We start from the raw sequence: 57,671 nt of genomic DNA on the forward strand, positions 1-57,671 counted from the left end.
GGGGCCGATGTCCAGGGCCACAAAGGCGTCCTCGCTCCGCCCGGCCTCTTCCCGGGCTTTTTGGGCGTTTTGTACCCCGGCGCGGACCAGCGTCTCCAGGTCATATTCCCCGCCGGCGGGGAATTTCAGACCGTTGGCCCCAAAGGTGTTGGTGCAGATGATGTCGCTCCCCGCCTCCAGATAGGCCCGGTGGACGGCGATGAGCCGCTCGGGGTGGAGCAGGTTCCAAGTCTCGGGCAGCTCGCCCCCCTTCAGGCCCTGGGCCTGGAGAAGGGTGCCGGTGCCCCCGTCGAAAAAGAGGCGCTTGCGCCCCAGTGCTTGCAGAAATGTCATGTTATCCTCTCCTGAATGGGCAATCGGTCTTGTCGCACGCCTCGCAGCCCTGCCGGTGGCAGGGAGTAGCGGTGCGGGAGCGCCCCACCACCGCCGTCACCGACTTGGTGGGCAGCAGCATCAGGCTCTCGCTGACGGTGAGGCCGATGGTCTCGGCCGTGCGCAGCGTGCGGGCCAGCTCCCGCTGGTGCTGGATGGAAAAATCCCCGTAGCCGGGGCTGAACCGGGGGCGGAGATACCACCCGTCCGCCTCCCGGCGCAGGGCGTCGTTGACCTGGTCGCAGTAGGTCTCGATGAGGGCGGCGGCGGCGGCCTGGCAGATGGCGGCCTGGCTTACCTGCCCCAGGGCGGAACAGCGGGCCATGAGGCGGTCCACCTCCACCCCCAGGGTAGCCGCGAAGAGCGCCGCCTCCTCACAGCCGGTGAGGTTCTTGCGCAGCGCCGCGCTCTCCACCGCCAGGGGGCCTAAGTGCAGGGTGTTCCCCTCGCCGAAGGTCACCGGCACCACGGTGCTCACCGAGCGGGGCCGGGCGGCCTGAGCCACCTTCCGCGCCCCCTCCTCGATGGCCCGGGCGGCCGCCCCCTCCGGCGCGGTGCCCCGGTAGCCCAGGTAGCGCCACACCTCGGGGAAATCAATGGTCAGACTCAAGGCTTCAGAACCTCCGAGAGGCTGGCCTGGATGCCCGCAGCGATCTCCGGCTTGTTCATGGAGTAGATGTGGATGTGGTCCACGCCGTTGGCGATGAGGTCGATGATCTGGTTCGTCGCGTAGGCGATGCCCGCCTGGCGCATGGCGGCGGGGTTGTCCCCGAAGCGGTCCACGATGGCCTTGAATTTTTCGGGCAGGTAAGTACCGGAGAGCTTGCAGATGCGGGCGATCTGCTTGCCGTTGGTCACCGGCATGATGCCCGCCACCACCGGCACGGTGATGCCCTTCTCCCGGATGCGGTAGAGGAAATTGTAGAGGATATTGTTGTCAAAGAACATCTGGGTGGTGAAAAACTCACATCCGGCCTCCATCTTCTCCTTCAGATGGTCGATGTCGGCGTTCTTGGTGGGGGCCTCGGGGTGTCCCTCGGGGTAGCAGGCGCCGCCCACGCAGAAGTCGCCGCTGGCCTTGATGTCCCGCACCAGCTGGGCGGCGTACTGGTAGTCGTGGGCGGGCGCGCCTCCCACCGGGATGTCGCCCCGCAGGGCCAGCACGTTCTGGATGCCCTGGGCCTTCATCTCGGCCAGCATCTTGTGGACATGTTCCCGGGTGGAGGACACACAGGACAGATGGGCCAGGGTGTCCACGCCATATTTCTGGGAAATCCCCGCGGCGATGCCGATGGTGTAGGAGCTGGTGCCGCCCCCTGCGCCATAGGTCACGCTCATGAAGTCGGGCCGAAGTGCGGCAATCTCCTGGGTGGCCTGGGCCACCGATTCATAGCTGTCGCTGGTCTTGGGCGGAAAGACCTCAAAGGATAGGGTGGGCCGGTCCTGCCGCAGAATGTCGATGATCTTCATAATGGATACCTCCGCACTTGGAACTTGCTTGTCGCAGTCAGTCCATTATAGCATATTTTTTCAAAAACGCACGATATTTTTCCAGTGGCCCCGCCGCCTTGACGGAGAATCCTCCCTTGGGTATACTGTTCTTACCGATTTTTTGCCCTGGAGGTGGCCATCATGCCCCCATTCATCCGTCTGGAGACCTCTGCGGATCATGCCCGCTCCGAGGCCCTCACCCGGGCGGCCTTCTGGAATATCTATCAGCCCGGCTGCCACGAGCACCACTATCTCCATCAGCTGCGCGCCCACCCCGCCTTCCGCCCTGACCTCACCTTCGTGTGTGAGGAGGAGGGGGAGCTGGCCGGGGTGATTGCCTGCTCCTCCAGCCACATCGCCCTGGACGGCGGCGGGCGGCTGGACACGGTCACCTTCGGCCCTCTGGCCGTCCATCCCCACTTCCAGAAGCGGGGGCTGGCCCGGGCTCTGGTGTGCCATGCCCTCCGCGCCGCCCGGGACGCCGGTGAACACGCCGCCGTGATCCTGGGAGACCCCCGGCACTATGGCCGCTATGGCTTCTGGTGCGGGGAGCGCTTCGGCATTTCGATGGAAAACGGCCAGTTTCTCCCCGGCCTCCAGGCCGTGGAGCTGCGCCCCGGCGCCCTGAGCAACGCCGCCGGGCGCTTTCACGAGGGCTTTCCCTACGCCCCCGACGAGGCGGCGCTGGCCGCCTTCGACGCCGCCTTCCCCCCGCTGGAGCCGGCGGTCACTCCCTCGCAGGAGGAATTTCGATTCATGTGCAGTCTCGGTCATGAGGTGATCCCCAATGGATTTATGTAACGAACGCGACATCCGCGCCCTGCTGGCCCGGCACGGGTTCCGCTTCTCCAAGTCGATGGGCCAGAACTTTCTCATTGAGTCCTGGGTGCCCCGGGACATCGCCGCCGCCTCCGGGGCCGGTCCCGGCGTGGGCGTGGTGGAGGTGGGCCCCGGCATCGGCCCCCTCACCGTGGAGCTGGCTCAGCGGGCCGAAAAAGTGGCGGCGGTGGAGCTGGACCGGGCCCTCTACCCCATCCTGGAGGAGACCCTGGCCCCCTACCCAAACGTGGAGGTAGTCCCCGGCGACGTGATGAAGCTGGACCTGGCCGCCCTGTGCCGGGAAAAGCTCCCCGGCCTCACCCCCATGGTGTGCGCCAACCTCCCCTACAACATCACCACCCCCGTCATCACGTCCTTTCTGGAGGCCGGGTGCTTCTCCGCCATCACGGTCATGATCCAGCGGGAGGTGGCCCAGCGCATCTGCGCCGCCCCCGGCGGCAAGGACTACGGGGCCTTCTCGGTGTTCTGCCAGTACTACGCTGAGACGGAGCTCCTCTTTGAGGTGCCCCCGGAGTGTTTCCTCCCCGCCCCCAAGGTCACCTCCGCCGTGGTGCGCTTGGTGCCCCGCTCCGCGCCGCCCCAGACTCTGGTGGACGACAAGACTTTCTTTTGGGTGGTCCGGGGGGCCTTTGCCCAGCGCCGCAAGACCCTCCTCAACAGCCTGGGCACCCTGGGTCTGTCCAAGGATGCCGTCCGCGCCGCCCTCTTAAGCTGCGGTTTGCAGGAAAACGTGCGGGGTGAACAGCTGGACATCCCCACCTTTGCAGCTTTGGCTGCAGCATTAGCTGCCGTTAAATGATTTTTGTCAAATTGTTGAAAAGCGTATTGCATTTTGGCTGCACCTTTAGTACAATAAGACTGTTCTTAATTCTACTGGGGGGTAATCACAATGGCATTAACCAACAACAAAGCTGTTTTGAATTGGATTGACGAAATGGCCGCCATGACCCAGCCCGACCAGATCGTCTGGATTGACGGCAGCGACGCCCAGATCGAGGACCTGCGCGCCCAGGCCTGCGCCACCGGTGAGCTGGAGAAGCTCAACCAGGAGCTGCTGCCCGACTGCTACCTGCACCGCACCGCCGTCAACGACGTCGCCCGTGTGGAGGACCGCACCTTCATCTGCTGCCGCAAGCAGGAGGACGCCGGCCCCACCAACAACTGGATGGACCCGCAGGAGATGTACGCCAAGCTGAAGAAGCTTTACACCGGCTCCATGAAGGGTCGCACCATGTACGTCATCCCCTACTCCATGGGCGTGGTTGGCTCCCCCTTCGCCAAGTACGGCATCGAGCTGACCGACTCCATCTACGTGGTCCTCAACATGTGCATCATGACCCGCGTGGGCACCGCCGTGGCCGAGGTCATCGGCGATGACTTCGTCAAGGGCCTCCACGCCAAGGCCGACATCGATCCCGAGAACCGCTACATCGTCCACTTCCCCGAGGACAACACCATCATGTCCGTAAACTCCGGTTATGGCGGAAACGTCCTCCTGGGCAAGAAGTGCTTCGCTCTGCGCATCGCCTCCTACCTGGGCCGCAACCAGGGCTGGATGGCCGAGCACATGCTCATTCTGGGCATCCAGAACCCCGCCGGCGAGGTGCGCTACCTGGCCGCCGCCTTCCCCTCCGCCTGCGGCAAGACCAACCTGGCCATGCTCATCCCGCCCGAGCACTACCGCAAGGCCGGCTGGAAGGTCTGGTGTGTGGGCGACGATATCGCCTGGATCCGCGTGGGCGAGGACGGCCGCCTGTGGGCCATGAACCCCGAGAACGGCTTCTTCGGCGTCGCCCCCGGCACCAACGCCAAGTCCAACCCCAACGCCCTGGCCTCCACCCAGAAGGGCACCATCTTCACCAACGTGGTCCACAATCTGGACAACAACACCGTGTGGTGGGAGGGCCTGGACAAGAATCCCCCCACCAACGCTGTGGACTGGAAGGGCAACCCCTGGAACGGCCAGGAGAGCACCGAGAAGGGTGCTCACCCCAACAGCCGCTTCACCGCGCCCGCCAAGAACTGCCCCTGCATCTCCCCCGAGTTCGAGAACCCCAAGGGCGTGCCTCTGAGTGCCATCGTCTTTGGCGGACGCCGGGCCAAGACCGCTCCTCTGGTCTACCAGAGCCTGGATTGGGAACACGGCGTGTTCGTGGGCTCCATCATGGCCTCTGAGACCACCGCCGCCGCCGCCGGCGCCGTGGGCGTGGTCCGCCGCGATCCTATGGCCATGCTGCCCTTCTGCGGCTACCACATGGGCGACTACTGGCAGCACTGGCTGGACATGGGCCAGAAGGTGGACGCCGACAAGCTGCCCAAGATCTTCAACGTCAACTGGTTCCGCACCGATGACGAGGGCCACTTCATCTGGCCCGGCTTCGGCGACAACCTGCGCGTGCTGGAGTGGATCATGAAGCGCTGCTTCAACGAGGTGGACGCCGATCAGACCGCTCTGGGCTACGAGCCCCGCCCCGAGGACCTGGATCTCAACGAGTCCGGCGTGGATCTGGAGACCGTCCGCGGCCTGCTGTCCGTCGACAAGGATCTGTGGCTCCAGGATGTGGCCGCCATCCGCGAGTTCTATGGTAAGTTTGGCGACAAGCTGCCCAAGAAGCTCGCTGAGGAGCTGGATGCTCTGGAGAGCCGCCTGAAGGCTTAAGTACATCCTTTCAACCGTCCCGGTGCATGGAATACGTGCGCCGGGACGGTTTTTGTCTTTTCTTGGCCCAGTGCGTCCGGGGAGCCCGGAAGGGGTGTCCTCGCCGGACGGGCGTCCTGCCCGGACAGGGCCCCATTTCTTTTCGCGAAAAGAAATGGGGGAAAGAAAAGGCGGAGAGGGGAACTTCTCGTTCCCCTCTCCACTCCCCTCCAAAAGGGCGGCCTTTTAGGGGGCCGCCCATATTGGCAAGGTACAACGCTTTCCGGATAGGCGGAAAGCCTGGAATTGGCCACGCCGCACTTTGGAAATACCGCCGCAGTGGAATGAAGGCCGGGGTGCGCCTTGGGGGAGTCCAGAGGGGGGGGGTATCCCCCCTCTGGGCTTTCTTTCCCACCGCTTTCTTTGCAAAGAAAGCGGTGCTCCCGCCGAGCAGGCGGCCCGCGCGGCGAGCGCAAAACCTCCCGGCGCCCGGGAAAGATGTGGTATCTTTCACCCCTCCCCTGCCCTCCTCATAGGATGGGCAAAAAGGAGGTCTTTTCCATGCCCATCATTTATCTCTCCCCCTCCACCCAGGAGAACAATCTCTACGTCAACGGCGGCACCGAAGAGGAGTGGATGAACCGCCTGGCTGACATCATGGAGCCCTACCTCTCCGCCAGCGGCATCCGCTTCACCCGTAACACCCCTGACATGACCGCCGCATCCTCCATCGTCGCCTCCAATTCCGGGAACTACGACCTGCACCTGGCCCTCCACTCCAACGCCGCCCCCGAGGGCCAGTATGGCCAGGTGCGGGGCGTGCTGGTGTTCTACTACCCCGGCAGCATCCGGGGCCGGGAGGCCGCTACCCTCATCGCCGATAACCTCAAGGCGGTCTATCCCCTGCCCAACCTGGTGCGCACCGAACCTACTACTACCATCGGCGAAGTCCGCAAGGTGCGCGCCCCCTCCGTGTTCCTGGAGCTGGGCTACCACGACAACCCCGACGACGCCACCTGGGTCAAGCACAACCTGGACCCCATCGCCCGCAGCATCGTGCTGGGGCTCACCGAGTACTTCGGCCTGCCCTTCCTGGAGCCCACCACCCCCCGCCCCGCCGTGGTGGATGTGAACTGGGGCTCCCTCAACATCCGCGACCGCCCCGACACCACCTCCGCCGTCCTGGCCCGGGCCTACGACGGCGCGCCCATCACCGTGCTGGGCCAGTGGCAGAACTGGTACTCGGTGCGCCTGGGCAACCTGGTGGGCTGGGCCAGCGCCGACTATATCACCCTGGTCTGAACCGCCTCCCGAGCGTTCACAAATTGTTCATAGGAAATTCGAAAACTGTACATCCTTTTCCCCGCCTGAGCTGGTATCCTATACTCGTCAGGAAACGAACGACAAAACTCCTCCTCTCTTTTCCCTCTCTTTTTTATCCCGACTGTCCTCCGGCAGGGCAAGCGCTCTGCCGGAGGGACAGACAAAAGATTCCGCGCCGGTTCGGCGCGTTTTTTGATTTTTTTCAAATTCGGAAAATTAGTGCTTGACAGATCCGGGTTTGCGTACTATAATACATATTCGTTGAGACACGCGGCTGTAGCTCAGCTGGATAGAGTGACTGGCTACGAACCAGTAGGTCGGGGGTTCGAATCCCTTCAGCCGTACCAGCCCTTCACAAGCGACATGCTTGTGGAGGGCTTTGTCTTTGTCTGAAATTCCGTCTATTCAAATGGGGGTGCGGACCAAACGGTCCGCACCCCCATTTTTCATTGGTCCCAAAGTTCCATCAGATCCGGTCCCAGGCCGCCCGAAGTAGATCCGCACCCTGCATGCTGCCCGCCAGGCGCAGTTCTCCGCTCCGGGTGATGCCCCCGATACAGGAGCCGCCGCAGGCAATGGCCGCCAGATCGGTCCACTCCTCCGCCCGGACGCGGCCCGCGCTCAGCAGCGTGTGGTGCTCTCCCGCCAGCAGCACCCGCCCGTCCCGGGTCAGGCCCACGGCGTACTGGCCATCCACCGCAACTGCCTGGATGTCTTCCCACTTACTAGCTCCCGACCGCGGGTCGCCCGCCCGGCCTGCAAAGGTCACTGTGCCATTTTTATGGAGGAACAGCGCGCAGTCGGTGGCGGCAGCCACGGAAGTGACGGGAAACGCCATCATGGGCGAGGCGCTGCGGAACACCGCCGGAGCCAGAGGGCCGCCGGCAAAACGGACCTGTCCATTTTCCCGCAGCCCCACCACATGATAGGAACCGCAGGCCACAACCCGGATCCCCTCCCAGCTCTCCACCTGAGTCCGGCACGCACAGGACCCCCGCACATGGACCCGACCGTTTTTCTCCACGGCCAGGGTGCATTGCGGGCCCGCCGCTACATAAGTGATGTCTTTCAGGTCCTTCACCGCACACTGGCCGTAGTCGTTGTCTCCCCAGGCCTCGACAGTGCCGTCGGTATGCAGCAGCACCGCATGGTGGCTGCCCGGGCTGTACTGCTGGACTTGCTCCATCCGCACCGGCTCTCCTCCCGCGCGGAACCGGGTGAGGACATGCCGCTCGGTGTCCAGAAAGGACGCCTCTTTCCAGTCCAGCGTGAAGGCCCCCGGGGCGCTCAGAAGGGGCAGCCGGCGATCACTCCAGGCCCGCCGGGCCGCACGGACCTTCCGCTCCCAAAAGCCATGACTCCGCTCTCCTGCAAAGCAGGTAACAAAGGCCTGTGGAAACTGACAATTGGAGCACCGGAGCTCCTCCCCTGCCCGGGCGTGGCCGCAGACGGGACAGGTCATATTCCGCTCATCCATGCCGCTCCTCCTCTTCCTCCGGGAGCAGGAAGCGCTCCCAGAAATACTCGATGGGATAGAAAAAGTTGATCTCCTCGTCCTGCGGTTTGATGGAACCGGAGAACACGCCGATGACCCGTCCGTCCTGGAGGGAGAACACGGGGCTGCCGGAGTTGCCGTGGAGGCCCATGGAGTCCACATAGTAGCGCTCCACGCCGTTGCTCATGCGCTGGATGCTGGCCACCCGGCCGGTGAACTGGCTGATGCGCACGGTGTCGGCGTCGCCGCCGTTGACCAGCGCGCCCAGAGGATAGCCCAGCATCAGGGTCCCCTCCCCTTCCCGCGCGCCGTCCCCCGCCGGACGCAGGGTGACGATGGGAAAGTTGGTCCCCTCCAGCTTCAGAAGGGCCATGTCGCAGTCCTGGTAGACCGGGTCCAGCTTCCGGCAGGAGAACCAGCGGGTATCTCCCCCCGTCATGCCGGGGATACAGATGCGGGCCCGGATGGTGTCGCCTCCCTCAGCCACATGGGCGCAGGTGAGGACGTGGCCCTCCCGGGTGATGATGCAGCCGCTGCCGTAGCCCACATGGCGGCCTTGGTCCAGGATCTCCAGCAGCAACACGCCCAGGCTCAGGAAGTGGCTCACCCGTTCATAGGTTTCGGCCGTGAGCGGCCCGGCGTACATGGTGCTCAGGTCCGAGCGGGAGACCACAGCGGGGGCCCGCTCCGCCGCGAGCTGCCGGGCCCAGCGGGGCGGGAGGTCCGCGCCGGTGAGGGTGTAGAGGGTGTCCCGGGGAGGGTCGTCCAGGGGGCCGAAGTCCTCCTCCACCCGGCGAAGGGCCTGGTCCAGGGAGTCGTGGAGGAAATTGCGCACGAAGCGGGCGTTGCCGAAATTGGGGTCCCGCTGCCGCCGCACCCGCACAAACACCTCCAGGGCCCGCTGCCGGTACTCCTCCTCCAACACCAGCGGCACCGGGGAGCCGATCTGGGGGTACTCCGGGGCTTTCTGCGCCATATGGTCCAGGATGGCCCGCAGCTCTTCGGGCTCGTAATCGTCAAAGTACAGGAGGCTGTCCGATGTGCCGAAGCGGCTGGCCAGACCGCTGTCCAGCTGGAGGAGCCGCCCCATCTCGTTGGGATAGCCCGCCAGAATGATGGCCGTATGGCGGATGACCTCCACGTCCTCCAGGGCGGTGAGCAGGCGCTTGATGACGTGGGGGCCCCAGTCGCTGGCGAGCTGGTGGGCCTCGTCGATGAAGAGCACCCCGTTTTTCGCCAGCTTCAGGGCCTCGTCCAGCGCCCGGGGGTCGTCGGCCAGCTGCCGGGCGGTGCGGACGATGACGTGGCCCTGGTCCAGCACCCCGGCGGCCTTCAGAACGCCGCCCATGAGCCCGGCCACCTTGGTCTTGCCCACGCCGGGATTGCCGATGAAGCAGTAGAGCCCCGGCGTGACCTGTTCCCCGCCCAAATAGCGGATCTTTCGGCGGATGTTGTTGACCGCCTCCTTCACCCGGTCCAGGCCGGGCAGATCCTTCAGCTTGTCCATGGCCTCATTGGCCACCACCCGCTGCCGGGTGAGGTAGCGCCGCAGGTGGGCGGGGAAGCACGCGGGGGTGATGACCCGTTTCACAAGGCCGTCCTCCTCGGTGCGATCTCCCTCCTGCTGCCGCCAGCCCAGGCGCAGGGCCTCCAGCAGCCGCTCCACCTCCAGGCCGTTGCCCCAGGAGCGGGCCGACTCGCCCAGACCACCCCGGTCGCTGACCCAGTTGAGGAAGAACTCAGGCAGAACATCGTCCAGCTCCGGCGGGAAGAACATCCCCTCTTTGGCCTGGAGGCGAAAGAGGTCCTCCATCTCCCCGGGGGTCAGGTCGTCCAGCACGAAGGTGTGGCTGAGCTGGCTGCCCAGGGCGGGGAAGCGCCGCAGCACCTCCTCCAGCCCCTCGGGCGTGTCCACCAGCACCACCGAGAGATTCCCGGCGTACTCCCCCATGGCCCCGGCGATGACCCCCAGGGCCTCGGGACCAAAGGTGTTGTCGTTGGGTCCGCTGGGCAGCAGGGCGCTGGGCGAGAGCACCGCCAGGGTGCCTCCCACCGCCCGCTCCACCACATCCCGGGTCTTGGGCGCGGTCTGGCCCACATAGCCGGCCTCCAGGTCGGCCTTGCCGGCAAAGACCACCTCGTCCCGCTCCAGCAGTCCCAGGTGGTGCCACACCGCCGCCAGGGTGCGCACGGTGGTGCGCCGGCCGCTGCCGGTGGGGCCGGACAGGGCGAAGTGGAGCCCGGCGGCATTCCCCTCGTCGGCAAAGCCCTCCGCCTCCCGGGCGGTGTAGGCCCGGACGTACTCCTTCACGTCCTCCTTGCCGATGAGCTCCGCCAGGCGGGTCATGGCGTCCCGGTGCGGGGGCAGGGGCCGCCCCACCGGGCCCGCCAGCCGGGCAAAGGCGGGGGGCAGATCCTCCCCGGTGAGGGTGTGCTTCTCCTCTGCCGGGACGGCGGCGGCCTCCTCCGCGGTGATCTGGCCGTCCTCCCCGCGGGCGTAGCACCGGTTGAGCCGGGCGGTACGGGCCCGGATGGAATCGGGCAGATAGGTGTCCCGCATAAAGCCGCCGTTGCCGAAATTGTCCGGGCGGTGCTCCAGATACCGTTCCAGGGCGATGGTGGTCCGATCCAGGTAGTCCCGGGTGGGCTCCTCTCCCCGAGCGCGGCACATCTCCTCCAGAATGGCGGTGAGCTCTCGGGCGGTGTAGTCCTCAAAGCGGATGCGGTGATTCTCTGGGAAGCGCCGGCTAAGGCCCGGGTCCACCCGCAGAAGGCGCTTCATCTCCACGGTATAGCCCGCCAGGATGAAGGCGGTGTCAGAGCGGATCTCCGGGTCCTCGATGATGGGCACCAGGCCCCGGAGGACCGCCCGGCCCTGGTCGCTGTCCGCCAGCTGATGGGCCTCGTCGATGAAAAGGATACCGCCCCGAGCCTCTTCCACCCACCGCCGCAGGGGGGCCAGCACGTCGGTATCCCCCTCTTCCAGGCTCAGCAGGTCCCCCGCCGGACACTCGATCACGTCCCAGCGGGTCAGCACCCCCAACAGGTGAAGAAGCTCCCCCATATGCCGGGCGGTCACCGTCTTGCCGGTACCCGGCGGACCGAAGAATATGAAGTTGCCCGGGGCCCGGGACTCGGCGTCCCAGAGGATGCCGTCCCCCAGGTCCCTCAGAAAACGCTTGACGGCGTGGAGGCCGATCATGTCCTCGATGCGCCGGTAGGCCTCGGCCAGGTTGTGGCTCCGGGGATGCAGGTGGAGCTGAAGCTCCTCGGGCACGTCCTCTGCCGTGAGGACCAGGCCTTCCGCCTCCCCCAGCGTGCCCTCCCGCAGCAGGCGGGCGGTACAGCGCTTCTTCATCCGGCTCAGGAGGAGCCCCGCCTCTCTGGCGTTGCCCCAGCCACGGCGGTGTGAGCCGCTGTTCACCCAGCTGCGGCAGAAGTCGTCCAGCCGTCCCGCCAGCTCCGGCGCAAAGGAGACCCCCTCCGGGTCGGACGCAGCCCGGGCCTCCAGGATGGTGCGGATCTCCTCGGGGGTGTAGGCGGGCAGGTCGTACACGTTGGGGAAGCGGCTGCTCAGGCCGTCGTTCTCCTCCATCAGGCGGTCCATCTCCTGGGGATATCCAGCCAGTATGACGGCAAACTGCCCCTCATAGGTGGACAGGTCCGCTACCAGTTGGTTGATGGCCTCCCGGCCGAAGCGGTTGGTGGCCAGGGAGTAGGCCTCGTCGATGAACAGCACGCCGCCCATGGCCCCCTGCACCAGCTCCCGCATCTGCTGGGCGGTTTCGCCTACGTTATGGCTGACAATGGCACCGCCGCTGACCTCGGTAAAATGCCCCTGGGGCAGCAGCCCCAGCTCGTAGTAGAGCCGGCCCGTGAGCCGGGCCACGGTGCTCTTGCCGGTGCCGGGCGGGCCCTTGAGCACCATGTTGAGCTCGTGGTCCCGCAGCTGTACCGCCCTCAGAGGGGGGGTGAAGCGGCTGGAGTGGGCCGGGATGGAGGGGCCGCCGGAAAAGCGGCGGCGGAACTCGGCGTACCGCTCGTCCATCCGCTCCTTCAGCTCGGTCAGGCCCACCATGGCGTGGAGCTCCTCCAGCGCCGGGCGGTAGGCCTCCTCGCCGGTGACCTGGTTCCAGTCCGACGCCCGCAGCGCCTCCCCGGGGTGTTCCGCCCCCCAGCGCTCCAGGCGCAGGCGCAGCCGATCCAGGGACCAGTGCTGCCGGGCGCAGGACTGGGCCAGAGAGAGGGCCAGGGCGTTCACCGCCCCGCCCTCCACCGCCAGACGGTCCTGCCGGCGCAGGCGCAGGTGGTTCAGGAGATTGCGTACCTCGGCGGCGTTGGGAGAGCCCAGGGTGATGACGCAGTTGTTCTCCGGGTCCTCGGTCTCGATACGGGGACGCAGGGTACTGTTGAGCAGCGTCCACCAGGGCCCGCTGCCCTGGGCGGCGTTGTGGACCAGGTCGCTGAGGCTGTTTTCCCGGAAGATGTACACCGCGATGGAGTGTTTGCCGCTGCGGCTGCCGGACAGCTCCTGGAGGGCCTGGAGGGTCTGATCGTTGAGGGTGTTCTGCATGGCGTTGGCGTTGCTCAGCACCAGGGCGCTGCGGATGTCCGGGTTGCGCAGCAGGGCGATCACCTGGGCCCAGGCGTCGTTGAGGTACATCCGCCCCCGGTTGAGGCTCCCCGTCTCCACCGGCGCGGGCGCGGGAGCCACATGAGCCGGGCCTCCCCGGCGGCGGCGCCGGCCCCCCATGGGCCCCTCGGCGGCGATGGCCGCGAAGGGGTCATCCTCCGCCGGAGGGGGCGCGACGGGTGCGGGCTGAGGCGCCTCCTCCGGCAGGCGGTTATTGCACAGGGCGAAATAGGACGGCTCATCGTAGCAGTAGAGCACATTGCTCACGTCCAGAAAGACCACCGCGTCAAAGCCGTGGGCGCGCAGATGGCGGTGGAGCTCCTGCTTGATGTCGGTGAGCTGCATCTGGTCGTTGCAGAAGATATCGTTGGTATACCCCGTGATGATGAAGTGGGTATTCAGACAGAGATCGGGCTGAAAATAGGTGTCCCCATATCCCCGCATGGCAGTTCCTCCTCTCGAAAATCAGGACCTCACCGGACCGCCGTCTCCCCCTCTTTCCGACGGACGGGCTTGGGAAGGACCGGCGCTTCCCGGTCCCAGGTCTCCCGCTCGGTGAGCTGGGTGCGGTCGGACTCCCGGCGCTCATAGCCGGGCACGGTGGTCACTTGGCTCTGCTCCAGCCCGTCCCCGCTCAGAGTCTCCAGCACCCGGCGGGCCAGGGCGTCGGCCTCGGCCGCGTTGTGCTCGTAGAGGCCGTAGCAGAGGATGTCCGACTCCAGGCGGTTGCCCACCCGACCCTCTCCGTCGGCCTGGGGGGTCTGGGTGATGACCATCTCAAAGCCGGTGGCGGGGTTTTTCAGGTGGATGCGGTGGGCGCCCCGCTGATCGTCGCCCTGGTAGCCATGGCTCTCCACCCGGAGGCTGAAGGTCTCCCACAGCTGGCGCGCCAGGTCGGCGGCGGTATCCGCCCGGTCCTGGCTGCTCGTCACCGCCACCAGGGCAAAGCCCGCGGCCTCGTCGGTCTCCCGGCTGGTCTGGACCGCCGCATCCCGGATGCCCGCGAGATCCGCCGCGCTCAGGCCGTCGGGCTTCCGGAGCGTGTTCTCCAGCCCCGTCAGCAGGCCGGACAGGCGCTCCAGATCCCCGCAGCTCCAGCGGTCCACGTCCACCTCGCACTCGGGCAGGGTGAGCACCCGGCTGGCCTCCAGCTGGGCCCGGGCGGTGTCCACGCTCTGGCGGGTGAGGCGCAGGTCCATCTGCCAGGCCTGCTCGGCCTGGAGGAGGCGCTGGTGGAAGTCCAGGGCCCGCTCGAAGGCCTGGCGGGCGTAGTCCCGGGCCACCGGCGCATTGGTGGGGGCCTTGGCGCACAGGTCCATCTGGCTGCGGGCCTGGGCCACCGCGTTCTCCACCTCTTTCATGCCGCCGGGGAGGAGCACCTCACAGCGGTACTGGGCCGCGTCCGCCGTCAGAAGGCCGGTCATCTCCGCGTACTCCCGGGCCATGTCCAGGAGGGTGTCGTTGCTGCCGCTCAGGCCCTGGACCGTGGCCTGCACGCCGTCCAGGCGGCCTTCCACGGCGGACATCTCCGCGTGCAGTTCATCCTCCATATCGGTCATCTCGTTCCGGATGGCGGCAGAAGAGGCGTCGATGGCCGCCTCGATGCGGCGGTTGTTGGCCGCCATGGCGTCCGCTACGTCCTGCCGGGTCTCCCGGATGGCCCGGTCGAAGCTCTGACCCATGGCCTGCATCTGGGCCCGGCTGTGGGCCGTCGCCTCCTGCAGGCGCCGGTTGGCCGAGCGGATCTCTTCCTGGAGCTGGGCGCGCAGGGCGGCGGTCTCCTTCCGGGCCGCCGTGCCGGTGGCGGTCACCGCCGCATCCAGGGCGCGGATGCGGTCGGCCACCAGATCGTACCGATGACGGCTCTCCTCCAGGGCCTCGTCGTTGGCCCGGGCCAGGTCGGCCAGGGCCCGGTTGGCGCTGGCCAGGTCGTTGGCCCGGGCGGCCTCCTGGTACAGCCGGTCCCGCTCCCAGGTGGTCATGCTCACATAGGTCTCTTTCCGTCCGCTCATGTTCTGCTCCTTTCCTCCGCCGTCTCCGGCGTCTTCCATTCTCCCGATACCCCCACATAGTGGACCTCCGCCCCGTGGACAAAGGCCTCCGTGGGCCGCTCCGGCCGCCCATAGAGGGACAGCTCCCCCCGGTAGCGCTCCGTGAGCGGAATGACACGCTGGTTGGAGGAGCCCCGCAGGCTCTTCCCGTCGTCCAGCTCCTTCACATAGGGCCCGTCGATGAGGAGATCGGTCTCCTCCAGCAGTGCCCGCGCCGCCGGGTCGGCCAGCAGCTCCTCATAGCGATACCCGGTGTACACGATGACCCCCAGGTCCCGCTTGCGCCGCACCGTCCGGATGAGTTCGGCCAGGGCTTCGGCCTGCAAAAAGGGCTCGCCGCCGCTGATGGTGAGGCCCTCCGCCCCGGAGAGAAGGATCTCCCAGGCCAGAGCGCCCGTCTCCAGCGCGGTCCCGCCGTCCAGGGCCTGGGCCTCGGGGGCCACGCAGCCCGGGCAGCGGCGGGGACAGCCCTGGACCCAGAGGGCGTAGCGCACCCCCGGCCCCAGGGTGCGCACCGCCGGCTCCCGCATATGGACAGACAGCTTCACCGGCCGCTCACCCGCTTCTCCAACCGGTCCTGGTCCTGCTGGCAGGCCTCAAAGCACCGCTCCAGAATGGCGTCCAGGTCCCGGAGGCCCTCCTCCAGGCGGCGGTTCAGCTCTTGCACCCGGCCGCACTGGCCGGGGTCCAGGGTGGCGCGCAGGTTGGACACGTCCACCCCCTGGGCGGTGAGGGCGGCCTCCATCCCCTCCAGAGGGGTGCGAACCTCGTCCCACCAGGCGGCGTAGCGCCGGCGCAGCTTCCGGCACTCCTCCACGTTGGCGGCCAGGGCGTCGGCGCGCTGCTGCACCTCCTCCAGGGCCGAGCGGTGCTCGGTGACCAGAGGCTCCAGGCCGTCCAGACAGGCCGTGATGCAGTCCAGCACGTCGCTCTCCAGGACCTGTTTGTTCCGGTCCAGGGTGCTGTGGGTCTCTTTGAGGGCGGCCAGGCGCTCCCGCAGGTCGCCGGCGGTCTCCTGCAGCTGCGTCACCACCGGCGTCAGGCGGTCGATCTCCTCCTGGAGCTCCTGCTGCCGCTCGGGGCTGCACTCCGTCTCGGCGGTACGCAGCGCGTCCAGCCGCGCCTGCAGGGCGGCTTTCTGGTCCACCAGCTCCGCCCGGTGGGCGGGCTGGGCCTGGATGTCCGCCTCCAGCGCGCGGATCTGCCCCTCCAGCTCCTTGTTCTCCTTCTCCTGCGCCGCCTGCTCGTCTTTCCGCTTCTGGAGCTCCGTCCGGCGGGCATTGAGCTCGTCCAGCAGGCGGTCGTTGATCTCCTTCTGGGCCTGGAGTTTTTCGGGGGTGTACTCCGCTCCCATCCGCTCCAGCATACGCTGGGCCGTTCTGGCCTCCTCCAGCGCGGTCTGGATGGGCGCCATCTCCTGCCGCAGCTTCTCATTCTGGGCCTGAAGTTCCTTCAGCTCCTGCTGCTGGCGGTCCCGCTCTGCCAGTTTGGCGGTCAGCTTCCCAGTCTCCTCCTCCAGCGCGGCGCGCCCGGCGTCGGAGGGCTCCGGCGCCAGGGGGAGGGCCAGGGCATTCACCCCGTCCACCAGGGCCAGCGCCGCCGAGAGCAGCTCCATCCGGTCCAGCTCGTCCAGCCCCTCAGGGATGGGAGCCGCCTCCCGGGCGGCGTCCACCAGGGCACAGCAGGTATTCAGCAGCAGCCCACACAGCTCCGGCCCCGCCGTCTCCAGCGCCGCGGCTTGGTTCTCCAGCTGGCGGCGCAGCAATTTCTTGTCCATGTACGCCCTCCTCTCACTTCACGGGGATGGGAAGCTCGTGGTTCTCCAGGTCGGGCAGCGCCTGCCCACGGAGCACCAGAAACATCCCCGTCTCATCCGCACGCAGTCCGGCCTGCACCGGCAGAGCCAACAGGCCCTTGGGGAAGGCCGCCTGGAAGAGGTCATACTTTTCCCCGTCCACCACCACCCGGAGGGGCTCCCCCGCATCCAGGAAGAAGGGCTCGGTAAAGGTGGGCTTGGCCAGCTCCTCCAGCGGGGTGTCCCGCTTGGCCAGGGGGCGCTCCACCGGCCGGACCGGCAGGCCAAAGCCCCAGCCCTCCAACAGGCAAAGCGCCACATCGTGGCCCAGCAGCTTCCGGGGCTCCACCGCCCCCGCCGCGTAGAGGGCCATGCCCTGCGCCACGATCTCCGCCGGGTCGGCTCCCGCCAGGTCCGCAAAGCGGGCATCCGGCAGGAAGGGGTCGGCGGAAAAATGGGCGCGGATGCGGTGCTCCGCCAGGACCATCGACGCCAGCGCCCCCACCGGGAGGATGCGCAGGGCCAGCCGGTCGATCCCCAGGCGGTCCAGCAGCTCGCCGGTCCGCTCCAACAAATTGGAGAGCGCCTGGCCGATGTGGTCCTCAAACATCCGCTCCACCTCACTGCAATGGATGGTCCGCTGGTCCGGAAGGGTCCCCACCGGCGGGTCCAGCCTTCCCTTTCCACGCAGATAGACCCGCAGCGTCCGGTCCCGGGCGGGATCCTTCTCCCAGGGGATGCCCAGGCAGGCAGAAACATCCGGGATGGGCGCTCCCTGGGTCTCGCCCAGCAGCTCAATGTGTCCGTTCCCGGCACAGCGGCACACCCCGGCGCCGCCCAGGTCCAGATCCAGCACCAGCAGGTCGCCCGCAAACGGGGCCTCTCCCCGGTCCCGGCTGCGGCAGGTATCCCAGGCCGCCGCCGCCTCATAGGACGTGCGCTTCGTCGCCTCGGCCATGTCTTATCCCTCCAATTCCACTTCGGCCCGGACGATGGTCCGGCTGTCCTCATCCTCCGAACTGTGGTACTCCACGCCGGGGGCGGTGCAGCGCCGCACCCGGCAGCCGCTCTCATAGTCCGGTTCCTCCTGCCCGGCCACGGCATGGCGGGCGGGGTCGTAAAACTCGCCGGGCTGGGCGTAGTACACCTCCAGCCCCAGGCGCAGCATGGCCTTCTCCAGGCTCCGGCGGAAGCGGTCCAGGTTGGCCCGCAGGCGGCGCAGGCCGTCGCTCTCCTCTCCCTCCGCCATGGCCTGGTTCTCTCCCTGGGCCAGAATGCGGACCAGGCTCACATAGCACATGGCCAGCGGCTCGTGCTGGGTGTAGTAGAGCCCCTCCTGCCAGGCCCGCAGGTCGGTACACAGCTCCCGCTTGACCCGGTTGAGCTCCTCCACGGCGGTGTTCAGCCGGTCCACCACCTCGCCCTGGAAGCGGCTGGTCTCACTGGTCACCTCCTGCCGGAACTCCAGCAGGCTGTCGGTATAGGCCTGCCGCTCCCCCTCGCCCTTGGCGTACTCCGCCTGCCAGAGATCCTGGACCTCCCGGCGGCGCTCGGTACAAAGGCGTTGGGCGTCGGCCTCCGCCTGCTCCCGGATGTGGGCGGCCTCCACCTCTCCCTGCCGGCGGGCGGCGGCGCGGATGTCCTCCGCCTCCTGCCGGGCCGGGGCCAGGACCGCCTCCCGCTCGCTCTGGAGCTGCTCCCGGAGGGTCTGGAGCTGACGGCGGAGCTCCTCCTCCGCCTGCTCCTTGGCCAGGAGCTCTCCTTTCAGGTTGCTGAGCTCCCGGTTCCGGTCCGACAGGTCGGCGTTGAGCTTCCGGTTGGTCTCCTGCTGGGCGGACAGCGCCTCCTGGAGCCGCCGCAGCTCCTCCGAGGGGGTACTGTCGTCCGGCTCGGTGTGGATGGGGATGGTCCGGGACTGGTGCTGCTGGGCGTGATTCCGGAGCGCCGTCCAGCGCTTCCAGGTGTCATTGTTTACAGCGAGAAAGATGTTCCGGTACTTGGAGTTGGCGGCACTCAGCTCTTTCCAGCTGAGGTTCATCTTCCGCAAAAAGCCGTCGCTCAACGAGATCCCATCCCGGTACTGGAGCGGGGGCTTTTTCTCCAGCAAGATGCTGTAAACGTCATTGAGCGCCAGCATATCCACCAGGTACAGATCGTGGCACTGGAGCGCCTCATCCAGCAGGGAACAACTGCCGGTCTCCCGCAATTCGCGCAAAATCCGCTCCCGCAGCTTTTGGAAATATTCCCAGCGATCATCCCGTCGCTGGCGGCGAAAATCCTCTCTGGACAGCGACAGGGCGCTGTATCTTTCGCTCACATTCGGCTCCATCATACGGTCTCCTTTCCCGGTCAGCCGTTGGCGGAACTGTGGGTCCCGCCGCTCTGCGCCGTGCCGTCGGGCAGGGTGCAGGTGACGGTGATGCCCGCCTTCTCATCCATATGCAGCGTACACTGGAAATCCGTGTCCGGGGGCAGCCGGAAGGGCAGCCGGATCAGCTCCCGGCAGTCCTTCACCGCCGCCGTGTCCCCCGCGCACGCTCCGCCGCGGGTACACTCCACCCGCAGGGTCAGCCCGCCGCTCCCCGTGCGCAGGCGGATGGGCTGGGAGGTATAGGGCAGACGGACTCCGACGGGGATGAGGATGCGCACCTCGCCCTCCAGTCGCTGGGAGGGCACCCAAAGGCCGTAGCCCTTCGCAGTCAGCTGCTCCAGCACTATGTTGGAGCTCTGCTCCGCCTTGACCTGACCGCCGTCGGGCAGCTTCTTCTGCTCGCCCACGATGCCGGCGGCGTAGCGGGCCGCGCCATAGGACACCGCCAGCTCGGGCCGGTGGAGCTCCACGGGGATCTTCCCCTCCGTCAGCGCCTCCAGGGCCCGCTTCACCATGGGCATCCGGCTCCCGCCGCCGGAGAGGACGATGCGGTCCACCGCCACGCCCTGGTCCCCGGCCCAGTTCAGCATGCTCTTGGCGCACGTCAGCGTCTCTTGCAGCAGGTTGGCGCTCAGCTCTTCAAAGCGGGCCTGGGTGATGGTGAATTCCAGCCCCTCCCCCGCGGGGAAGAACTGGTCGGTATAGCTCTCGTTGTCCGACAGGGCATGCTTGGCCTCCACCGCCAGACGGCGCACCTCCTCCATCTGCGCTGCTCCGGAGGGCTCCCACTGGTAGGTCTCCCGCAGCTGACGGAGGATCTCGTCCTGCAGCACCCGGTCGAAGTCCTGGCCTCCCACATCGGGCAGGCCGCTCTTCTCCAGGAGCTGATAGGGCTCCCCCACGCTGCGGGCGGTGACCAGGGCGGTGTCGAAGGTGCCGTGGCCCAGGTCATACACCAGGACCGTGAAGTGGTCCGATTTCAGGCGGCGGCTCTTCTCCACCTGATGCTGCATGAAGTACAGGTAGTCCAGCGCGGCCGCCGCCGGCTCGGGCAGCATGCCCACCACCCGCAGCGGCTCGCCTCCCACCTGCACCGCCTCCAGGCAGCGCTCCATCCGGGCCAGCAGGGAGGGCTGGCCCTCCTCCACCGGGAAATCGGCAAAGCCCGCGGGATAGGTGAGCACGATGTCCCGCACCAACTCCCGCTTCCCCGCCTTCATCTCCTTCTCCACCAGGGCGAACAGGTCCCGGGCCACGGCGGTGTAGGCGGCGTCCGCCTCCACCGGGAAGGACCCGCGTCCATCGCAGAGGGTAATGGTCCCCTCGGGCAGACGCTTCTTCACCGCGTGGATCGCCTGGCCCGGGCGGCGGCGGCGGTCCCGCTCGGTGTTCCACACCCGGATCTCACCGCTCCGCCGGGCAAAGGCGGTGGTGGGCATCCCGCCGGGCAGCGCCTTGGGCAGCAGCACCACCGGGTCCTGCCCCTCGTCGGTCAGCAGGGACACCATGCCGAAGCCGCAGCCCACATCACATCCGCCAGCGCGCATAGCTCTCTCTCCTCTCTCTCGTTCAGCTCAGGTTGCAAAGCTGTTCCGTGGTCCGCACCCGGGGCTTGTCCGGGGCGTCCGGGTCCCAGGCCTCCTCCTGCAGAAGTCCCACCTGGTCGATGTCCAGGCGCACACAGGTCTGCTTCGTCATGGGCTCCGGCTGGTCAAAGTGGAGGGTGAGCTCCATGATCTTGGTGTAATCCCGCTCCACCTCGTACCGGTCCGGGTGGTCCACGCGGGCTTCATAGACCCGGTAGAGGATCTCGGTCTGGCCGTCCTTGACAGGATGGACCCACTCCGGTTTCGGCATCTGGAAGGGAATCTCCGTACCGGCAGGGATGATGGTGCCCAGGTGCCCCTTGACATCATCCGGCCCTCTGAAATAGCGGATGCCGATCTCCCGCTGGGTGCGCTGCACCGCCGGGGCCGCGGAGGCCCGGGGGTCGTCGTCCGGCTCCTGGGTGCCGTAGCGGGCCGCGCCGTAAGAGATGGCCTTGCTGGGCCGGTGGAAGGTCACCTTGCCCTGGTACTCCGGGAAAGCCTCTTCCAGAGCGCGCTTTACCATGGGCATCTGGCTGGCACCGCCGGTGAGGACGATGCATCCCGGCTTCTGGCCCGGGTGGCTCCGGAGCATCTTCCGGGTGCAGGCGATGGTCTGCTCCAGCAGAGGACGGGAGGCCGCTTCGAATTCCTTGCGGCTGATCTCGATGTCGTAATAATCTCCGGTGGCCGGGTCGGTGATGTCGGGCCAGGCCGTTTCGTTGTCGCTCAGCTCGATCTTGGTGCTCTCCGCAGTGCGGAGCAGCACTTCCCGCTGGTTGCCCTGCACCGAAGCACCCATTTTGGCCTCCAGCTGCTGAAGCAGCACCTGATCGAAATCAGCGCCGCCCACGGCGCAGCCGTCCCAGGCGTGGATGTCGTAGTAGTACACGCTCCCATCCGCCCGGCGGCGACCGACGGGGTACACCGTCACCAGGGAGACGTCGAAGGTACCGCCGCCCAGGTCATAGGTCAGCACCGTCTGTTCCTCCATCTGGCTGTACGCGGCCAGGTAGTCCAGCGCGGCCGCCGCCGGCTCGGCGATGGTGCCGCACACCTCCACATGGGTGCCGTCCTCCAGCGTGGCGCTCTCCACCAGATGCACCAGGTGCTTGCGCTGGGCGCTGGTGTACATGGCCGGATAGGCCAGGGCCACCAGGTTGGTGGTCTCATGGTAATTGTCCTGCAGGATCCGGTTGGCCCGGCGGATGCAGTACTCCGCCACCATGCGGATGGCCTCATCATAGGAAAAAGTCCGGGTCTCCGGCTTTCCGGCCCGGCGCGGAAGGGTGAATTCCTGGTTCAGATGGCGCTTGAGCAGCCGCACCCGGCTGCTGGCCGGCACGGCCGCGTCCGCCTCATACCCCAACTGGATCCCCCGCTGGTCCGAGTAAAAAAAGGTGCTGGGGATGCCCCCGGTCCGGTCGCTGCGCAGCAGATCCCGGCACACACCGCCCATGCGGGTGTCCGGGTCCATATCCTGAATAAAGCTGAGGAAGCTGTTGATGTTGCCGAAGTCAAACCCAATGATGATCGCCATATCCATTCCTCCTCACCGCCCCCTGCGGACGGTCTTTTTATTTCTCTCTCTCGCTCCCGTCCAGCCCCGTCTCCGCCAGCAGGCGGTGGTACAGGTCCAGACAACTCTTCTGGGTGTCGGCGCTCAGGCCGCCCTCTCCCAGAGCCTCGCCCAGCTGGCGCACCAGCTTGGCCACCTTCTCATCGTTCCGGCTCTCCTTGGCCCGCTGGGGTGGTTTCTCCTCTTCCACCAGGCCGTTTTTGAGGAAATAGTCCTCTGGCAGCCCGAAGGCCATGGCGATCCGGGCCTGCATGGCCTTCCGTGGGATCGAGGTCCCCGACTCCCACGCCGCTACCGTTCGCTGGGTGGTCCCGATGGCGTCGGCCAGCTGCTGCTGGGTCCATTCGCGCTTTCCTCTTAATATGATGATCTCCTTTGCGATGTCCTGCATATCAAACTCCTTGTCTCCGGACGGGTGTGCTTGGAACTGATCTTATCATAGCGGATTTGGCCGGAAATTTCAAGACGTAGTATGAAGTTACAAGAATCTTTGGCATGTTGTACTATGAAGTTATAGTAATTTTTATGTATTTTGCTTCTTGTCAGAGCCCCGGCGCGCCGCTATAATAACAGCATAGCATCGAGAGGAGGGATTTGGATGCTTTCTCAGATCTCTGTATCCGGGATGGAGGAGCTGCTCCGCCGGGAGCACCCCAACTGGTCGGACGAGGCCCTGAAAAGTCTGGCCTGGCGGTATGTGGACACCCTGGACCCCCGGCTGGAGGCCCCGCTGGCCCGCTACGCAACCACCGGTGCGCGCACCGAGCTGGAGGCCGGGGAATTTACGCTGTTTGCCATCTGCGCCCTGTGCCAGTGCGGGTATGTGGACGCCGTGATCCTGATGGACGGCTACCTCAAAGATCCCATCCAGGGCAAGGCGCAGATCCTGCGGCGCTGAGGGGGTGCATTCTATGCAAAAGACCCCCTTTTCCGCCCTGAGCCAGACTTCCCTGGACAGCCGCTTCCAGTCCCAGGTGTGGGACAAACTCCCCTATGAGGCCCGCCTCTCCCTCTGTCAGGAGATGGAGAACCGCCTGGCCGCCCGACAGGGCCTCCAGCCCCGGACGATCACGGCCCAGCCCATGGAGAACAAGCGCTACGGCGTACAGCGGGGCGACACCATCGTCCTCAACTCCCATCTGCTCCGGGACGGCGTGTTCCGCAGCACCTATCTGGACGCAAATAACGTCCCCCGCACCTTTGAGATCACGGTACCCGCCGCCGGGTGGAACCTCTATGACACCATCTGTCATGAGCACACCCACGGCGTGCAGTGGGACGAAGGCCGGGCCCAGACCTACGTCTCCTATATCTCACCCAACCGGGACTACCCCCTCTACCGCATCCAGCCCGACGAGCGGGAGGCCTTCGCCGTGGGACAGAAGGAGACTCTGGAGGCCATCGCCCGGGTGGAAGCGGCCATCGGCCGGGAGCTCCCTGAGAAGGCCAATTACCTGGCCACCGTCCGGGAGGAAGCCTATGAGCCCGCTCTCGCCCGCGCCCAGATGTGCTACGGCGACCCCGGCGTCCAGGAGGTGCTGGATCAGGTGGTGTTCGACCGGGAGAACGGCGTGACGCCGGACTCCCCCTCCCTCACCTATACCTATATCTCGGAGGTCTATCAGGACCCCGGTCAGGACCTGGCGCCGGAGGCCCATGCCCCGACACAGGATCTGGAGGACGACGGCTCTGCCGTCCTCAACACCCCTGGCAGCAGCCCCGGAATCGTCGGGCAGGATATGGACGACGGCTCCGCCGCTCTCAGCGGCCAGAGCGCCGGCCCCAGCGGGGGCTACGGCGGGCTGGAGGGCTCAGGCCAGGACCCCAGCGGAGGTATTGACCCCGCATGAACCAGAACCGAAAGGAGTGTATAACACCATGAATGTGAATTTTCAGCCCTTTGCCCGGCTGATCGCGGAGCACTTCGCCCGGATGACCGAGGGCGTGGAGATGCTCTATACGGTGGATGTGGACCGGGACCAGCTCTGGAACTACTATCTGGACAGCTATCCCGCCGGCACCAACGAAGTCTACCGCATCCGCCGCCAGTACGATTGCAGCTGCTGCCGCCACTTTGTCCGCACCATGGGCAACGTGGTGGTCCTCCAAAACCAGGAGGTCCACACCATCTGGGAGATCTCCGGCGCCCCCGCCCCCTACCAGGAGGTGGCCGACGCCATGGACGCCTACGTCCGCGCGGCCCCCATCTCCGGCGTGTTTCTGGCCCGACAGGCCAGCGTCGGCGCGGAGTTCAGCTACGAGCAGCTGGAAGACTGCAGCGTCGACACCTGGGCGCACTTCCATCTGACCCTGCCCAAGCGCTTTGTGGTCCAGACGGACGCCACCGTGGAGGAGTTCATCGGCCGGCAGGCCGCCTCCAAGCAGGTGTTCCAGCGCGCGCTGGAGGAGATCGCCCCCGACGCGGTGGACACGGTGCTGGAGCTCATCGCCCAGAAGTCCCTCTACCGCGGCGAAGAGTGGCAGGGCCTGCTGACCAGCTTCCGCGCCATTCAGGACGAGTACGCGGACCTCCCCGCAGAGAAGCGGGAGCTCTACCTGTGGGAGAAGTTGGCCACCGTTGGCGGCGCCATGACCCGCATCCGTAACCACAGCATCGGCACCCTCCTCACCGACCTGAGCGACGATATGGACCTGGAGGCGGCTCTGCGCCGCTACGAGACCGTCGTGGCCCCCACCAACTACAAGCGCCCCAAGGCTGTCTACACCAAGGAGACCCTGGAGGCCGCCCGAAAGACCCTGGAACAGCTGGGCTACCTCGGCTCCCTGGGCCGCCGCTTCGCCACCCTGGACGACATCCGCATCTCCAACATCCTCTTCTGTAACCGGGACGCCGCCCGCCGGATCTCCGGCAGCAGCGTGTTCGACGCCATGCTGGAAGCGCTCTCCCTCTCCCCCAGGGCCTTCGCCCGGGTGGAGGAAGTGTCGGCGGAGGACTTCGTCTCCCGGGTGCTCCCCACTGCCCGCGAGGTGGAGGTCATGCTGGAAAACCGCCACGCCAGCCACCTGGTCTCCCTCATCGCCCCCAAGGACCCCGAGAGCCCCTCCATGTTCAAGTGGGACAACGCCTTCGGCTGGTCCTACAACGGCAACATCACCGACAGCATCAAGGAGCGGGTGAAGGCCGCAGGCGGCAGCGTGGACGGCGTGCTCCGCTTCTCCATCCAGTGGAACGACGAGGACGGCCAGAACCTGAGCGATCTGGACGCCCACTGCATCCAGCCCAACCAGGAGGAGATCTTCTTCGGCCACAAGAACGCCAGGACCTCGGGCGGCGCACTGGACGTGGACATCATTCACCCCGAAGAGGGCGTGGCCGCGGTGGAGAACATCACCTGGCCCTCCACTCAGTTCATGCCCGAGGGCGAGTACCGCTTCTTTGTCCACTGCTACACCCGCCGCGCCGGCAATACCGGCTTCAAGGCCCAGATCGAGTTTGACGGCACGGTCTACAACTTCGACTACCCCTTCAGCCTGAGACAGGAGGAGTGCGTGGAGGTGGCCACCGTCACCTACCGCAAGGGCCAGGGCTTCACCATCAAGCCCGCTCTCTCCGCCTCCGCCAGCGCCCGGGAGCTGTGGGGCCTGCGCACCAACCGGTTTGTCCCCGTGTCGGTGATCCTGTACTCCCCCAACTACTGGGACAGCCAGCACGGTATCGGCCACCGCCACTACTTCTTCATGCTCAAGGACTGCAAGAATCCCGACACGCCCAACGGCTGGTACAACGAGTTCCTGAAGGAGGAGCTGATGCCCCACAAGTGCGTGCTGGAGGCCCTGGGCAGCCGGATGCAGGTGGAGCCCGCGGACGAGCAGCTCTCCGGCCTGGGCTTCTCGGCCACCAAGCACGACGAGCTGACCGTAAAGGTCCGCGGCGCCAGCGAGCGCATCCTCAAGATTCGATTCTGAGCTTATTTCAATCCTTAGGAGGTATTGATGATGGAACTGGAAAATCTCTTTGAGCAGGCCACCCGTCAGAAGTTCCGCTTCCCCTACCGCGGCATGGCCACCACCGAGGACCTTTGGGACCTGTCCGTCCAGGAGCTGGACACCGTATTCAAGGCCCTCAACGCCCAGGCCAGACAGGCCAACGAGGAGAGCCTGCTGAATACCAAGTCCGCCGAGGACACGGTGCTGGAGGCCAAGATCGCCCTGGTGCGCCACATCGTGGCCGTCAAGCAGGCGGAGGCCGAGGCCCGCCGCAACGCCCTGGCCCGCAAGGAGCAGAAGGAAAAGCTCCTGTCCCTCATCGCGGAGAAGCAGGACCAGGAGCTGCGCGCCAAGTCCGTGGAAGAGCTCCAGGCCATGCTGGACGCCCTGTAAGACCAGGCCGGGGCCCCGGGATGACATCCATCCCCGGGTCCCGGTCAGCCCCATTCCGATCCCCAAAAGGAGGAGAACCGCGTGCAGGAACAGCTTCTATTTGGCCGCCGCCTGACCGACGGCCGCTACCGGCCCACCGGGCGGCCTCCCCGGGTCTTTTTCCGGGACGCCGGCAGCGGAGAGGTCTTTGCCCTGGATGACACCGCCCTCTCGCAGAACATCCTCTTTCTGGGCGGCTCGGGCAGCGGTAAGACCAACGCCATCCACCAGATCCTCCCCCAGCTCCGCGCCCCTTCCCTCCCCGACGGGAAGGACCGCGTGACCTTTCTGTTTGACACCAAGGCCGACTACTTCCGCCACCCGGGCTTCTTCCAGCCGGGCGACTACGTGCTGGGCAGCAGTCCCGCCTTCCGGGAGCAGAGCGCCGTCTGGAACCTCTTTGCCGATGTGCGGGCCGACGGGGACGACCCCCGGGACTGGGCCGCCAACGCCAACGAGATCGCCGCGGGCTGCTTCCACGGCCGTGGTTCCCAGACCCAGCCCTTCTTCGCCAACGCCGCCCGGGACCTGTTCGCCCACACCATTCTCTACTTCCTCCGCCGGGGGCAGGACCGGCCCCAGGCCTGGCAGGGGAACCTGAACAACCAGAAGCTGGTGGAGTTCCTCCGCATCACCCCGCCGGCCAAGCTGGCGGAATACTTCTCCCTCTACCCCGACTTTCAGTGGCTCCAGGCCTATTTCGGCGACGGCACCAGCAACCAGGCCCTGGGCGTGTTCAGCGAGCTGTACAGCATGCTCCAGGACTGTTTTCAGGGGGTGTTCGCCCAGGCGCCCGCCCGGCCGGAGGATGGCTTTTCCATCCGCCAAGCTATCCGGGCCAAGGGCGGGCGGGCCATTTTTCTGGAGTATGACCTGGCCCTGGGGGCCACCCTGACCCCCATCTATCGCCTGCTGGCCGACCTGGCCCTGAAGGAGGCCCTCTCCGGCAGCGCCAGAGGCCACGCCCACTTCTTCCTGGACGAGTTCAAGCTCCTCCCCAAGCTCTCCCACCTGGAGGACGCCCTCAACTTCGGGCGCAGCAAGGGAGTCACCGTGGTGGCCGGCCTCCAGAGCGTGGAGCAGATCTACGCCGCCTATGGCCGGGAGGCCGGGCAGGTCATCCTGGGGGGCTTTGGCTCGGTGGTGGCCTTCCGCACCGGAGATTACGCCTCCCGGGAGTACGTTTCCAAGCTGTTCGGCCCCAACATCACCTCCTACCGCTACCTCAACGCCAGCAACTCCCCGGTGGACCGGGAGCGGGAGGGCAGCACGGTGGAGCACTGGCAGCAGCGCTCCCTCCGCCCCGGCCAGGCCGTGGTGGGGTTGAGCACCCAGGAGGAGCCCTTTCTCTTTCAATTCGAACTGGACCGCTTTTGAGCAGGAGGAATGTCCCCATGGCACACATCGATCACACCCGCAGCGTCCGCACCGTCGGACAGGTGCGCCTGGAGGAGTTTCTCCCCTGGGATGCGCCCGGGGAGAGCTTCGCCGCTTTCTGCGGCGCCCCCAGTCAGCGCGCTGCCGTGGGTCTGCGGGCCATCGCCCGCTGCTGCGGACGGTTCGGTGTGGTCCTGCTCCACGACGACCCGGCCTTTGAGGGCAGCCTCTCTACCCTGGGCCTGCGCTTCCCCCAGGTCCGGCAGGCCTCCTTTCACATCCGGCCCGCCAACCGCCCCGGCGACGGCGGTCCCTACTACGACCTGCTCTACGGTCTGCCGGAGGAAGAGGTGGTCCGGTGCGTGGCCCCCTACCGGGACGGCCTCTCCCACGCCGGTCAGGCCGAGGTGCAGGCCCGTCTGCTGGACTATCTGGCCATCTGCGCCTGCCGCTTCCGGCAGGACCCCACCCCCTTCGGGGAGTATCCCTACAACCTGGACCTGCTGCTGGACCTGGCCGCCATGCCCTACGACCGGCTGGACCGGGCGGTGCTCTCCCATCTGCCGGAACCTCTGCGCACCCGGCTGCGGGGCTCCCTCTCCGCGCCCGGGGTGCAGCAGCGGGTCTACGACGCCCTGACCGCCTTTGCCGTGCGGGTGGGCGGAGCCCTGTGGGCCCGGCGGAACGCCCAGAACCACACCGGGCTGAGCCTCATCTCCGCGGTGCGCCGTCGGGACCTCATCAGCGTGCGGGTCCCCGGCTCCCGGAGCGAGGCGCTGGACTACCTGGATCTGGAGTTGCAGGCCCTGATCCGGCAGCAGGTCCCCTTTCTGGTGGTGGCCTGCGGTCTGACCCTCACCGGCTCTACCCTGCGGGAGCGCTTTCTGGGTGAGCACGGGTCGCTGCACTACGCCACCGGGCTCCTGGCCGAGACTGCCTCGGGGGTGCTGGGAGACCAGAACGAGGGCATGGACCGGCTGCTGGGCCAGCACCACAAGGTATTGGTCTTTGCCTGCTCCAGCCGGGAGAGCGCTGAGCCCTTTTCCGCCGCCTTCGGCAGCTACTACCGGCAGGTACGGGAGTCCCACACCGACCGCCGGCGGGAGCCCTTCCGTTTCCTCTCCTCCCACGGCTCCGGCACCTCCCTCCGGGAGACCGCCGAGCGGAATATCCGTGGGGAGGAGCTGATGGGACTGGGCGCGGGCGCGCTGCTCTGCGGCCGCGCCGTGGACACGCCGGTGCTGGCCCGGCGTGTGGACTGAATCAATGGGAGGTTCGTTATGGCTTACATTTGTGAAGATTGCCGCCTGTACTTTTCCCGGCGCAGCTCCAACTGCCCCCGCTGCGGACGGCGGCCCGTGGAGGACAGCCGCAGCGAGGCGGAGCTGCAGGCCCAGGGCTATCGCCCCCTGACACTCCCCGCCCCGTCCCAGCGGCACACCAACCGAGCCGTCATTCACGACGATGACCTCCTCGCCGGTCTGCGCCGGGACTACGAGCGGCAGCACTCCTCCTCAAGCCACACCGCCTCCGCGCAGCCTGCGGCCCGGGAGGCCACTCCCCCTCCGCCCCCGGAGCCCCAGCCGGAGGAGGACTTCTTCGCCCACTTCCGGGAGGAACAACCGCAGCCCCGCTCCACGCCGCAGATCGACCTGGACCCGCCGGAACGCCCGGCTGTCCGGACTCGGGATTCCTGGGAAGCCCCTTCTTTCACCTGGCATGAGCCTCCCCGGGCCCGTCGGACGGGCACCTTCTCCCGTTTGGGCCGCTCCGCCGCCTCCATCCCCTGGCCGCTGCTGCTGCGCATCGGCTTTGTGATCCTGGTCATCGCCCTGCTGGCCACCCTCTGGACCATGCGCTGGGCGCTGTTACAGGGTATCTTGACCCTCTTCACCGCTCTGCTCCCCGGCTTCGTGATCCTCTGGCTGCTCTGGTACATCATCCGGGGCGGCCGGAGGCGATAGGAGTGGAGCCGACAGAACCGTTCTTCTTCCTTCGCGCTATCCAGAGAGCCAGACTTGTGCTATGATGAAGCGTACAAGTCTGGCTCTCTTTTTCGTTGAGGGCCGGGACGGTATATCCTGCAATCCAAACTACCGAATTTATAAGGAGCGATCAAATATGACCAAAATACTTTTCGTGTGCCACGGCAACATCTGCCGCAGCCCCATGGCTGAGTTTGTAATGGAGGACCTGGTCAGAAAGGCGGGCCTGGAGGCGGAATTCGAGATCGCCTCCGCCGCCACCAGCACCGAGGAGATCGGCAACCCCGTCTATCCCCCCGCCCGGCGGGAGCTGGCTGAGCACGGCATCGGCTGCGCCGGCCACGCCGCCCGGCAACTGAAAAAGGCCGATTACAGCCGCTGGGACCTGCTCGTCGGCATGGACCGGGCCAACCTGCGCAACATGAATCGCATCTGCGGCGGCGATCCGGACGGCAAGATCCATCTGCTGCTGGAGTACGCCGGGCGGGCCGATGAGGTGGCCGATCCCTGGTACACCGGCGACTTCCGTCAGACCTGGGACGACGTGCTGGAGGGGTGTACCGCCCTGCTGCACCATCTTGGCTATGAAATCAGCCGCTGAGGCTTGCATTCCGCTCCAGAGGCGGTGTATAATACCTAAGTTAACTTGGCGAAGCATCGCCTATTTTACGAAGGAGTGAATGACATGCCGGACGAACGGAATACCCCCGTGATGGCTCAGAACTTTATCCACGATTTCATTGATGAGGATCTCGCGCAGGGAGGACAGTTCCAGGGCATGACCGTCCACACCCGCTTCCCCCCCGAGCCCAACGGCTACCTGCACATCGGCCACGCCAAGGCCATCTTCATCGATTTCGGCACCGCTGAGAAGTACGGCGGCCTGTGCAACCTGCGCATGGACGACACCAACCCCACCAAAGAGGACGTGGAGTACGTGGAGGCCATTCAGGAGGACATCCACTGGCTGGGCTATGACTGGGGCGACCGGTTCTTCTACGCCTCCGACTATTTTGAGAAGATGTACGACTGCGCCGTGGCCCTCATCAAGAAGGGCCTGGCCTACGTCTGTGAGCTGACCCCCGAGCAGTTCAAGGAGTACCGCGGCGACGTGAACACCCCTGCCCGCTCCCCCTACCGGGACCGCCCCGTGGAGGAGTCCCTGGACCTCTTCGCCCGCATGCGCGCCGGTGAGTTCGAAAACGGCCGCATGACCCTCCGGGCCAAGATCGACCTGGAGAGCGGCAACTTCAACATGCGCGACCCGGTCATCTACCGCATCAACCACATGCACCACCACCGCCAGGGCGACAAGTGGTGCATCTACCCCATGTACGACTTCGCCCACCCCATCGAGGACGCCCTGGAGGGGATCACCCACTCCCTGTGCTCCCTGGAGTTTGAGGACCACCGTCCCCTGTACGACTGGGTTATCGCCAACTGCGACCTGCCCGCCAAGCCCCGGCAGATCGAGTTCGCCCGCCTGGGTATCAACTACACCGTTATGTCCAAGCGGAAGCTCCGCCAGCTGGTGGAGGAGGGCCGGGTCTCCGGCTGGGACGATCCCCGGATGCCCACCCTGTGCGGCCTGCGCCGCCGGGGCTACACCCCCCGCTCCATCCGCAACTTCTCCGAGCGCAACGGCGTGAGCAAGGCCGCCTCCACCGTGGAGTTCGCCTTCCTGGAGCACTGCCTGCGGGAGGACCTGAACGACGTGGCCCTGCGCCGCATGGCGGTCCTCCGTCCCGTGAAGCTGGTCATCACCAACTACCCCGAGGGCCAGAGCGAGACCTTCCCCGTGGAGAACAACCCCAACCGGCCCGAGGACGGCACCCGGGAGGTCACCTTCTCCCGTGAGGTGTACGTGGAGGCCGAGGACTTCCTGGAGACCCCCGTGCCCAAGTACAAGCGCCTCTACCCCGACGGCCCCGAGTGCCGCCTGAAGGGCGCCTATCTCATCAAGTGCACCGGCTGCAAGAAGGATGAGAACGGCAATGTGGTGGAGATCTATGCCACTTACGACCCGGAGAGCCGGGGCGGCGACCCCGCCGACGGCCGCAAGGTAAAGGGCGCCACCATCCACTGGGTGGACGCCGCCACCGCCGTGGACGCTGAGATCCGCCTCTATGACAACCTCTTCGCCGACGCCGATCCCGACGCGGGCGACAAGAACTTCCTGGACTGCCTGAACCCCAACTCCCTGGAGGTGCTCACCGGCGCCAAGGTGGAGGCCTCCCTGGCCGACGCCGCCGCCCCTGCCTCCTTCCAGTTCCTGCGTCAGGGCTATTTCTGCGTGGACAATAAGGACTCCAAGCCCGGTCACCTGGTCTTTAACCGCTCGGTGAGCCTGAAGGACTCCTTCAAATTCTGATCGGTCGGAGGCAATATCGTCATGTATCTCTTCCGCAATGACTACTCCTTCGGCGCCCACCCCAAGGTTCTGGACGCCGTGGCCCGCTCCAGTGCCGAGGGCAACCCCGGCTACGGCTTTGACCCCCACTGTGAGCACGCCATCCAGCTCATCCGGGACCTGGCTCAGGCCCCGGAGGCCGACGTCTCCTTCTTCATCGGCGGCACCTCGGTGAATTTCACCGCCATCGCCGCCTTCCTGCGCCCCTGGGAGGGTGTGTTCTGCCCCCAGACCGGCCACATCAATGGCCACGAGTCCGGTGCGGTGGAGGCCACCGGCCACAAGATCCTCCCCCTCCCCACCGGCCCGGACGGAAAGCTCCGCCCCCGGCAGATCGAGGCCGCCCTCCCCACCTATGAGGACGTGCATCTGGTCAAGCCCCGGCTGGTGTACATCTCCCAGGCCACCGAGACCGGCGGCGTCTACACCCGGGACGAGCTGGAGGCCCTCCACAATGTCTGCCGGGCGCACGACCTGCTCCTCTTCGTGGACGGCGCCCGCCTGGGCTGCGCCCTGGCCGCCGCCGGAAACACCCTCACCCTGGCCGACCTGGCCCGGCTGGCCGACGCCTTCACCATCGGCGGCACCAAGAACGGCGCTCTCATGGGCGAGGCCCTGGTGATCCCCGATCCCAAGCTGGCGGAGGACCTGTTCCGCATCAAGAAGCAGCGGGGCGCCGTGCTGGCCAAGGGATGGCTGCTGGGCGCCCAGTTTGAGGCCCTGTTCACTGACGGGCTCTACTTTGAGCTGGCCCGCCACTCCAACGCCATGGCCCAGCGGCTCCAGGAGGGACTGAGCGAGAAGGGCATCTCCTTCTACTTCCTCTCCCCCACCAACCAGATCTTCCCCATCGTGGACGATTCCCTCCTCCCTGCCCTGCGGGAGGTCTGCGCCTTTGAGGTGTGGGGTCCCGCGCCCCGCATGGGCCAGACCGTCATCCGTCTGGTGGCCTCCTTCGCCACCACCGAGGCCGATGTGGAGGGCCTGCTGCCCCACTTCCCCCTGTAAAAGGAGAAAGGAGTCCGCTATGGACAGTGAACTGCTCAAGCTCCGCATCCCCAACGCCATCTACCGGATCGCCCAATTCCTGGAGATCATCGTGTCCCTCTTCGTCATCGCCGCCATCGCCCTCTCGCTGGTGTCGGTGGCCCACGAGCTGGGCATCATGGCCGCCGAACCGGCCAACACCGATAAACTCCAGGAGTTCCTGGCCACCGCCTTTACCGTGGTCATCGGCATCGAGTTTTTGAAAATGCTCAGCCGCCACAACATGAGCTCGGTGGTGGAGGTCCTCCTCTTCGCCATTGCCCGTCAGATGGTCATTGAGCACACCACCGCCGTGGAGAACCTCATCATGGTGATCTCCATCGGCCTGCTCTTCATCATCCGCAAGTATCTCTTTATCCCCGATCTGGACAACCGTCCCTCTGCCGTCTTTCTCCGCCACCACCGTGAGGCAGAAAAAGAGGAACACTGAGCGCAAAAGCGCCGCGGTCCTTGATGACCGCGGCGCTTTTTTCAGGTCTCATCCGGTTCTTCCGGCGCTTTTTCCTTACGGTTCAGAGCCAGAGCACTCACCAGCAGCCACACGGCCGCCAGCACCAGCGCGCACAGCGCGGTGGCCCAGCTGGGCTCCCCCAGCGGCTGGTAGGTCTCCAGATTCATGCTGTCGAGGTATGGAATCCGGTTTCTGCCCAAGGAGGACCAGGCATCCCGGTAGGTCAGCAGGCCGGTCATTCCCCAGCAGCAGGCCGTCAGAAGCCAGAAGGGGACGATGTAACGCTTCTGCCCCTTCCAAAGAACCGCTGTCCCAACTGCGCCCAGCAGGATCAGCCAGAGGGCAAAGGCGGTCTCCTGGTGCTCATACCAGGCCACCGGGCAGCTCTCCAGCAGGAAGGGCAGCCAGAAGGCCCCCGCCAGCACTGGCCCCAAAGCGGGCAGCGCCCGGCGCAGCGGCGGACGGCGCAGGGTGAGCCGGAACACGGCGTTCGGCTTCAGGCCCTTGCCGCGGCTCCAGGAGAGAATGGCTCCCTCCATGGCGGCGGTGAGAAGGGCGGCCACACACACCGCCGCCAGCGCGAGGAACAGGACGCTGCCGAGCTGTCCGCTCAGCAGCTGGCCCTGGATGCTGGCCCCCAGCATGGCCTGGGACGAGCCGAAGAAGCTCAGCGCCAGCAGCGTAGACCCCACCTTGACCACGAAGGTCAGATTCACGGCGAAGAGCATGGCCGCATTGGACAGGTGGAACCAGCGGCTGTGGTGGGCGTAATAGCGCTGGAGGTACACGCCGTAGGCCACACACCCCAGATAGGCCAGGTAGCACAGCACCGCAGGCATGAAGAGGTCCAGCAGGAAGAACAGCACGCCTCCGCCCAGGGCAAAGGCGAAGGAGAGCAGGCCCTGGAAGTCAGTGCGGGTCAGAGTACGCACCGGCTTCTCCCCGTCCAGAAGGTCGTCCACGCTGACCTGGAGCGCCTGGGCCAGCGGGAGGAGCAGCGGCACGTCCGGATAGCCCCCCTCGCTCTCCCAGCGGGAGACGCTCTTGTTGCTCACCCCAAGCAGATCTGCCAGCTCCTGCTGGGTGAGGCCCCGGGCCCGGCGGTACTGACGCAGCCGTTCACCAAAGGTATTCATATCCTCATCTCCTTTCTTCTGGCTCAAGGATAGCATATCCGCCCCCAAATGCCCACCCCGCAGGGCGAGAATTCTCTCCCGGAGGCCGGGAATGGGCCGAGAATCCGGTCTCGCACCCGACGAGAGCGCAAAAACACCCCCCGGCGCGGCCGCGCCGGGGGGCGTTCGCTGCTGTGGTTACTCCACCACGACCAGGCGGATCTTGCCGCCCTGGTCCGGGGACTTGTCGTAGTAGACGGTCATCTCCTCGGCATAGGCCCGGGCCAGCTCAAAGCGCTCATAGCCGGTGTCGGCCTGGAACCAGTAGCCGGTGGTCTTGTTGTAGCACCAGACCTCCTGGGAGATGGGGAACACCTTGTCCCCCACCTTCAGGGTGTGGGTGTCCGGGTCGTAGTTGGCCCGGACCACGCCGTCCGCCTTCTGGAGGGTGACGGAGCCGGCCAGCTTGTGCTCCCCGTCCAGCGTCTCGATAGAGGGGGCGATACCGATCACGTCGCCGTTGCGGAAGGTGGCGCCGCAGACCAGCGTCTGGCTCTCGCCGCCGTTCTGGACCGAGATATGGGCGTTGCTGTAAGCCATGGAGTCCGAATCCACCGGGTCCGCCGGGGTGAAGCGTGCAAAGCCATAGGTGTACTGGTCGCCGGTCACATCGTCAAAGACCAGAACGCTGTACTTGCCGCTGTAATCCTTCCCGGCGTAGAGGATCTTGGAGGAAGGCACGGTGTTCCGGGTGAGCTGATCGTAGGTGATCTCCTTGGGCTCGCTGTTGCCCACCCGCTCGAACATACGCACATTCTCCGCCAGCTCCACTCCATCCAGCGTGCGCTGGGCCACGTTCAGGGTGCCGCTGACCGAACTGCCGCCGGTGAGCTTGGACAGGTTGATGCGGTCCTTGCCGGAGGACACCGTCACCAGCTGGCCCACCATCTTGGCCGCAGAGGACTCGCTCAGGTTCACATCGCCCTCAAAGACCACGGCCTCGCCCTTGGCATTGAAGAAGTTCAGGAGCGGTTTCACTTTGGCGGTGGTGGTGCTGCACTCCTCCACCACGCCCACGGTGGTGGAGCGGGCCACGGACGGGTCCAGAGCACCGGCCACCCGGCCGTCGCTGGTGAAGAGGAGGGTCACCTCATCGCCCGGCCGGAAGGCAGCCAGGTCCTCCACCGCACCGGGCAGCACCGTGAAGTCCTGCCCCAGCATGGTCACCGTGGAGGGAGCGGTGGGGTTGGGGGACGCATTCTCGTAGTAGCCGGTGAGGCGCAGGTCGGAAACCCGCAGGATGCGGCTCCCCGCGTCAAAGGTAGCCACGTCGTACTGCCGCAGGTCGGCCACTGTGGCGGGCACACCGTTCTTGTAGATCTGGTACTCCCCGCCGCCGGTCAGAGAGGCGAAGGGGTTGGAGGTGCCGGTGGGCTTGGTCCGGGCCACCATCACGTTGTCGCTGGACTGGGAGGCCGAGGAGAGGTAGACATAGTCCAGCTTCCCCGCCGGGCCGTAGCACAGCGTCATGGGCGTACCGGAGTACAGGTAGGACCAGACCTTCTCAAAGGTGGTGGCCTCTCCGTCCTTCCAGACCACGGTGGCGGGCTGGATGGTGATCTTCTCACCGGAGGCGGTGACATAGTTGGCGTCCACCTTGCCGGTGACCGTGATGCGGCGGATGGAGTCGCTCTCGCTGGGCCGCAGGGTGAGGAACTCTCCGTTCTTGTCCTGCACCATCTGGCCGCGCACGCCCAGGAGCTGGGCGGAGAGGGCGGTGCGCTCGGTCTTGGGGCTGCTGGTGGAGGTGCCGGTGGCCACGGTCACGGTGTTGGAACCGGTGGCGGTGTTGGTGTCCACCGACAGGAGCACCACGTCGTCGGTGAGGGTGCCGCCCAGCTTGCTGACCAGGTAGCACTCCTCGCTGCCCTTGCCGCAGGCGAAGAGCAGGTTCTCAAAGAGCAGCGCCGCCTGGCCGCGGGTGAGGCCGGAAGCGCCGGAGAGGTTCAGGCCCTCGGTGAGGCCGGTGGTGGCACCCACCGCCAGATAGCCGTCGTACCAGGCCGCGCCGGGGGCGATGTCCCCGGTGTTGTAGCCCAGGATACGGGTGAGGATGGCCACGGCCTCGCCGTAGGTGATGGGACGGTCGGGCTCAAAGTTGCCGTTGCCCACGCCCAGGATCAGCCGGTCATTGGCCACGGTGGGGGCGGAGGAGTCCCCGTCCCCCTGGGAGGAGCCGGTCCCCGCCAGCTCGCCGCTGGTGGTCAGGGAGGAGGCCAGGTTGACATAGCCCCGGGCCCAGTGGGTGCTCCCCACATCCAGGAAGATGGTGCGGCCCCGCTGGGCGGGCTCCAGGTCGCCCTTGCCCATGACGTCCACCGCCATCTTGCAGAACTCCGCCCGGGTCAGGGTGCCGCTGGGCCGGTAGGAGGTCCCGCCGGTCCCGTTCACCACCCCCAGCAGCCGCAGCAGCTCCGCCGCCTCGGCCACCTCCGGGTCGGAGATGTCGGTGAAGGAACCGCCCGAGGCGGCCCCCGCCGGGAGGATCAGAAGGCTCACACCGATGGACACCGCCACCAGCGCGGCCAGGATTCGTTTCAGCTTCATAGCGTTCTCTCCTTCTTCTTACTCAGCCCGCAGGGCCTCCACCGGCTGCAGACCGCTGGCCTTGATGGCCGGGTACAGGCCGAATACGATGCCCAGCAGCACCGACACCACACCGGCCAGGGCCATGATGGAGGGGTCGGGGCTGACCACATAGCCCAGCTGCTGCTTGCAGTAGATCCAGGTGGCCGGGTAGCTCACCAGAATGCCCAGGATGCCGCCGATGCCGCAGATCATACAGGCCTCGATGAGGAATTGCAGGATGATGGTCCGCCGCTCGGCGCCGATGGCCTTGCGGATGCCGATCTCCCGGGTGCGCTCGGTGACGGTGACCAGCATGATGTTCATGATGCCGATGCCGCCTACCAGCAGGGAGATGGCCGCGATGCCGCCCAGCAGGGCCTGCTGGCCCTTGGTGGCCTCGTCGGCGCTCTGCTGGCCCTGGTTGGTGCTGTACACATTGTAATAGCCATAGCTCATGCCCGACTGGGAGTCGCCGATGAGGCCCTTCAGAAAGACCTCCAGCAGGGTCACCGCCTCGTTGGTGGCCTCCTTGCTCCGGGCCTTGACCACGAAGTTGCTCATATCGGTGAAAGAGTTGGAGGCCAGGGACAGGGTCTGGTTCAGCGTGTAGGGCACGGCGATGACGTTGTCCAGGGAGTACTCGCTGCCGGAGAAGTCCTTCTGCTTGTAAACGCCCACCACTTCCAGGGGCACGCCGCAGACGGTGAGCTTCTTCCCGATGGGATTGGCGTAGTCAAAGAAGAGCTCCGCCGCCTTGGACCCCAGGACACACACCTGGGTGTTGTTCTTGATGTCCATGTAGCAGAGGTCCCGGCCCTTGCCGATCTGGAAGTTGTTGCACAGAGACCACTGCTCACTGCCCAGATAGACCTGGGGAGCCCAGTCCATGTTGTCGGAGTTCTTGGCGCCGTACTGGATGGTGCCCCAGATGCTGCCGCTGGGCGTCACACCCAGCACCAGATCGTCCAGCTTCAGGCAGTAATCATAGAGGCTCTGGAACACCTTGTCGCCGCCGGTCCCCCACTTGCTGGCGCTGACCTGGATCTGGTTGGAGCCCATGCTCTCGTAGTACTGCATGATCTCCTTGGTCTGGCCCTTGGCGTAGGATACCAGGGTGATGACCGAGGCCAGACCGATGATGATGCCCAGCATGGTCAGGAAGGTTCGGCCCTTCCGGCCGGCGATGGACTTGATGGCCAGCTTGATGGATTGCAGGATGCTCACAGCCAGTCCACCTCCTGTGCGTGGTCCTCCACGATGCTGCCGTCGGCGATGCGCACCATGCGGGGCGCCGTGGCCGCGATGGAGTTGTCGTGGGTGATGAGGATCACCGTAGTCCCCTCCAGATAGAGCTGGCGGAGGATCTGAAGCACGTGCTTGCCCGTCTTGGAGTCCAGTGCGCCGGTGGGCTCGTCCGCCAGGATGATGGGAGGATGGGTGGCGATGGCCCGGGCGATGGCCACACGCTGCTGCTGGCCGCCCGACATCTCGGTGGGGCGGTGGTCACAGCGGTCGGCCAAGCTCACCCGCTCCAGCGCGTCCATCACCCGCTCCTCCCGCTCCCGGGTGCGCACTCCCTGGTAGATGAGGGGCAGCTCCACGTTCTCATAGGCCGAGAGGGCCGGGATCAGGTTGAATCCCTGGAAGATGAAGCCGATCTGCTTGTTGCGGATGTGGGAGAGCTGCCGGTCGCTCAGCTCGGTCACGTCGGTGCCGTCCAGGTGGTAGTCGCCATAAGTGGGGATGTCCAGGCAGCCCAGGATGTTCATCAGCGTGGACTTGCCCGAACCCGACTGGCCCACGATGGCCACGAACTCTCCCCGGTCGATCTGGAGCGACACGCCGTTGAGGGCCCGCACCTCGTTCTCGTAGCCCTCGTTATAGATCTTGAACACGTCTTTGATATCGATGAGCACGTCGATCCGCTCCCGTCTTAACCGTAGGCCATGCCTTCGGTGTTCTGGTAGGTGATAAAGATCACGTCGCCCACTTCCAGGCCGGACTTGATCTCGGCGTTGGCCGGGTCGGAAAGTCCCGTCTCCACCGGCACGGCGTAGAAGCCCTCCGGCGGCGCATCCACACTGTCCTCCATGCCGGGCTCCGGCTCGGGCAGATCGATGGCGTTCTCCGGGCGCTCCTCGGCCTGGAGGTACACGATGGGCATGGTGTTGCCGTCGGCGTCGCTGGTGTAGCGGATGGCGGCGGCGGGCACCACCATGCAGTCCAGGCTCTGGCTGGCGGCGAAGCTGTAATCCACGCTGACGCCGTTGCGGAGGGAGCCGTCAAAGTTGTCCACGCTCAGCGTCACCGGGAACACGGTGACCGAGCTGTCCGCCTTGGGCTCCAGGCTGATGGACTCCACAACGCCCATGTATGTATTGCCGTTCCAGTCGGTGAGGTCGATCATCTGGCCCTTCTCGATGAAGGCGATGTTGCGCTGGTCCACGTCGATGACCACCTTCATGACGGAGGTGTCGGCGATGGAGATGGCCACCTTGCCGCTCTCCACTTCCTCGCCGGCGGCAATGCCCAGAGAGACCACGGTGCCGTCGATGGGGGCCACGGCGTTGAAGTCGGACAGGGCCTTCTGGGCCTCTTCCACCTTCTTCTGAGCCGCCACCAGCTCCTCGTTCTTGGCCCGAATCTGGTCCCGGATCTCGTCGTCGCCCTGGACCACCAGGGTCTGCCCCGCCGTCACATCGGCGTAGTTGAGGAGATTCACCTTCTCCACCGGGCCGTTGGCCTTGGCGGTGAGCTCCCGGCTCTCGTAGTACTCCAGCTTGCCGTTTTCATAGGGATAGATGGTGGTACCGTCGGCGGCGGTCAGGGACACGGTGGCGTCCATGTCCTGGGTGAGGGTGCCGGGGTTGTCCAGCACGAACACCACCTCGAAGCACTTGGAGCCCTCGGGGGTGATGAAGCTGACCTTGTTGATCTTCTCCACCGTGCCGGTGTAGTCCTTCATCACCGCGGGGATGGAGACCTTGGCGCTCTGCCCCACCGAGATGGAGTTCTCATAGGCGTAGCTGAAGTAGAGGGACAGGCGCAGCTTCTTGTCGTTGACCAGAGTGGCCACCCGGCCGTCCTTGCTCAGGGTGTCCCCCACCTGCAGGTCCTCCACGTTCATGAGCTTGCCGGAGAAGGGGGCCTGCACGGTGAGCTTGCCCAGCTCCTCGTTGAGCTTGTTCATGTCCTCCTGGAGGGTCTTGAGGCTCTCCTGAGCGCTCTTCAGGGTCTCCTCCGCCGCCTGGCTGCGGATGGTGTACAGCGGGTCGCCCTTGGCCACCTGCTGACCCTCCGTGACGAATACCTGGCTGACCGTGCCGGGGCTGGTCAGCGTGATGGTGGAGGCCGACTTGGCCGCCACATTGCCGGTGCCCTGCACCATGGAGGAGATGGAGCCGATGTCCACGGTTCCCAGCATCATCTCGCCCTTTTCCTTGGGCTTGTCGGTGAAGGCGAATTTCCATACCACAAATCCGCCGCCGCCCGCCAGCGCCAGCACCAGCACGGCGGCCAGGACCCGGCTGAGGGTCTTTTTGCGCCGCCGCTTCTTGTTGGGCTTGGGCGGAGCGGTCACCTCCGGCACATTCTCCACAGGGGTGGAAACGGGAGTCTGTTGTTCCGTCATAGTTCGTTCCTCCTCACGCTCCGCGGCCCCGGCCCCCGCCGGAGCAAAGCGCAGAGCCTTGCTGGGTCCATTATACCATGTCCACCTGCAAAAGATATTTGCAATCGGGTGACAAATTCTTAACGAAATCTTAAATTATCCAACAAATTTTGCCTTATTTTACCATGATACAGAAAAGAAACCGTTCTCCGGGCAAAGCCGGAGAACGGTTTTGAAATCAAATTTCTTTCTCGTAGCAGACCAAAGTCTCGTCGATGACCCCCTCAAAGTGGAAGGGGGCGCTGCCCGCCAGGCGGTAGCCCTGGCGCTCATAGAAGGACCGGGCGGGCTCGTTGCCCTCATAGGTGTCCAGCCGGATGGCCTTGCACCCCATACCGGCGGCCAGGCCCTCGGCAAAGGCCACCAACTTGCGGCCCAGACCCTTCCCGGCGATGACCGGGTGGACCACCAGAGTGTGGATGACCAGCACCTCGCTGTCCTTGGCGGGGATAGTCCAGGGAATGGCGGCGTACTCGTCGGGCTGGACCTGGTTCAGGTTCACCGCCGCGGCGATGTCGCCCCCCATCTCCACCACATAGAGGGTCCCGGCCTTCCCCGCCTTCCGGGCGGTGTCCCGGGTGGGATAGAGCCCCCGCTGCCAGTTGGTGTAGCTGTGGCCCCGCTTCTCGTCGGCGCGGAACAGGGCGTCGTAGATCTCTTCAATGGCGTCCAGGTCGCCGGGGACGGCTTTTCGGATCATTGTGAAGCTCCTCTCCTCCCCCTGCCGGGGGAATTGCGTTTTCTCGGTGGTTCCAGTATAATGGAAGGGATTTGAAAAGTCAATTCGCCGGGGGACTTCCCCCAGAAGGAGCGAACCATGTCCAAAACACTGGTATTAGCGGAAAAACCCTCGGTGGGCCGGGAGCTGGCCCGGGTGCTGGGCTGCCCCCGCAGCGGCGAGGGCTGCCTGGAGGGGGAACAATACATCGTCACCTGGGCGCTGGGCCACCTCATCGAGCTGGCCGCCCCCGAGGCCTACGACAAGGCCTGGCAGAAGTGGGACATGCTCACCCTGCCCATGCTGCCCCGGGAGATGAAAACCGTGGTGATCCCCCAGTCCGGGCGGCAGTTCCGGGCCGTGCAGGCCCTTTTAAGACGCAAAGATGTCTCGGAACTTGTCATCGCCACCGACGCCGGGCGGGAGGGCGAACTGGTGGCCCGCTGGATTTTGGAAAAGGCGGGCTGGCACGGCCCCACGAAACGGCTGTGGATCTCCTCCCAGACCGACAAGGCCATCAAGGACGGCTTTGCCCACCTGCGCCCCGCCGCCGAGTACGACAACCTCTACCACTCTGCCTGGGCCCGGAGCGTGGCCGACTGGCTGGTGGGCCTCAACGTGACGCGGGCCCTCACCTGCAAGTACAACGCCCAGCTCTCCGCCGGGCGGGTGCAGACCCCCACCCTGGCCCTCATCGTGGACCGGGAGCAGGAGATCCGGTCCTTCCGGCCCAAGCCCTTCTACACCGTCCGCCTCCAGGTGCCCGGCTTCACCGCCACCTGGCGGGACAAAAATGGCCAGGCCCGCATCTTTGACGAGGACACCGCCAGGGCCCTGGCCGCTCGCCTGGAGGGTAAGACGGCGAAAATCACCCAGGTGAAGCGGGCCGTGAAGGAGGTCCCGCCTCCGGCGGCCTACGACCTCACCGAGCTCCAGCGGGACGCTAATAAAAAGTACGCCTACTCCGCCAAGGAGACGTTGGGCATGATGCAGTCCCTCTACGAGACCCACAAGGTCCTCACCTACCCCCGCACCGACTCCCGCTACCTCACCGCCGACCTGGTGCCCACCCTGCCTGAGCGGCTTTCCTCGGTGGCGGTGGATGTGTACAAGGACCTGGCCCTCGCCATCCGCCGCAAGCGCCCCCTCCAGACCAAGTACCTGGTCAACGACGCCAAGGTCACCGACCACCACGCCATCATCCCCACCGAGGAGCAGGTGGACCTGTGGCGGATGAGCGGCGGCGAGCGGAACATCTACGATCTGGTGGTGCGCCGCTTCCTGGCGGTGCTGCTGCCGCCATGCAAGTACGAGGAGCTCTCCCTCACCCTCACCGTGGACGGGGAGACCTTCACCGCCCGTGGCAAGCGCATGGTGGAGCCGGGCTGGCGGGCGGCCTACGACCGTACCTTCGACACCATGGAGGAGGACGAGGACGCCGACGACCGGGAGCAGGCCCTCCCCGAAGTGGCCGAGGGGGCCACGCTGCCGGTGCAGGCGGTGAAGCTGGCCAACGGCCAGACCGCCCCGCCCAAGCGCTACACCGAGGCCACCCTTCTCTCCGCCATGGAGCACCCCGGCTCCCATGTCCAGGATAAAGCCCAGAGCAAGGTGCTGGAGGAGACCGGCGGCCTGGGCACCCCCGCCACCCGGGCCGACATCATCGAAAAGCTCTTCTCCGCCTTCTATCTGGAGCGGCGGGGCAAGGAGCTGGTGCCCACCTCCAAGGGCATGCAGGTGGTGGACCTGGCCCCGGAGGATCTGCGCTCCCCCGCCCTCACTGCCCGCTGGGAGGGCCGCCTGGGGGCCATCGCCAAGGGCGAGGAACAGGAGGACGCCTTTATCGCCGAGATGCGGGACTACGCCTCCCGCCTGGTGGCCCAGGTGAAGGCCAGCGACGCCACCTACTCCCACGACAACCAGACCCGCTCCCCCTGCCCCGAGTGCGGCAAGTTCCTGCTGCGAGTCAAGACCAAGCGGGGCGGCGAGATGCTGGTCTGCCCCGACCGGGAGTGCGGCTACCGCCGGAGCCTGAAGCAGGTCACCAACGCCCGCTGCCCCAACTGCCACAAGAAGATGGAGCTGCGGGGCGAGGGCGACAAGCAGATGTTCGCCTGCGTGTGCGGCTACCGGGAGAAGCTCTCCGACTTCAAGGCCCGCAAGGCCAAGGCCGGCGGCGGCAAGCGGGATGTGCGGCGCTACCTGGAACAGCAGGAGCAGCAGAAGGACACCGGCAACTCCGCCCTGGCCGAGCAGCTGGCCAAGTGGATGGAGCGCAATTCGTAAGGGAGAGAGAACCATGTACGACAGCCATATTTTTCTGGATTTTGAGATGAACCCCATCCCCCGGGAGTTTACTGAGGCCCGGCAGATGGCCCGGGCGGAGATCGTGGAGATCGGCGCGGTGAAGCTGGACCAGGACTACAACCTCATCGACCGCTACTCCCGCTTTGTGAAGCCCCAGTACGCCCCCATCCACAAGCGCATCACCCAGCTCACCGGCATCACCGACGCCGATGTGGCCAATGCCGAGCCCTTTGCGGAGGCCATCGCCGCCTTCGGGGAATGGATCGGCGGCGGGCGCACCCGCATCTACTCCTGGAGCCGCACCGACCAGAACCAGCTCTTCGACGAGAGCTGGCTGAAGGAAGTGGAGCTCCCCGCCCCTCTGGAGGGGCGCTGGATGGACTTTCAGGACGTGTATACCCGCCTCATCGGCCTCTCCGGGGCCAACAGCCTGTCCCTGAAGCACGCGCTGGGAGCGGCGGCCTGCACCTTTGAGGGCGAGGCCCACCGGGCGGTCCACGACGCGGAGAACTCCGCCACTCTGCTGAAACTGGTGAAGGAGGGGCGGCTCAAGGAGCAGGCCGGCGCGGTGTGGCAGGCCCTCCATCCGGAGAAGCACACGGGCAGCTCCCTGGGGGAGAATTCTGCCCTGAAAGCCTATCTGGAACGGCTGGAGAAGTGAGCTTTTTTCACGATTTCATGGATTTTTGGACGCGATACAAACAATTTCCTGCATAAAAAACGAAAGAGCCCGCATCTGCGGGCCGGCAGCTCTTTCCATTCCAAAGGTGTGTTTCTTTGGCAGCGGCGGCGGCGGGTTCTTTCCCGCCGCCGCGGTCATATTATGCTTGCGCGGTTTTTTCGCGCATGATAATTTTGACGCGGAAAGGGTGAAACTATGCAGGAGGAATCGATTGCAAAACCATGGCTGTCCTGGGCGGTGCGGGCGGCCGCCCTGGCGCTGACGCTGGCGGCGCTGGTATTCAGTGCCGGTCCGGCTGGAGCCGCCGCCGCGGGGAGCGTGGCCGGCGTGGGTGACATGGTGTATCCCCTGGGCCGGGCGGTGGGCATCAAGCTCTTCGCCGACGGCGTGATGGTGGTGGGCCTCAGCGAGGTGGACACCGCCGCCGGCAGCTCCGCCCCGGCCAAGAGCTGCGGCCTGCGGGAGGGCGACATCATCACCCACATCAACAGCGAAGAGGTGGGCACCATCGAGGAGGTTCAGTCCATCCTCCAGGATCTGGAGGGGGAAACCATGAGCATCCGGGCCCGCCGGGACGGGGAGGAATTGCAGGTCACCGCCCAGGCCGTCCAGTGCGCCTCTGACGGCAGCTACAAGCTGGGCGCCTGGATCCGGGACTCCATGGCGGGCATCGGCACCATGACCTTCTATGACCCGGCCAGCGGCGTGTTCGGCGCCCTGGGCCACGGCATCAGCGACGTGGACACCGCCCAGCTCATGCCCCTCCAGTCCGGGTCCATCATGTACGCCACCGTGCAGGACGTGCGCCCCGGCGAGGTGGGCGCGCCCGGTGAGCTCCACGGCGCCTTCCAGGCCAGCCGTGACCTGGGAGAGCTCTACTGCAACAGCAGTTCCGGCATTTTCGGCACCCTCACCGACACCTCCCTCACCGCCGGGGTGGAAGCGGTCCCGGTGGCCGGGCGGGATGAGGTCCACACCGGCAAGGCGGTCATCCGCTCCAACATCGCCGGGGACGAAGTGAAGGAATACCAGGTGGAGATCACCCACATCTACCCCGAGGGCAGCGGCAAGGATATGACGGTGAAGGTCACCGACGAGGCCCTTCTCTCCGCCACCGGGGGCATCGTCCAGGGTATGAGCGGCTCCCCCATCCTCCAGGACGGTAAGCTCATCGGCGCGGTCACCCACGTTCTGGTCAACGACCCCACCCAGGGGTACGGCATCCTCCTGGAGCACATGCTGGACGCAGCGGACAGCCCGGCATAACAAAATCAGGCAGACGAAAAGGAACCTTGTTGCCCCTGTGATAACTCACAGGGGCAACTTTTTTCTTGATTTGTACGTTGGAAACCGCATTGCAACCGTTGGTTGACACATTTCCAAGTGCAGATGGTGGCAATGCAACCAAGGAATCTGCTATCCTGTTGTCAAAGAAAAGTTAAGGAAATATTTATCAAAAAGTTCGGAGTGATATGACATCATCTTGTAAAATAAACTTACAGATTTGGATTTGTATGGAGGGACATAACATGCTAAAAAAGAGGATTCTCATCGCATCTGTCCTACTGGCTGCGGGCATTGCGCTTGTGGCTGCCATTCCCCTTTTTCAGATGGCCGTTCAAAAACCGATCATTGGAACCATAAAGGGGCCGGAATGTCAGTGGATCGAAATCGATGGCGTGAGGTATGTGGAAGATCGCGATGGCGCAAGAGCAAATGAGTTTTCAGGTGCTGACCGCGGGGCGTATTTGGGTTCCGTCACCAATGGAACGATCACCATGCGTGTGTTTTCCGTAAAGGGAGATGACAGCGGAAGGTTCCTCTATACCCTTTGGGACTGGGAGGGCGCCTTTTATTCCCGGGAGGATTGTAATGCAGACTGATGATGTGCAAAGAGGAAAGGAGCATCCATAATGACGCTGGCAGACAGAATACAGCACTTGAGAAAAGCAAAGGGAATTTCTCAGGAAGAATTGGCGGATCAGATCGGGGTATCCCGGCAGGCGGTTTCCAAGTGGGAAAGCGGACAATCCTCTCCTGACCTGGAAAAGGTCATCCTTCTGAGTGAGTTCTTTGACGTTGCAACGGACTATCTGTTGAAAGGAATGGAACCGCTTCCCAAAGAAAACCCCAAATCGAAAGATAAACCCAATGCCAACCTGTTTTCTATTGTGGGAACCGCCTTGAATTTTATGGGGCTCATTGTCGCTGCCATGGTATGGCATGAAGAGCAGGTCGCAACTGCGACCGCGATCGGCCTCATCTTCCTTGTGATTGGATGTATGGTTTACGGGATCGGCATGATCCTCTCCGATGATGTGACAAAGCCCAGGGCAAAGCAGCGGTTTCTCTTCATCAATATCTGGACGGTGACCTTCATACCTTTGTCCGTTGCCTGCAATATGCTTCTGGGAATCGGCCTGATCGCCCCGTACCCCTTGATGGTAAATCCGCCGATTGGATTCGCTGCCTTCTGGGTGGTCTATCTCGCCATAGGCATTTTTGTGGACTGGAAGATCGCAAAGGTTCAAAAGAGAAGTTCCCCCTGATTGCAATCACATATAAGCGGCAGCCCAATCATCTCAAAAGGCCGTATCCTTAAACAAAATAAACAAAAAGGAATGACACAGGCGGGTAAGTCTTGTATAATGATGGTAGAAAAGCAGAGATGGGGATGTACTTATGAGACACGATGCTGTCAAGTCGAAAACCCGCCGCTTCCGTGGCCTCTCCTGGCTGGTTCTGCTGCTTCTGCTGTTCCTGGCCGCCTGCGGGAGCGAAAAGAAGCCCTCCACGGTGTATGAGGTCGAAGAGCAGGGTAAGGTGTTTACGGTAGACCAGGAGCAGCAGACCATCTCCGTGGACGGCTATGTCTGCCAGTACGAGGTGACGGGCAGCGGAGGAAGCGCGGATCTTCATGTGACCTACCCGGACGGTTCGACTTACTGGTGGAGTGAGGGTGGACATGTTGGGTATGGTGGATGGAGCGATAACTATGATCCGGACAAATATGTGGCGGGCGAGGTGTTGTGGGACGTACTGTGCCTGAGTGTCCCCACCAAAACAGACGATTCCGGTCACTATATCGGGCTTGGTCTGATCCTGATTCTGCTGGGCGCGGTTCATGCCATCAGTCCCCACACGATGTGGTATCTGAGCTACGGCTGGCACTTTAAGGACGCGGAGCCCTCGGATCTGGCCCTGTTTGCGGAACGTGCCGGCGGTATTGTGGCGATCGTTGCCGGTGTGGTCTGCCTGTTTGTATAAAGGAGGGATCCCCATGAAAGTGCGGAAACAAACACTCTGGCGTGTTCCGATCTATTGCCTGATCGCCAGCTGGCTGAGCTTCTACGTGACGGTCTATCTGGGCCGGTTCTTCTTCGTGGTAACCACTGTGGGAGAGGACGGGGTCGTCGTGGGAAGCATCGACCAGGTCCGCTCCGGAATTTTCAACGGCGTTCTGTTTTTGATCGTGCTCCTCCTGGGCGGCCTCTGGGCCTTCCGCTCCATGACCCGGGCGGAAATCGCCGTCTCGGCGGGAATCATGACCGTGGTCTATCTAGTGGCGCTGGGCCTTCTGCGTATGTTCCCCCAGCCTCCCGTGTCGGTCACAGTCGCTGCCGCCACGCTCCGGAACTGGCCTTCCATCCTCACCTCGCTGCTGTTTAAAGCCACTGGACAGCCAACCCTTTCGGCGGTGCTCGCCTGTCTGGCGCCGCTGCTCTTCATCCCCTTTGGTCGGAAACAAGTTCAGTAAAGACATCAAACGCCCCGGCGGTCACACAGACCGCCGGGGCTTCTCTCTGTTCAATTAAGAAAAGGAAATGTCATAGATGCCGTAGCCCGCCTGGGAGTGGAAGATGGACTTCACCACCAGCAGCTTGACGTTGGCCGCCCGGTTCAGGGGCACGCTGACGGTCTGGACACCCCCGTCCCACTTGAGGTCGTAGCTGGTACTCAACTCGCCGTCCAGATAGACCTCCAGGGTGGCGTCGTCTGCCTCCGTCCCGTCCACATGGCCCACGGTGAAGGTCATGGTGTTGTACTTCAGGTCGGTGTTCCAGAGGGCGTAGGAAGCGGTGGTGGACGCCGCGGTGCGGTCCTGGAGCATGACGCCCTCGGTGATGTCCTTTCCGGCCACCGTCATGTAAGACTTGAGATCGCTGCCGTCATAGATCGTACTCCCCCCATTGACCTGGTAGGGGGGCAGCAGCTTCATCCAGCTGTCGGCCTGGCCGGGGATCGCGCCCACATAGACCGTGGCGGTCTCGCCGTCCCAGGTGACCTCCTTGCCCAGGGCCTCACCCACGGCGCGGACGGGCAGATAGGTGGTGCCGCCGCTGGCGAAGGGCTCCACAACCTTGCCGTTGGGGTCTTTGGGGGTGATCTCCTTGCCATCCACCACCAGGCGAATACCCATGTAGTTGGCCTCGATCATCTTGGTCGTCACCGCATTGGTGGCCACGGCGGTGCCGCAGAGCAGTCCCGCCACCGCGACGGCAGCCAGGGCCCGGTTACGCGTGATCTTCTTCATGGTACTTCCTCCTTTGTTTCGTTTCCAACACACCGCGCAGAGGTCTGCGTTTCCTTTATTGTGGACCTCCAAGCCTGTTTTGTCAATAGATAGATGCCTCTACGCACCTGCCGGACGCCACGGGAAACCCGGTTGAAAGCAAATTGCGCCTGTCCTTTTTTCTTCCGATCTGTTATACTGAACATAGAAAACAGAACAGGGAGGGATACCCATGAACGTGCGGAAACAAACACTCTGGCGCGTACCTGCCTATTGTCTGATTACCAGCTGTCTGAGCTTTTATGTGACGGTCTATCTGGGAGACGCTTTCTTTATGGTAAGAACCATGGATGAAAGCGGGCTTCTTACAACAAACGTCAATATCGTCCGCTATGTGCTTTTTAACAGCGCCCTCTTTCTGATCGTGCTCCTCCTGGGCGGACTCTGGGCCTTCCGCTCCATGACCCGGGTGGAGATCGCCGTCTCGGCGGGCATCATGACGGTGGTTTATCTGATTATACTGGGAATCCAGATGTCGCTTCCCCAATTTCCCACAGCTACCTTTCTCATCGCAATCTTCCAAACCTGGCCGGGAATCCTCTCCCATCTGCTGGCACTGGTCACCGGACCACATATTCTCCTGGCTGTAACCTGCTTCCTGGCTCCGCTGCTCTTCATCCCCTTTGGTCGGAAGCAAGTCCAGTAAAAACATCAAACGCCCGGACGGTCCGATGGACCGTCCGGGCGTTCTGTTATTCCGTATAAAATTCCTCCAGGGTGTCCAGGCACAGGCACCCCAGCGTTCCTCCGTGGCCGCAGCCGCAGTCGATGGCGATCTGTATGCCCCGGCGGACGATCTTGTCCCGGGGCTCCTCCCCCGTCCAGCGGCAGAGCAGGCGGGTGGGTGTGTGGCCGTAGACCACATAGCGGTCGGGATAGTAGTTCTGGTCCGGGCCTGGGCGGCAGAATAAAAAGTCCTCCAGCTCGTAGTCCTCCAGGGGCTTCTCCGGGTCGAAGTGGTCCAGCCCCGCGTGGACCAGCACGAAGGAGCGGCCCCCCGCCTCCACCTCGGCGTAGAGCTCCATGTCCCGGATGTAGTCCAGCACCTCCCGCTGTTCCGCCCGGCTCAGCTGCTGCAGCGCCCGGAGGGTTGGCTCTCCCCCGTTGGCCATCCAGTCTCCCAGGGACGCCAGTTCCACCTCCCCCAGGTCCTCCGCCCGCTCCGCGGTGATCTCCTGGAGCAGCCACTTGAGGCACAGGGCGGCGGTGAGCTCGTGATTGCCCAGAAGGGGGACCACATTGGGGCGGGCCATCATGTCCCGGAGGATTTTGATACCGTCCGGGCCCCGGTCGATGACGTCTCCCAGCACGTACAGGGTGTCCTCCGGCCGGAAGGAGATCTCCCGCAGCATAGCGATGTAGTTCTCATAGTGTCCATGAAGGTCAGACATGCAGTAGATCATGGTTACTTTTCTCCTTTTCTGACTCATTCCGATACGGCCTTTGCATCCGGATGCAGGTATGTTACAATAGCAGGGACCTGAGAAGAGACCGGACTATTCCGTCCGGAAGAAAGGGTGTTGGAACATGGAATATTCCCTGCGCGCGTGTTTGGAGGACAAAAGTCTGCGTGGAACCCTGGCGGACGCCCCGTTTGGCTTCGCCGACGGCAATGGCGTCTTTGAACTGGACTTTCAGGAGCAGTCCATCCGGAAGAACCACCGGAAAACCTTTGACCGGCTGATGAAGCTGGGCGGCGAGGAGCTGCTGCAAAAACTGTTGGAGGAGGGCAAGACCTGCCTGATGGGAGAGAAAGGAAAGGGCACCAGCACCATCGCCGGTACTGACCGCTTCCATCTCAAGACCAACGCCGGCGCGCCCACGGCCCTGTCCTCCATCTTCCACGGCATCGCCGGCTGGGCGGAGGTCTCGGAGGACTTCGACCTGGATCTGGTGACCTGCACACTGGAGGAGGAAGAGAGCGAGGAGGACAATGACCTCCCGGACGGGGAGCCGGAGACCGAAAGCTGGGAGATGGTCGCCCGATGGGGGAACCCTCTGCCGCCGCAGACCTGCTCCCTCATCACCCGCAACGGCGCGCCCTGCTTCTTTGACGAGGAAAACAAGGAGTTTATCTCCCTGCCCGGCACGGATGGCCCGGTGACGGAGCTGGCGGCCTGCGAGCCCCTCATAGGCAAGGTGAGTTCGTGGTCAGAGGACGAGGAAATCATGGGCTACCGCTACCGGACCGAGCCCGACGGCAAGTGGGGTTATGTCAGCCGCCTTTTCACCCAGATCGTCCCGCCTCAGTTCGATGAGATCCTGGTGGCACGCTATGGGGATGCGGAGAGCTGCATCTTTGCCTGGAGCAAGGATGAGAGCTTCGAGTGGAACACGCAGTTTCAGATCGTCTGCTCCGTGAAGGCCCCTTATGACCAGCAGGAGATCTGGCTGGATCTGAACGGGGCTTTTACCGTCAAGGGCCGAGACCTGCTCCCTCAGAAGGACGGCTGGCGTGAATACAGCCTGGACCAGAAATTCCTGCTCTATCGTCCATCTGCGGAAGTGAAGAAAGGTCTGCTGCTCCATCCACCCTTCTTTGTGGAGCAATGGGACGTGACCTTCCTGCCCGATTTTCTGGCCCTGGAGAACAATTTCGGACCAGATTGCATCCGCTGGGTGGCAATCGATTTTGAAGGTCCCTCCCCGTGGCTGGTAGATACCTGCAGGAAAGCAGCATCCGCCCCTCCGCCGGATTTTACCGTACAAAAATGTCTCCGCGATAGGATCGCACTGATCGAGAAAGAGGGCTACTGGGCGGTGGCCCGGCTGAGCAACGACAGCGAGACAGGCAAGCTCCAGGTGGCACGGTGGCTCACCCCCCTGGCCTTTACCCATATCGAGGTGGTGGACGAAAATCTCTCTTTCCTGCTGGTCGATCAGTTTGGCCAGCTGGGAATATTCAATTGGAACACGGAGAAGTATGTTGTCCCCTGCCGCTATGACCGGGTCCAGTGGCAAAGCTCCTCCTCCCTGTTTGGGACCTATGGATACTTCCAGGTACAGCATGGCGGCTTTGTGGGGACCATCGGCACAGACGGCTCCTGGAAGGAACACCTCCACCGGGAGGAGCAGGCATGATCTACGCCACCGACAACGACCTCCTGGCCATCGAGCAGCTGGACTTTGAGGACCGGGTGGACGCCATGTACCACTACCTGGTCAAGGGCTGGAACATGAACGAGGTGGGCGAGGATCGGCTGGGCATCAACTCCGACCAGCCCGGCCGGTTGGTGTCCAGCCTCATGCGGGCCTATGGCTTCTCCGGCAAAAACAGCGGCGCCTATCCCCGGTGTCCCAAGCAGGTCCTTGCGGATTTTGTGGACCAGTACTGGGCAGACCAGGACAACGGTGCGGTGGAGGGCGGGACCTTTCAGCGGTTCTACCGGCAGTATCAGCAGTCCCAGCAGCAGGCGCAGCAGGAGCGCCAGCGTCAGGAACAGCTCCGTCGGGAGCGGGAGTGGCAGGAGCAGCAGCGGCAGGAACAGCTCCGACAGGAGCGGGAACGCCAGCACCAGGAGCAGCTCCGCCGGGAACGGGAGTGGCAGCGCCAGGAACAGCTCCGACAGGAGCAGGAGCGCCGGCGCCAGGAACAGCTCCGACAGGAGCAGGAGCGCCGACGCCAAGAACAGCTCCGGCAGGAGCAGGAGCGCCAGCGCCAGGAGCAGCTCCGCCGGGAACAGGAGCGCCAGCGCCAGGAACAGCAGCGAAAAAGCCAGAGCCAAAGCCTGGTCAGCCAGGGAAAGGAGGCCCTCAACCAGGGCCAATTACAGCGAGCAATGGACCTCTTTCGCCAGGCACGGAAGCTCCACGACACCTGGGAGCTGAACCGTCTCATCGCCCAGACCCTGGCCCAGAGCTCCAACGCGGCGGAGCACTGTGACGCCATCATCCGGGAGCTCACCGAGTATGAGGAACACTTGGTGAAAAACAACTCCTCCCTCACCGCACAGCAGTCCCTCTGGCTGGCCCGGGCCTATGTGGCCAAGGGAGACAAGTCCCGGGCGTGTACCTACTACTTCCGGGCCGGAGACTATTACTACGACAAAGACGACTTCGCACAGGCCAACCAGCTCTACCAGGAGTCGCTGGACAAGACCCATTTTTATGAGAAGGGCCGTCAGTTCCGGGTGGCCTACGCATTCAGCCAGGCCAAGGAAACCCTCACAGAGGACGATCATCGCTACTGCATCCGCTACTATCAGCGCTACCTGAATGAGGAGGGTGAGGATGATACCGCCCGGGGCAATCTGTCCTATCACTTCAATCTGCTGGGCGAGTATGAAGAGTCGCTGCAGTGGGGTCTGCCCGCCGCGGAGCGCGGAAAGGTCCCCTTTATCTTCAACAACATGGGCAACGCCTGCTTTCATCAGAGGCGGTGGGAGGATGCCATCCGCTGGTACGAAAAAGCGGCGGCCGCGGGGAAGCCCCGCCAGTCTTACAACATCGCCCTGGCCTTGAAAAACCTGGGGAAATTTCAGGAGGCCGTCCGGGAGCTGAAGGCCCTGGTGCAGTCCCAGTGTTCCTCCGCCGACCGGCTCCGCTATCTGAAGCAGCTGGTGACGATCCTGTATTACTACATAGAGGACGACGAAAAAGACCTCGCCTACTGGCTTTCCTATGGGCAGGCCCTGCAGCAGCTGGTCAGTCACCCGGAGTGGAAGGAAGACGACGATGCGGAGGCCTTCCTGTGGGCACTGGAGCGGGCGGCAGAACAGTATCCCCAGCTGCAAGGCTACGCAGAAGCCGTGCTGGAGCGCATGCCCGGCATCAAAGCGAAGCGTGCCGAGGAGGCCTGGCGTGCGGAAGAAGCTCGGCGTGCTGAGGAGGCCCGGCGTGCCGAAGAGGCCCGGCGTGCCGAAGAGGCCCGGCGCGCTGAGGAGGCCCGGCGCGCTGAGGAGGCCCGGCGCGCCGAAGAAGCCCGACGCGCCGAAGAAGCTAGGCGCGCTGAGGAGGAAGCCCTCCTGCTGACCCTGTTCTTCTGACCCCTTTGCGAGACTGGAACGCCCGCAGCCAATGGCTGCGGGCGTGTTCCATTTAATCGGGGGTGATGGCTACCTTGATGACCCCGTCCCGCCGTTGCTCGAAGAGGTCGTAGGCCGCGGCAATGTCCTTCAACGGGTAAGTGTGGGTGATGAGGGCGGTGGTGTCCAGCTCGCCCCGGGCGATGAGGTCCAGGATCTCCGCGCACTTGCAGCCGTCCACGCCGCCGGTCTTGAAGGTGAGGTTCTTGCCGTACATGTCCGGAAGGGGCAAGGTCTGGGGCCCGTCGTACAGGGCCACCACCGTCACTACGGCGTTGGGCCGGGCGCACTGCCAGGCCAGCCGGAAAGTGTCCGGGCTGCCCGCCACCTCCAGCACCACGTCGGCCCCGCCGTGGTCGCTGTGGATCTGGACGAAGGGCAGGAGCTCCTCCGGCCCCACCGTCAGGACCTGGGGATAGCGCTCCGCCGCCCAGGAGCGGCGTCCCTCGTCCTTCTCGCAGAGGATGACCCGGCGGGGGTGCTTCAGCAGCACGCACTGGAGGGTACAAAGTCCGGTGGGCCCCGCCCCCAGGATGACCACCGTATCCTCCGGCGTGATGTCCGAGATATCCGCCGCCCAGTAGCCGGTGGCCAGGATGTCCCCCACGAAGAGGGCCTGCCGGTCGCTGACCCCCTCCGGGATGGGAGTGAGCCCCTGGTCGGCATAGGGCACCCGGATGTGCTCGGCCTGTCCGCCATCGATGCGGCAGCCCAGCGCCCAGCCCCCCTGTGGGTCGGTGCAGTTGTTCACCCAGCCGTGGCGGCAGAAAAAGCAGTCTCCGCAGAAGGTCTCCACGTTCACCGCCACCCGGGTGCCGGGGCGCAGCGTCTCCGGCAGGGCCTCCCCCGCCTCCTCCACCACGCCCACCAGCTCGTGGCCCACGGTGATGCCGGGCACCGCCCGGGGCACCGAGCCGTGCTTGATGTGCAGGTCACTGGTGCAGATGCTGGACAGGGTCACCCGCACCACCGCGTCCCGGGGGTGGAGCAGACTGGGACGGGGCTTTTCCAGCAGGCGGAAGTCCCCCTGCCCCACATAGGTATAGGCCAGCATGGCGTTCCCTCCTTTTGATGAAAACAGACGGGACGCCCCGGTTCGGAGGCGTCCCGTCGGATGGTTAATACAGTTTTGCGCCGGCGGGGATGTGCTCGTCCACCATCAGGCAGTGGAGCTTCTCCACGCCCTCCTCGTGGTGGATGGCGGAGATGATCATGCCGCAGGAATCAATGCCCATCATCTTGCGGGGGGGCAGGTTGGTGATGGCGATGAGGGTCTTGCCCACCAGCTCCTCGGGCTCGTAGGTGTCGTGGATGCCGCTGAGGATCACGCGGTCGGTGCCGGTGCCGTCATCCAGCACGAACTTCAGGAGCTTCTTGCTCTTGGGCACGGCGGTGCACTCCTTCACCTTCACGGCCCGGAAGTCGGACTTGGCAAAGGTCTCGAAGTCCACGAACTCCTGGAACAGGGGCTCGATCTCCACCTTGGAGAAGTCGATGACCTCCTCCTTCTTCACCACAGGGCCAGCGGGCGCGGCCTCCTTGGCGGCGGCGGGCTTGTCCAGGGGCTTCATGGTGGGAATTTGAGTTCTGACCGTTTCATCTTGTTTCAACATAGCCTGTTGTGCCATAAAACCGCCACCTTCATGACATTCTTCATACAGCTTTGATTCCATTTCATGCCTTCCTGCGCCGTTTGGTTTTGAGCAAAAGTTGTGGGAAAGTTGTAAAAAGTTGTAGTGGCTCAGAATTGGCTCGAAGATGGCTTAAAATTGGCACAATGAATGGCTACATTGCTTTGAAAGGCAACAGCCCCAGGAAGAGTAAAGCCTGCATGGATACTGCCAGCATCAGCAAGCAGATTCATACAGAAACAAGTATAGCATAAGCCCCAGAGATGTTCAAGTCAACGATTTTTTCGCAGTGCAATCCAATTTCATACCTTATATATAAAAAGGAGATTCTTATGCCAGCCTATCAATTACAAATTAAACAGGTGGTGGACTATCCACGTTGTCGGATTTACCGACAGTTTATCCATCGTCTGATAGATGACCGGAGCATTCGCGCAAGCGGCGGCTCCGGCCTTTTTTATTATACCGTGCTTTGCAGCTTTGCAAACTTCCGCACCTCATACCGGCGCATTGATGGCATCAGCTACACCGTCTACCCCGGCGAATGGGTCTGTACGCTCAAAGAGCTTTCTCAATGGTTTCGGACTCGTTTTCAGTGTCAGGCGCTTTCCATCTTGGGAGAACTTCAGCAGCGTCATCTCATTGACTTCTCCTCTCTGGGGCGAGGGAATGTGATCCGCTATAAAATCCGGAACTGGTCCCGACACAACACGGTTCTGGAGTATAACGCTCCCTGTCAAAAGGACACCGGCTTTTTCTTTTTACCGGTATCCATCGTTACTGATTTAATCAGCTCTGACCGCTGTTCTGAAATGGACATCGTGCTGGATCTATGGGTCTCAGCCATCTACAACGACAGTCAAGTGCAGGGGTCGGCGCTTGGGCCTGTAGCCTATTTTCGCAACGGCACCGGCAACCCTTTGGTCACCTATACGGAACTTGCTGCTCGCTGGGGCCTTTCCCGGGCCACCGTTGGCCGTGTTCTTAAAAAGCTGTCCGCCCTGGACTATATTTCCCTCATGTCCTTCCCCGGCCGCCACGGCAGCGTGATCTATCTTAAAAACTACTTGTCCACCATGTTTGAAATATCTGATGTGATGGTGGACAAAGAGGAGGTCGCTATGACACTCAATATCCGTCTGGAGCTTCCTGCGGAGGGCTGTGTTGACCAGGAAGCGCCCACCATGGAGCATGAGGTCATCGTTTCAGACGAACTCTCCAGCGTTTCAAAATCTCACATTGAAATCATCCTGCAGAAAATGGCGCAAATCCTGATGGCACAAGGGATTTCGTGCTTTGGATGCTCCCTCTCTCACTACAAGTTATATCCTTTATCGGGCGACTGCCGGGAAGTATTACTACCCCGCGCGCGATCAAACGGTGCTGCGCTTAGGCCTGGCTGTGTTGTGCGGCAACAAGCAGGTCGCAAGTTTTGAACTTACTCTCAACCCCATTGTTGAAAACGATTAAGGAGGCATAACCATGAAGAAATTTGACGA

At 64.5% G+C, this 57,671-nt stretch carries 49 protein-coding genes, 1 tRNA gene and 1 pseudogene (2 of these 51 cut by a window edge); 28 read left to right on the forward strand and 23 right to left on the reverse strand.

From position 1 onward, the window contains the following. The 3 genes in view from B5G43_RS05335 to metF are tightly spaced (at most 1 nt apart) and all read right to left on the reverse strand, a layout consistent with a single transcriptional unit that may run on beyond the window. Positions 1-333: the beginning of a homocysteine S-methyltransferase family protein gene (locus tag B5G43_RS05335; RefSeq protein ID WP_087259444.1), read on the reverse strand. 2,061 nt of this gene lie to the left of the window's left edge; the window shows 333 of its 2,394 coding nt (coding positions 1-333); it begins with the start codon at positions 331-333; its stop codon lies beyond the left edge, outside the window. A gap of 1 nt (position 334) precedes the next feature. Next, entirely contained in the window at positions 335-982 is a 648-nt protein-coding gene (locus B5G43_RS05340; RefSeq protein WP_087259445.1) for a vitamin B12 dependent-methionine synthase activation domain-containing protein, read from the reverse strand. Beyond that, on the reverse strand, positions 979-1,842 hold the full coding sequence (gene metF, locus B5G43_RS05345; RefSeq protein ID WP_087259446.1) for a methylenetetrahydrofolate reductase [NAD(P)H]: 864 nt from the start codon (positions 1,840-1,842) through the stop codon (positions 979-981). Before metF ends, B5G43_RS05340 begins: the two co-directional genes overlap by 4 nt. Before the next feature lie 162 nt (positions 1,843-2,004). On the opposite strand from metF, the gene B5G43_RS05350 reads away from it, so the two are divergent. From B5G43_RS05350 to B5G43_RS05370, 5 genes are all read left to right on the forward strand, one after another. After that, positions 2,005-2,664 (forward strand): N-acetyltransferase, encoded by a 660-nt coding sequence (locus B5G43_RS05350; protein ID WP_087259447.1) that lies wholly within the window; start codon positions 2,005-2,007, stop codon positions 2,662-2,664. After that, a complete protein-coding gene (gene rsmA / locus B5G43_RS05355) occupies positions 2,651-3,502 on the forward strand; it encodes a 16S rRNA (adenine(1518)-N(6)/adenine(1519)-N(6))-dimethyltransferase RsmA (RefSeq protein ID WP_087259448.1) in 852 nt (283 codons plus the stop codon). The genes B5G43_RS05350 and rsmA overlap by 14 nt, the downstream gene beginning before the upstream one ends. A gap of 90 nt (positions 3,503-3,592) precedes the next feature. Beyond that, entirely contained in the window at positions 3,593-5,362 is a 1,770-nt protein-coding gene (locus B5G43_RS05360) for a phosphoenolpyruvate carboxykinase (GTP) (protein ID WP_087259449.1), read from the forward strand. Between the two features lie 540 nt (positions 5,363-5,902). Next, entirely contained in the window at positions 5,903-6,643 is a 741-nt protein-coding gene (locus tag B5G43_RS05365) for an N-acetylmuramoyl-L-alanine amidase (protein WP_087259450.1), read from the forward strand. 291 nt (positions 6,644-6,934) lie between these two features. Then, positions 6,935-7,011, forward strand: a tRNA-Arg gene (locus B5G43_RS05370). Positions 7,012-7,130: 119 nt separating this feature from the next. Here the strand turns inward: B5G43_RS05370 and B5G43_RS05375 are convergent. The 10 genes from B5G43_RS05375 to B5G43_RS05420 are packed head-to-tail and all read right to left on the reverse strand — an operon-like array spanning position 7,131 to position 22,565. Beyond that, complete coding sequence (locus B5G43_RS05375) at positions 7,131-8,141, reverse strand: hypothetical protein (protein WP_087259451.1); 1,011 nt, start codon at positions 8,139-8,141, stop codon at positions 7,131-7,133. After that, positions 8,134-13,236, reverse strand: coding sequence for an AAA family ATPase (locus B5G43_RS05380; RefSeq protein ID WP_087259452.1), 5,103 nt, complete (start codon positions 13,234-13,236; stop codon positions 8,134-8,136). Before B5G43_RS05380 ends, B5G43_RS05375 begins: the two co-directional genes overlap by 8 nt. Positions 13,237-13,265: 29 nt before the next feature. Further along, on the reverse strand, positions 13,266-14,804 hold the full coding sequence (locus B5G43_RS05385; RefSeq protein ID WP_143382837.1) for a hypothetical protein: 1,539 nt from the start codon (positions 14,802-14,804) through the stop codon (positions 13,266-13,268). Beyond that, positions 14,801-15,391, reverse strand: a complete 591-nt coding sequence (locus B5G43_RS05390) for a 4Fe-4S single cluster domain-containing protein (RefSeq protein WP_140397603.1) — start codon at positions 15,389-15,391, stop codon at positions 14,801-14,803. The genes B5G43_RS05385 and B5G43_RS05390 overlap by 4 nt, the downstream gene beginning before the upstream one ends. Beyond that, positions 15,388-16,620 (reverse strand): hypothetical protein, encoded by a 1,233-nt coding sequence (locus tag B5G43_RS17980; RefSeq protein ID WP_087259455.1) that lies wholly within the window; start codon positions 16,618-16,620, stop codon positions 15,388-15,390. The genes B5G43_RS05390 and B5G43_RS17980 overlap by 4 nt, the downstream gene beginning before the upstream one ends. A 13-nt stretch (positions 16,621-16,633) precedes the next feature. Then, positions 16,634-17,596, reverse strand: coding sequence for a hypothetical protein (locus tag B5G43_RS05400; RefSeq protein ID WP_087259456.1), 963 nt, complete (start codon positions 17,594-17,596; stop codon positions 16,634-16,636). Between the two features lie 3 nt (positions 17,597-17,599). Further along, positions 17,600-18,967 (reverse strand): ATP synthase F0 subunit B, encoded by a 1,368-nt coding sequence (locus tag B5G43_RS05405; protein ID WP_087259457.1) that lies wholly within the window; start codon positions 18,965-18,967, stop codon positions 17,600-17,602. A gap of 20 nt (positions 18,968-18,987) precedes the next feature. Further along, entirely contained in the window at positions 18,988-20,556 is a 1,569-nt protein-coding gene (locus tag B5G43_RS05410; RefSeq protein ID WP_087259458.1) for an Hsp70 family protein, read from the reverse strand. Between the two features lie 22 nt (positions 20,557-20,578). Further along, positions 20,579-22,135, reverse strand: coding sequence for an Hsp70 family protein (locus B5G43_RS05415; RefSeq protein WP_158097362.1), 1,557 nt, complete (start codon positions 22,133-22,135; stop codon positions 20,579-20,581). A 37-nt stretch (positions 22,136-22,172) separates the two neighbouring features. Then, entirely contained in the window at positions 22,173-22,565 is a 393-nt protein-coding gene (locus B5G43_RS05420) for a helix-turn-helix transcriptional regulator (RefSeq protein ID WP_087259460.1), read from the reverse strand. Between the two features lie 207 nt (positions 22,566-22,772). Between B5G43_RS05420 and B5G43_RS05425 the strand changes: the two genes are divergently transcribed. The 11 genes from B5G43_RS05425 to B5G43_RS05475 all read left to right on the forward strand — a co-directional run bounded on the left by B5G43_RS05425 (position 22,773) and on the right by B5G43_RS05475 (position 33,803). Beyond that, the gene (locus B5G43_RS05425; protein WP_087259461.1) at positions 22,773-23,072 is read left to right on the forward strand and encodes a hypothetical protein; all 300 of its coding nucleotides are present in this window, start codon (positions 22,773-22,775) and stop codon (positions 23,070-23,072) included. A 13-nt stretch (positions 23,073-23,085) separates the two neighbouring features. Then, on the forward strand, positions 23,086-24,024 hold the full coding sequence (locus B5G43_RS05430) for a hypothetical protein (protein WP_087259462.1): 939 nt from the start codon (positions 23,086-23,088) through the stop codon (positions 24,022-24,024). Positions 24,025-24,052: 28 nt separating this feature from the next. Next, positions 24,053-26,101, forward strand: a complete 2,049-nt coding sequence (locus B5G43_RS05435; RefSeq protein ID WP_242960464.1) for a hypothetical protein — start codon at positions 24,053-24,055, stop codon at positions 26,099-26,101. Between the two features lie 30 nt (positions 26,102-26,131). After that, on the forward strand, positions 26,132-26,515 hold the full coding sequence (locus tag B5G43_RS05440) for a hypothetical protein (protein WP_087259463.1): 384 nt from the start codon (positions 26,132-26,134) through the stop codon (positions 26,513-26,515). A gap of 81 nt (positions 26,516-26,596) precedes the next feature. Beyond that, positions 26,597-27,931, forward strand: a complete 1,335-nt coding sequence (locus tag B5G43_RS05445; protein WP_087259464.1) for a type IV secretion system DNA-binding domain-containing protein — start codon at positions 26,597-26,599, stop codon at positions 27,929-27,931. Positions 27,932-27,948: 17 nt separating this feature from the next. Then, positions 27,949-29,193 carry a hypothetical protein gene (locus tag B5G43_RS05450; protein WP_087259465.1) on the forward strand — a complete coding sequence of 415 codons (1,245 nt, stop codon included), beginning with the start codon at positions 27,949-27,951 and terminating at the stop codon, positions 29,191-29,193. Positions 29,194-29,211: 18 nt separating this feature from the next. Then, complete coding sequence (locus tag B5G43_RS05455) at positions 29,212-29,895, forward strand: hypothetical protein (RefSeq protein ID WP_087259466.1); 684 nt, start codon at positions 29,212-29,214, stop codon at positions 29,893-29,895. A gap of 157 nt (positions 29,896-30,052) precedes the next feature. Next, positions 30,053-30,517, forward strand: a complete 465-nt coding sequence (locus B5G43_RS05460) for a low molecular weight protein-tyrosine-phosphatase (RefSeq protein WP_087259467.1) — start codon at positions 30,053-30,055, stop codon at positions 30,515-30,517. Between the two features lie 84 nt (positions 30,518-30,601). After that, positions 30,602-32,287, forward strand: coding sequence for a glutamine--tRNA ligase/YqeY domain fusion protein (locus B5G43_RS05465; RefSeq protein WP_087259468.1), 1,686 nt, complete (start codon positions 30,602-30,604; stop codon positions 32,285-32,287). Between the two features lie 21 nt (positions 32,288-32,308). Further along, complete coding sequence (locus B5G43_RS05470; protein ID WP_087259469.1) at positions 32,309-33,334, forward strand: aminotransferase class I/II-fold pyridoxal phosphate-dependent enzyme; 1,026 nt, start codon at positions 32,309-32,311, stop codon at positions 33,332-33,334. Positions 33,335-33,353: 19 nt separating this feature from the next. Further along, the gene (locus B5G43_RS05475; RefSeq protein WP_087259470.1) at positions 33,354-33,803 is read left to right on the forward strand and encodes a phosphate-starvation-inducible PsiE family protein; all 450 of its coding nucleotides are present in this window, start codon (positions 33,354-33,356) and stop codon (positions 33,801-33,803) included. Between the two features lie 41 nt (positions 33,804-33,844). Here B5G43_RS05475 and B5G43_RS05480 read toward each other — a convergent pair whose 3' ends face one another. The 6 genes from B5G43_RS05480 to B5G43_RS05505 form a co-directional block, all read right to left on the reverse strand. Further along, complete coding sequence (locus tag B5G43_RS05480; protein WP_158097363.1) at positions 33,845-34,960, reverse strand: helix-turn-helix transcriptional regulator; 1,116 nt, start codon at positions 34,958-34,960, stop codon at positions 33,845-33,847. A 177-nt stretch (positions 34,961-35,137) separates the two neighbouring features. Further along, complete coding sequence (locus tag B5G43_RS17985; protein WP_087259472.1) at positions 35,138-37,546, reverse strand: S-layer homology domain-containing protein; 2,409 nt, start codon at positions 37,544-37,546, stop codon at positions 35,138-35,140. Positions 37,547-37,564: 18 nt separating this feature from the next. Continuing rightward, positions 37,565-38,791, reverse strand: coding sequence for an ABC transporter permease (locus tag B5G43_RS05490; protein ID WP_087259473.1), 1,227 nt, complete (start codon positions 38,789-38,791; stop codon positions 37,565-37,567). Further along, entirely contained in the window at positions 38,788-39,483 is a 696-nt protein-coding gene (locus tag B5G43_RS05495; RefSeq protein WP_204244534.1) for an ABC transporter ATP-binding protein, read from the reverse strand. The genes B5G43_RS05490 and B5G43_RS05495 overlap by 4 nt, the downstream gene beginning before the upstream one ends. A 17-nt stretch (positions 39,484-39,500) precedes the next feature. Beyond that, a complete protein-coding gene (locus B5G43_RS05500; protein ID WP_087259475.1) occupies positions 39,501-41,198 on the reverse strand; it encodes an HlyD family efflux transporter periplasmic adaptor subunit in 1,698 nt (565 codons plus the stop codon). 217 nt (positions 41,199-41,415) lie between these two features. Further along, positions 41,416-41,937, reverse strand: a complete 522-nt coding sequence (locus B5G43_RS05505) for a GNAT family N-acetyltransferase (RefSeq protein ID WP_087259476.1) — start codon at positions 41,935-41,937, stop codon at positions 41,416-41,418. Between the two features lie 117 nt (positions 41,938-42,054). Here B5G43_RS05505 and B5G43_RS05510 point away from each other — a divergent pair, with 117 nt between their 5' ends. From B5G43_RS05510 to B5G43_RS05540, 7 genes are all read left to right on the forward strand, one after another. Then, the gene (locus B5G43_RS05510) at positions 42,055-44,241 is read left to right on the forward strand and encodes a DNA topoisomerase III (RefSeq protein ID WP_087259477.1); all 2,187 of its coding nucleotides are present in this window, start codon (positions 42,055-42,057) and stop codon (positions 44,239-44,241) included. A gap of 13 nt (positions 44,242-44,254) precedes the next feature. After that, on the forward strand, positions 44,255-44,923 hold the full coding sequence (locus B5G43_RS05515; protein WP_158097364.1) for a 3'-5' exonuclease: 669 nt from the start codon (positions 44,255-44,257) through the stop codon (positions 44,921-44,923). Positions 44,924-45,139: 216 nt separating this feature from the next. Beyond that, entirely contained in the window at positions 45,140-46,210 is a 1,071-nt protein-coding gene (gene spoIVB / locus B5G43_RS05520) for a SpoIVB peptidase (protein WP_087259479.1), read from the forward strand. A 263-nt stretch (positions 46,211-46,473) separates the two neighbouring features. Further along, positions 46,474-46,827: a hypothetical protein gene (locus tag B5G43_RS05525; RefSeq protein ID WP_087259480.1), complete on the forward strand. Its 354-nt coding sequence runs from the start codon at positions 46,474-46,476 to the stop codon at positions 46,825-46,827. A 30-nt stretch (positions 46,828-46,857) separates the two neighbouring features. Further along, entirely contained in the window at positions 46,858-47,493 is a 636-nt protein-coding gene (locus B5G43_RS05530; RefSeq protein ID WP_087259481.1) for a helix-turn-helix transcriptional regulator, read from the forward strand. Positions 47,494-47,626: 133 nt separating this feature from the next. Then, positions 47,627-48,211: a DUF6199 family natural product biosynthesis protein gene (locus tag B5G43_RS05535; RefSeq protein WP_087259482.1), complete on the forward strand. Its 585-nt coding sequence runs from the start codon at positions 47,627-47,629 to the stop codon at positions 48,209-48,211. Between the two features lie 19 nt (positions 48,212-48,230). Next, positions 48,231-48,701 carry a hypothetical protein gene (locus B5G43_RS05540; protein ID WP_143382839.1) on the forward strand — a complete coding sequence of 157 codons (471 nt, stop codon included), beginning with the start codon at positions 48,231-48,233 and terminating at the stop codon, positions 48,699-48,701. A 54-nt stretch (positions 48,702-48,755) separates the two neighbouring features. Here the strand turns inward: B5G43_RS05540 and B5G43_RS05545 are convergent, their stop codons facing one another. Continuing rightward, positions 48,756-49,478, reverse strand: coding sequence for a stalk domain-containing protein (locus B5G43_RS05545; RefSeq protein ID WP_087259484.1), 723 nt, complete (start codon positions 49,476-49,478; stop codon positions 48,756-48,758). Positions 49,479-49,689: 211 nt separating this feature from the next. On the opposite strand from B5G43_RS05545, the gene B5G43_RS05550 reads away from it, so the two are divergent. Next, positions 49,690-50,163, forward strand: coding sequence for a hypothetical protein (locus tag B5G43_RS05550; RefSeq protein ID WP_087259485.1), 474 nt, complete (start codon positions 49,690-49,692; stop codon positions 50,161-50,163). Between the two features lie 46 nt (positions 50,164-50,209). Here the strand turns inward: B5G43_RS05550 and B5G43_RS05555 are convergent, their stop codons facing one another. Further along, positions 50,210-50,920: a metallophosphoesterase gene (locus B5G43_RS05555; RefSeq protein ID WP_158097365.1), complete on the reverse strand. Its 711-nt coding sequence runs from the start codon at positions 50,918-50,920 to the stop codon at positions 50,210-50,212. Positions 50,921-51,044: 124 nt separating this feature from the next. On the opposite strand from B5G43_RS05555, the gene B5G43_RS05560 reads away from it, so the two are divergent. Both B5G43_RS05560 and B5G43_RS17990 read left to right on the forward strand, forming a co-directional pair. Next, a complete protein-coding gene (locus B5G43_RS05560; RefSeq protein WP_087259487.1) occupies positions 51,045-52,598 on the forward strand; it encodes a hypothetical protein in 1,554 nt (517 codons plus the stop codon). Next, entirely contained in the window at positions 52,595-54,502 is a 1,908-nt protein-coding gene (locus tag B5G43_RS17990) for a tetratricopeptide repeat protein (protein WP_087259488.1), read from the forward strand. Before B5G43_RS05560 ends, B5G43_RS17990 begins: the two co-directional genes overlap by 4 nt. A 52-nt stretch (positions 54,503-54,554) precedes the next feature. Here the strand turns inward: B5G43_RS17990 and B5G43_RS05570 are convergent, their stop codons facing one another. Together B5G43_RS05570 and B5G43_RS05575 are read right to left on the reverse strand one after the other, a co-directional pair. Beyond that, positions 54,555-55,595: an alcohol dehydrogenase gene (locus B5G43_RS05570; protein ID WP_087259489.1), complete on the reverse strand. Its 1,041-nt coding sequence runs from the start codon at positions 55,593-55,595 to the stop codon at positions 54,555-54,557. A 64-nt stretch (positions 55,596-55,659) separates the two neighbouring features. Then, positions 55,660-56,037 (reverse strand): annotated as a pseudogene (locus B5G43_RS05575) (lysine--tRNA ligase); the annotation flags it as partial. Between the two features lie 467 nt (positions 56,038-56,504). Between B5G43_RS05575 and B5G43_RS05580 the strand changes: the two are divergent. Both B5G43_RS05580 and B5G43_RS05585 read left to right on the forward strand, forming a co-directional pair. Then, complete coding sequence (locus B5G43_RS05580) at positions 56,505-57,608, forward strand: helix-turn-helix domain-containing protein (protein WP_242960465.1); 1,104 nt, start codon at positions 56,505-56,507, stop codon at positions 57,606-57,608. 46 nt (positions 57,609-57,654) lie between these two features. Continuing rightward, positions 57,655-57,671, forward strand: the 5' portion of a protein-coding gene (locus tag B5G43_RS05585; RefSeq protein WP_087259491.1) for a hypothetical protein. The gene runs 535 nt beyond the window's last position; the window shows 17 of its 552 coding nt (coding positions 1-17); the start codon lies at positions 57,655-57,657; the stop codon falls past the right edge of the window.

The sequence above is a fragment of the Flavonifractor sp. An92 genome (assembly GCF_002159175.1).
Taxonomy (GTDB): domain Bacteria; phylum Bacillota; class Clostridia; order Oscillospirales; family Oscillospiraceae; genus Pseudoflavonifractor_A.

Coding starts and splice junctions, on each gene's coding strand:
- metF (WP_087259446.1), bottom strand. CDS start 1,842: ATGAAGATCATCGACATTCTGCGGCAGGACCGGCCCACCCTATCCTTT.
- B5G43_RS05470 (WP_087259469.1), top strand. CDS start 32,309: ATGTATCTCTTCCGCAATGACTACTCCTTCGGCGCCCACCCCAAGGTT.
- B5G43_RS05515 (WP_158097364.1), top strand. CDS start 44,255: ATGTACGACAGCCATATTTTTCTGGATTTTGAGATGAACCCCATCCCC.
- B5G43_RS17990 (WP_087259488.1), top strand. CDS start 52,595: ATGATCTACGCCACCGACAACGACCTCCTGGCCATCGAGCAGCTGGAC.
- B5G43_RS05555 (WP_158097365.1), bottom strand. CDS start 50,920: ATGATCTACTGCATGTCTGACCTTCATGGACACTATGAGAACTACATC.
- B5G43_RS05365 (WP_087259450.1), top strand. CDS start 5,903: ATGCCCATCATTTATCTCTCCCCCTCCACCCAGGAGAACAATCTCTAC.
- B5G43_RS05535 (WP_087259482.1), top strand. CDS start 47,627: ATGAGACACGATGCTGTCAAGTCGAAAACCCGCCGCTTCCGTGGCCTC.
- B5G43_RS17980 (WP_087259455.1), bottom strand. CDS start 16,620: ATGGACAAGAAATTGCTGCGCCGCCAGCTGGAGAACCAAGCCGCGGCG.
- B5G43_RS05450 (WP_087259465.1), top strand. CDS start 27,949: ATGGCACACATCGATCACACCCGCAGCGTCCGCACCGTCGGACAGGTG.
- B5G43_RS05415 (WP_158097362.1), bottom strand. CDS start 22,135: ATGGCGATCATCATTGGGTTTGACTTCGGCAACATCAACAGCTTCCTC.
- B5G43_RS05400 (WP_087259456.1), bottom strand. CDS start 17,596: ATGGCCGAGGCGACGAAGCGCACGTCCTATGAGGCGGCGGCGGCCTGG.
- B5G43_RS05435 (WP_242960464.1), top strand. CDS start 24,053: ATGAATGTGAATTTTCAGCCCTTTGCCCGGCTGATCGCGGAGCACTTC.
- B5G43_RS05500 (WP_087259475.1), bottom strand. CDS start 41,198: ATGACGGAACAACAGACTCCCGTTTCCACCCCTGTGGAGAATGTGCCG.
- B5G43_RS05525 (WP_087259480.1), top strand. CDS start 46,474: ATGCTAAAAAAGAGGATTCTCATCGCATCTGTCCTACTGGCTGCGGGC.
- spoIVB (WP_087259479.1), top strand. CDS start 45,140: ATGCAGGAGGAATCGATTGCAAAACCATGGCTGTCCTGGGCGGTGCGG.
- B5G43_RS05375 (WP_087259451.1), bottom strand. CDS start 8,141: ATGGATGAGCGGAATATGACCTGTCCCGTCTGCGGCCACGCCCGGGCA.
- B5G43_RS05430 (WP_087259462.1), top strand. CDS start 23,086: ATGCAAAAGACCCCCTTTTCCGCCCTGAGCCAGACTTCCCTGGACAGC.
- B5G43_RS05480 (WP_158097363.1), bottom strand. CDS start 34,960: ATGAATACCTTTGGTGAACGGCTGCGTCAGTACCGCCGGGCCCGGGGC.
- B5G43_RS05360 (WP_087259449.1), top strand. CDS start 3,593: ATGGCATTAACCAACAACAAAGCTGTTTTGAATTGGATTGACGAAATG.
- B5G43_RS05350 (WP_087259447.1), top strand. CDS start 2,005: ATGCCCCCATTCATCCGTCTGGAGACCTCTGCGGATCATGCCCGCTCC.
- B5G43_RS05560 (WP_087259487.1), top strand. CDS start 51,045: ATGGAATATTCCCTGCGCGCGTGTTTGGAGGACAAAAGTCTGCGTGGA.
- B5G43_RS05410 (WP_087259458.1), bottom strand. CDS start 20,556: ATGCGCGCTGGCGGATGTGATGTGGGCTGCGGCTTCGGCATGGTGTCC.
- rsmA (WP_087259448.1), top strand. CDS start 2,651: ATGGATTTATGTAACGAACGCGACATCCGCGCCCTGCTGGCCCGGCAC.
- B5G43_RS05405 (WP_087259457.1), bottom strand. CDS start 18,967: ATGGAGCCGAATGTGAGCGAAAGATACAGCGCCCTGTCGCTGTCCAGA.
- B5G43_RS05460 (WP_087259467.1), top strand. CDS start 30,053: ATGACCAAAATACTTTTCGTGTGCCACGGCAACATCTGCCGCAGCCCC.
- B5G43_RS05465 (WP_087259468.1), top strand. CDS start 30,602: ATGCCGGACGAACGGAATACCCCCGTGATGGCTCAGAACTTTATCCAC.
- B5G43_RS05380 (WP_087259452.1), bottom strand. CDS start 13,236: ATGCGGGGATATGGGGACACCTATTTTCAGCCCGATCTCTGTCTGAAT.
- B5G43_RS05440 (WP_087259463.1), top strand. CDS start 26,132: ATGGAACTGGAAAATCTCTTTGAGCAGGCCACCCGTCAGAAGTTCCGC.
- B5G43_RS05425 (WP_087259461.1), top strand. CDS start 22,773: ATGCTTTCTCAGATCTCTGTATCCGGGATGGAGGAGCTGCTCCGCCGG.
- B5G43_RS05420 (WP_087259460.1), bottom strand. CDS start 22,565: ATGCAGGACATCGCAAAGGAGATCATCATATTAAGAGGAAAGCGCGAA.
- B5G43_RS17985 (WP_087259472.1), bottom strand. CDS start 37,546: ATGAAGCTGAAACGAATCCTGGCCGCGCTGGTGGCGGTGTCCATCGGT.
- B5G43_RS05545 (WP_087259484.1), bottom strand. CDS start 49,478: ATGAAGAAGATCACGCGTAACCGGGCCCTGGCTGCCGTCGCGGTGGCG.
- B5G43_RS05510 (WP_087259477.1), top strand. CDS start 42,055: ATGTCCAAAACACTGGTATTAGCGGAAAAACCCTCGGTGGGCCGGGAG.
- B5G43_RS05505 (WP_087259476.1), bottom strand. CDS start 41,937: ATGATCCGAAAAGCCGTCCCCGGCGACCTGGACGCCATTGAAGAGATC.
- B5G43_RS05580 (WP_242960465.1), top strand. CDS start 56,505: ATGCCAGCCTATCAATTACAAATTAAACAGGTGGTGGACTATCCACGT.
- B5G43_RS05385 (WP_143382837.1), bottom strand. CDS start 14,804: ATGAGCGGACGGAAAGAGACCTATGTGAGCATGACCACCTGGGAGCGG.
- B5G43_RS05550 (WP_087259485.1), top strand. CDS start 49,690: ATGAACGTGCGGAAACAAACACTCTGGCGCGTACCTGCCTATTGTCTG.
- B5G43_RS05530 (WP_087259481.1), top strand. CDS start 46,858: ATGACGCTGGCAGACAGAATACAGCACTTGAGAAAAGCAAAGGGAATT.
- B5G43_RS05475 (WP_087259470.1), top strand. CDS start 33,354: ATGGACAGTGAACTGCTCAAGCTCCGCATCCCCAACGCCATCTACCGG.
- B5G43_RS05455 (WP_087259466.1), top strand. CDS start 29,212: ATGGCTTACATTTGTGAAGATTGCCGCCTGTACTTTTCCCGGCGCAGC.
- B5G43_RS05570 (WP_087259489.1), bottom strand. CDS start 55,595: ATGCTGGCCTATACCTATGTGGGGCAGGGGGACTTCCGCCTGCTGGAA.